General features: G+C 68.4%; 40 protein-coding genes and 1 other annotated feature (1 of these 41 running past the window's edge). Of the genes, 19 read left to right on the forward strand and 21 right to left on the reverse strand.

Annotation, left to right across the window (positions count from 1 at the left end):
- Both JM664_RS15815 and JM664_RS15820 read right to left on the reverse strand, forming a co-directional pair.
- A protein-coding gene (locus tag JM664_RS15815) for a LysR family transcriptional regulator (RefSeq protein WP_227420904.1) crosses the window boundary here: on the reverse strand, positions 1 to 435 show its start. Its footprint begins 621 nt before the window's first position; the window shows 435 of its 1,056 coding nt (coding positions 1-435); it begins with the start codon at positions 433 to 435; the stop codon falls past the left edge of the window.
- A 142-nt stretch (positions 436 to 577) separates the two neighbouring features.
- A complete protein-coding gene (locus JM664_RS15820; RefSeq protein ID WP_227420905.1) occupies positions 578 to 1,537 on the reverse strand; it encodes a LysR family transcriptional regulator in 960 nt (319 codons plus the stop codon).
- Positions 1,538 to 1,799: 262 nt separating this feature from the next.
- Between JM664_RS15820 and JM664_RS15825 the strand changes: the two genes are divergently transcribed.
- The 5 genes from JM664_RS15825 (at position 1,800) to JM664_RS15845 (ending at position 5,942) form a co-directional block, all read left to right on the forward strand.
- Positions 1,800 to 2,120: a c-type cytochrome gene (locus JM664_RS15825; protein WP_227420906.1), complete on the forward strand. Its 321-nt coding sequence runs from the start codon at positions 1,800 to 1,802 to the stop codon at positions 2,118 to 2,120.
- Between the two features lie 34 nt (positions 2,121 to 2,154).
- Positions 2,155 to 2,625 carry a CHRD domain-containing protein gene (locus JM664_RS15830; protein ID WP_227420907.1) on the forward strand — a complete coding sequence of 157 codons (471 nt, stop codon included), beginning with the start codon at positions 2,155 to 2,157 and terminating at the stop codon, positions 2,623 to 2,625.
- 29 nt (positions 2,626 to 2,654) lie between these two features.
- On the forward strand, positions 2,655 to 4,370 hold the full coding sequence (locus JM664_RS15835; RefSeq protein ID WP_227420908.1) for a pyrroloquinoline quinone-dependent dehydrogenase: 1,716 nt from the start codon (positions 2,655 to 2,657) through the stop codon (positions 4,368 to 4,370).
- A gap of 71 nt (positions 4,371 to 4,441) precedes the next feature.
- Entirely contained in the window at positions 4,442 to 5,284 is an 843-nt protein-coding gene (locus tag JM664_RS15840) for a substrate-binding periplasmic protein (protein ID WP_227420909.1), read from the forward strand.
- 31 nt (positions 5,285 to 5,315) lie between these two features.
- Positions 5,316 to 5,942, forward strand: coding sequence for a zinc metalloprotease (locus tag JM664_RS15845; RefSeq protein WP_227420910.1), 627 nt, complete (start codon positions 5,316 to 5,318; stop codon positions 5,940 to 5,942).
- A gap of 3 nt (positions 5,943 to 5,945) precedes the next feature.
- Here JM664_RS15845 and JM664_RS15850 read toward each other — a convergent pair whose 3' ends face one another.
- The 14 genes from JM664_RS15850 to JM664_RS15915 all read right to left on the reverse strand — a co-directional run bounded on the left by JM664_RS15850 (position 5,946) and on the right by JM664_RS15915 (position 24,022).
- Positions 5,946 to 6,731, reverse strand: coding sequence for a substrate-binding periplasmic protein (locus JM664_RS15850; protein WP_227420911.1), 786 nt, complete (start codon positions 6,729 to 6,731; stop codon positions 5,946 to 5,948).
- A 53-nt stretch (positions 6,732 to 6,784) separates the two neighbouring features.
- Positions 6,785 to 7,630: an ABC transporter permease gene (locus JM664_RS15855; RefSeq protein WP_227420912.1), complete on the reverse strand. Its 846-nt coding sequence runs from the start codon at positions 7,628 to 7,630 to the stop codon at positions 6,785 to 6,787.
- A complete protein-coding gene (locus tag JM664_RS15860) occupies positions 7,627 to 8,496 on the reverse strand; it encodes an ABC transporter ATP-binding protein (protein WP_227420913.1) in 870 nt (289 codons plus the stop codon). Before JM664_RS15860 ends, JM664_RS15855 begins: the two co-directional genes overlap by 4 nt.
- Positions 8,493 to 9,518, reverse strand: coding sequence for an ABC transporter substrate-binding protein (locus tag JM664_RS15865; protein ID WP_227420914.1), 1,026 nt, complete (start codon positions 9,516 to 9,518; stop codon positions 8,493 to 8,495). The genes JM664_RS15860 and JM664_RS15865 overlap by 4 nt, the downstream gene beginning before the upstream one ends.
- Positions 9,519 to 9,556: 38 nt before the next feature.
- Positions 9,557 to 10,297, reverse strand: a complete 741-nt coding sequence (locus tag JM664_RS15870) for an ABC transporter permease (protein WP_227420915.1) — start codon at positions 10,295 to 10,297, stop codon at positions 9,557 to 9,559.
- Positions 10,298 to 10,328: 31 nt separating this feature from the next.
- Positions 10,329 to 11,330, reverse strand: a complete 1,002-nt coding sequence (locus tag JM664_RS15875) for an ABC transporter ATP-binding protein (RefSeq protein WP_227420916.1) — start codon at positions 11,328 to 11,330, stop codon at positions 10,329 to 10,331.
- Positions 11,327 to 12,190, reverse strand: a complete 864-nt coding sequence (locus JM664_RS15880; protein ID WP_227420917.1) for a DUF58 domain-containing protein — start codon at positions 12,188 to 12,190, stop codon at positions 11,327 to 11,329. Before JM664_RS15880 ends, JM664_RS15875 begins: the two co-directional genes overlap by 4 nt.
- Positions 12,187 to 13,224, reverse strand: a complete 1,038-nt coding sequence (locus JM664_RS15885; RefSeq protein ID WP_227420918.1) for an AAA family ATPase — start codon at positions 13,222 to 13,224, stop codon at positions 12,187 to 12,189. The genes JM664_RS15880 and JM664_RS15885 overlap by 4 nt, the downstream gene beginning before the upstream one ends.
- Complete coding sequence (locus JM664_RS15890; protein ID WP_227420919.1) at positions 13,221 to 17,417, reverse strand: VWA domain-containing protein; 4,197 nt, start codon at positions 17,415 to 17,417, stop codon at positions 13,221 to 13,223. The genes JM664_RS15885 and JM664_RS15890 overlap by 4 nt, the downstream gene beginning before the upstream one ends.
- 4 nt (positions 17,418 to 17,421) lie before the next feature.
- Positions 17,422 to 18,732, reverse strand: coding sequence for a hypothetical protein (locus JM664_RS15895; protein WP_227420920.1), 1,311 nt, complete (start codon positions 18,730 to 18,732; stop codon positions 17,422 to 17,424).
- A gap of 308 nt (positions 18,733 to 19,040) precedes the next feature.
- Entirely contained in the window at positions 19,041 to 19,349 is a 309-nt protein-coding gene (locus tag JM664_RS15900) for an HdeA family protein (protein ID WP_227420921.1), read from the reverse strand.
- A gap of 320 nt (positions 19,350 to 19,669) precedes the next feature.
- Positions 19,670 to 22,390 carry a methionine synthase gene (metH, locus tag JM664_RS15905; protein WP_264465755.1) on the reverse strand — a complete coding sequence of 907 codons (2,721 nt, stop codon included), beginning with the start codon at positions 22,388 to 22,390 and terminating at the stop codon, positions 19,670 to 19,672.
- Positions 22,383 to 23,420, reverse strand: a complete 1,038-nt coding sequence (locus JM664_RS15910) for a homocysteine S-methyltransferase family protein (RefSeq protein ID WP_227420945.1) — start codon at positions 23,418 to 23,420, stop codon at positions 22,383 to 22,385. Before JM664_RS15910 ends, metH begins: the two co-directional genes overlap by 8 nt.
- Positions 23,421 to 23,557: 137 nt before the next feature.
- Complete coding sequence (locus JM664_RS15915; RefSeq protein ID WP_227420923.1) at positions 23,558 to 24,022, reverse strand: hypothetical protein; 465 nt, start codon at positions 24,020 to 24,022, stop codon at positions 23,558 to 23,560.
- 264 nt (positions 24,023 to 24,286) lie between these two features.
- On the opposite strand from JM664_RS15915, the gene JM664_RS15920 reads away from it, so the two are divergent.
- The 3 genes from JM664_RS15920 (at position 24,287) to JM664_RS15930 (ending at position 29,336) form a co-directional block, all read left to right on the forward strand.
- Positions 24,287 to 26,596, forward strand: a complete 2,310-nt coding sequence (locus tag JM664_RS15920) for a Tex family protein (protein WP_227420924.1) — start codon at positions 24,287 to 24,289, stop codon at positions 26,594 to 26,596.
- Between the two features lie 283 nt (positions 26,597 to 26,879).
- Positions 26,880 to 26,935: a sequence feature (sul1 is cis-regulatory element that is thought to sense ions involved in sulfur or methionine metabolism; They are found in Alphaproteobacteria), on the forward strand.
- A gap of 51 nt (positions 26,936 to 26,986) precedes the next feature.
- Positions 26,987 to 28,471, forward strand: coding sequence for a SulP family inorganic anion transporter (locus tag JM664_RS15925; protein WP_227420925.1), 1,485 nt, complete (start codon positions 26,987 to 26,989; stop codon positions 28,469 to 28,471).
- Between the two features lie 13 nt (positions 28,472 to 28,484).
- Positions 28,485 to 29,336, forward strand: a complete 852-nt coding sequence (locus tag JM664_RS15930) for a universal stress protein (RefSeq protein ID WP_227420926.1) — start codon at positions 28,485 to 28,487, stop codon at positions 29,334 to 29,336.
- A 26-nt stretch (positions 29,337 to 29,362) separates the two neighbouring features.
- On the opposite strand, the gene JM664_RS15935 is transcribed toward JM664_RS15930, so the two are convergent.
- The gene (locus JM664_RS15935; RefSeq protein ID WP_227420927.1) at positions 29,363 to 30,406 is read right to left on the reverse strand and encodes a DUF3179 domain-containing protein; all 1,044 of its coding nucleotides are present in this window, start codon (positions 30,404 to 30,406) and stop codon (positions 29,363 to 29,365) included.
- Positions 30,407 to 30,409: 3 nt separating this feature from the next.
- Complete coding sequence (locus JM664_RS15940) at positions 30,410 to 30,946, reverse strand: cytochrome P460 family protein (RefSeq protein WP_227420928.1); 537 nt, start codon at positions 30,944 to 30,946, stop codon at positions 30,410 to 30,412.
- Positions 30,947 to 31,096: 150 nt separating this feature from the next.
- Between JM664_RS15940 and JM664_RS15945 the strand changes: the two genes are divergently transcribed.
- Together JM664_RS15945 and JM664_RS15950 are read left to right on the forward strand one after the other, a co-directional pair.
- Positions 31,097 to 31,693: a sigma-70 family RNA polymerase sigma factor gene (locus JM664_RS15945; RefSeq protein ID WP_227420929.1), complete on the forward strand. Its 597-nt coding sequence runs from the start codon at positions 31,097 to 31,099 to the stop codon at positions 31,691 to 31,693.
- The gene (locus JM664_RS15950) at positions 31,693 to 32,337 is read left to right on the forward strand and encodes an NrsF family protein (RefSeq protein ID WP_227420930.1); all 645 of its coding nucleotides are present in this window, start codon (positions 31,693 to 31,695) and stop codon (positions 32,335 to 32,337) included. The genes JM664_RS15945 and JM664_RS15950 overlap by 1 nt, the downstream gene beginning before the upstream one ends.
- 30 nt (positions 32,338 to 32,367) lie before the next feature.
- Here JM664_RS15950 and JM664_RS15955 read toward each other — a convergent pair whose 3' ends face one another.
- A complete protein-coding gene (locus JM664_RS15955; RefSeq protein WP_227420931.1) occupies positions 32,368 to 33,453 on the reverse strand; it encodes an NAD(P)H-dependent flavin oxidoreductase in 1,086 nt (361 codons plus the stop codon).
- A gap of 217 nt (positions 33,454 to 33,670) precedes the next feature.
- On the opposite strand from JM664_RS15955, the gene JM664_RS15960 reads away from it, so the two are divergent.
- Positions 33,671 to 34,168, forward strand: coding sequence for a hypothetical protein (locus JM664_RS15960; protein ID WP_227420932.1), 498 nt, complete (start codon positions 33,671 to 33,673; stop codon positions 34,166 to 34,168).
- Here the strand turns inward: JM664_RS15960 and JM664_RS15965 are convergent.
- On the reverse strand, positions 34,163 to 35,080 hold the full coding sequence (locus JM664_RS15965; RefSeq protein WP_227420933.1) for a VOC family protein: 918 nt from the start codon (positions 35,078 to 35,080) through the stop codon (positions 34,163 to 34,165). The genes JM664_RS15960 and JM664_RS15965 overlap by 6 nt on opposite strands.
- Before the next feature lie 175 nt (positions 35,081 to 35,255).
- Here JM664_RS15965 and JM664_RS15970 point away from each other — a divergent pair, with 175 nt between their 5' ends.
- From JM664_RS15970 to JM664_RS16000, 7 genes are read left to right on the forward strand one after another with little or no spacing between them, the layout of a single operon-like run.
- Positions 35,256 to 36,845, forward strand: coding sequence for an ABC transporter substrate-binding protein (locus JM664_RS15970; RefSeq protein WP_227420934.1), 1,590 nt, complete (start codon positions 35,256 to 35,258; stop codon positions 36,843 to 36,845).
- Between the two features lie 47 nt (positions 36,846 to 36,892).
- Positions 36,893 to 37,867 (forward strand): ABC transporter permease, encoded by a 975-nt coding sequence (locus JM664_RS15975; RefSeq protein ID WP_227420935.1) that lies wholly within the window; start codon positions 36,893 to 36,895, stop codon positions 37,865 to 37,867.
- Positions 37,864 to 38,739 carry an ABC transporter permease gene (locus JM664_RS15980; RefSeq protein WP_227420936.1) on the forward strand — a complete coding sequence of 292 codons (876 nt, stop codon included), beginning with the start codon at positions 37,864 to 37,866 and terminating at the stop codon, positions 38,737 to 38,739. The genes JM664_RS15975 and JM664_RS15980 overlap by 4 nt, the downstream gene beginning before the upstream one ends.
- Positions 38,736 to 40,379, forward strand: coding sequence for an ABC transporter ATP-binding protein (locus JM664_RS15985; RefSeq protein WP_227420937.1), 1,644 nt, complete (start codon positions 38,736 to 38,738; stop codon positions 40,377 to 40,379). Before JM664_RS15980 ends, JM664_RS15985 begins: the two co-directional genes overlap by 4 nt.
- Positions 40,376 to 42,004: an aminotransferase class V-fold PLP-dependent enzyme gene (locus JM664_RS15990; protein ID WP_227420938.1), complete on the forward strand. Its 1,629-nt coding sequence runs from the start codon at positions 40,376 to 40,378 to the stop codon at positions 42,002 to 42,004. Before JM664_RS15985 ends, JM664_RS15990 begins: the two co-directional genes overlap by 4 nt.
- The gene (locus JM664_RS15995; RefSeq protein ID WP_227420939.1) at positions 42,001 to 43,314 is read left to right on the forward strand and encodes an NAD(P)/FAD-dependent oxidoreductase; all 1,314 of its coding nucleotides are present in this window, start codon (positions 42,001 to 42,003) and stop codon (positions 43,312 to 43,314) included. Before JM664_RS15990 ends, JM664_RS15995 begins: the two co-directional genes overlap by 4 nt.
- A 10-nt stretch (positions 43,315 to 43,324) precedes the next feature.
- Positions 43,325 to 43,798, forward strand: coding sequence for an L-2-amino-thiazoline-4-carboxylic acid hydrolase (locus JM664_RS16000; protein WP_227420940.1), 474 nt, complete (start codon positions 43,325 to 43,327; stop codon positions 43,796 to 43,798).
- 44 nt (positions 43,799 to 43,842) lie between these two features.
- Here JM664_RS16000 and amaB read toward each other — a convergent pair whose 3' ends face one another.
- Complete coding sequence (amaB, locus tag JM664_RS16005; protein WP_227420941.1) at positions 43,843 to 45,363, reverse strand: L-piperidine-6-carboxylate dehydrogenase; 1,521 nt, start codon at positions 45,361 to 45,363, stop codon at positions 43,843 to 43,845.
- Between the two features lie 212 nt (positions 45,364 to 45,575).
- Here amaB and JM664_RS16010 point away from each other — a divergent pair, with 212 nt between their 5' ends.
- Entirely contained in the window at positions 45,576 to 46,286 is a 711-nt protein-coding gene (locus JM664_RS16010) for a CbiX/SirB N-terminal domain-containing protein (RefSeq protein ID WP_227420942.1), read from the forward strand.
- Positions 46,287 to 46,435 lie beyond the last annotated feature (149 nt).

Here is a 46,435-nt window from a genome sequence, read left to right on the forward strand (position 1 = left end):
CGGATACGCGTCGTGAATGAGGTGCATCGACTTCGGCAGGATCACCCGCAGCACCGAGTTTATTCCGGCGAGGTGGATCGTCTGCCGTTTGCCCTCGGCGAGTTGCCACAGCCCCTCCTCCAGCCGCTGCATCGTCGAGAGCACCGGCTCGACGTGGCGCAGCAGGTGTGTCCCGGCTTCAGTCAGCGTCAGCCGGTTCGATCGACGGTCGAAGAGCGGCGCGCCCACCACCTCCTCGAGGTTCGAGATCTGCTGAGATAGCGTCGGTTGCGCCAGACCGAGCTGTTTGCTCGCGCCGGTAAGTGTGTGGCTTCGCGCCACCGCCGAAAAGATACGCAGCCGGCGCAGAGTGAGCCCCGCGGTGCCGTCGAGACCCGCGCGCGGGGGCTTGTCTGGCCCGCGCGGGGGAAGCTTGTGGCCGTCTCGCTCCGTCATCGGCTTTCTCCCGCCAATCCGCGCTCGGACATGGCCGCGGCGAAGCCACCGCGACGCAGTCCGACCTCCTGCGCGTCGGCTGCCATCCTGCCGCGCCATTTGCGGTATTGTCGAGAGAGCCGTCGCCGTTGACCGTTGCAGGTCAAGCTCCGACGGGCGCCAGCCCCTGTGTCGTTTCCGGCGATGTCGGTGCCTCGACCAGAAGCTCTCTCAGGAATCGGCGCAATGTCCGGTCCGTCCAGGAGACGAGCTCCGGGTCGAGCCCGTCTCTCGTGGCGAGGATGATCGGACGGATCAGTGGCGGAGCGAAGGATCGCGCCACGAGAGTTCCTTCCTTCACCTCCTGCTGCACCGCTACCAACGGCAGGAACGTGCCGCCAAGCCCGGCGATGACAGCCTGCTTGCGCGAACCGAGGCCGTCGATCTGCATGTCGATGGCGATCTCGACGCCCTGCTCGCGCGCGAAACGCTCGATGATCTCGCTGTAGACGTAGTTCATCTTCGACGGGAGGATCAGCGGGTGGACGCCGATCTCTTCCAGCGAGACGGCGCCGGTAAGCTTGCGCGCGAGTTGCGGAGCGCACACGAAGTAGATCTTCTCCCACGCGAGGACATTGGTGTCGTCCGTCGGCTGCAGGACGATGGTCACGGCAGCGTCGATCTGGCCATGATCCAGCAGAACGAACGCCTCGCGCGCCGTCATCTCGGAAATGTGCAGGCGGATGTGCTCCAGTTCGGCACGAGCTGCCGCGAAGAGGCGCGGGGTCAAGGAGCTGGCGAGGGTCGGGATCACGGCCAGCCGGAACGGCCTGTCCGCCGATGCCGCCTGAGTGCGCAGTGCCTCTAGCGCAGCTTCGGCGCGCTGCACCTCGTCCAGGATGCGACGTGCGTGGGAGAGAAGGAGCTGGCCGGCGTCGGTCAGCTTGGTTCCCCTGTGCGACCTGTCCAGCAGCTGCACGCGCAGTTCGCGCTCCAGTTCGCGCATGTGATGTGTCAGCGCTGGCTGGGCGACCCTGACGTGCCTGGCGGCGTCGGTGATCGAGCCGTGATCCGCGATGGCCGCCAGGTAGTAGAGCCGCCGGGTTTGCAGGACGGGTGCCATGCCTGCCATAGGACTCCGTTATGGCTGTCTCGACAATCTCTATTTGTAGTTGAGCCCAAGAATGGGCGAAATCCCATTGAAAGTTCAGGAAATCAGGTCCGCTGGTCAGGTCGTCGCAGATGCGACGGCGGGTGGACCGAATTCAAGTTGGAGGCTCCAGTTGAAAAGTGTCGTAACCTGTATCGCCCTTGGCGTTTGTGTCACCGCTACATCGGGCATTTCGCCGGTCCGGCCGCTTTCCCCGGAAGGCCGCGGACCTGACATGCTGGTTCAGGTCCAGGCGGCGGTCGATGAAGCTGCGACCGAGGAGATGATGGCCGAGGGGCAGCAACTCTACGTGGACTTCTGCGCGGGCTGCCACCGCGAGAACGGGCGCGGCGACGTGGGGCCGACTCTGGTGAACGCCGGATCTCTTGCCGACGTTCACGGCACCTATCAGCGGATCATGAACGGTGGCGAGGAGATGCCGGGCTTCGGTTCGGTGTTGTCGCCGGAGGAGGCGCACGCCGTCGGGACTTACGTCATGAACAGCTGGGGCAATGACTACGGCGTCATGACACAGGAGACGGCCGAGGCCGACTAAAGACATCTGTCGCAACTACGGGAGGGAATGAGCGATGAGAGCACGAGATTTGATACTAGGCGCCGCCGTGGGGGGGCTGATCGCCGTCTCTGGCGCTTGGGCTCAGGGAGGCAAGACGTACGGCGAGAAGCTCGGCTTCATGCCGGTCTCCGACGTCAACAAGTCCATGATCGGCGGCACCGGCGACGTGCAGGCGACGCTGGATGGCAGCACGCTGACTGTCACCGGCGAGTACAGCGGCCTGATGGGCGAGCCCACGATGGTCTCGCTGCATGAAGCGCCGATGGGCATGGCAGGACCGAAATTCGGCGAATTTGCGGTGGACGGCGGCACCGACGGGACCTTCGAGGGCACCGTCGAGCTCAGCGACGAGCAGATCCAGAAGCTCGACAACAACGAGGTCTACGTCGTCGTGAACACCGAGCGCAACGAGGACGGCGAGTTGCGGGCTTGGCTCGTAGCCGATGACTACGAGATGACGCCGTGGATGGCGTCGACCAATTGAGCCGCAGGAATCTGAGGAGGACACACGACATGCTCCTATCAAAGGGAGACAGGATCGCGGCGCTCTTGGCGTCAGTGGCGATCATCGGCGGCGCGGGTGCCGCCCTGGCGCAGGACGCTCAGTCCGCGCCGGTGGATGTGGAGACGCTTGCCAACCCTGATCCGGCCGACTGGCTGATGTGGCGCCGGACCTATGACGCGCACGCCTTCAGCCCGCTCGACCAGATCACGCGAGAGAACGTCCAGGATCTCGAGCTGGTATGGTCGTGGGCGATGGAGCCGGGAACAAACCAGCCGACGCCGCTGGTTCACGACGGCATCATGTACCTGCCGAACCCCGGGGACGTGGTTCAGGCATTCGACGCCGCGAACGGCGACCTGCTCTGGGAGTACCGTCGCGAGCTGCCCGAGGATGCCCGCGCCGGCGATACCGCTCGCAACATCGCGCTCTATGACGGCAAGATCTATCTGTCGGCGGACGACGGGTACGTGGTCGCGCTCAACGCGGAATCAGGCGCGGTCGAGTGGGAGGTGCTGCGCGCCGACTATAAGAAGGGCTACCGCAACACGACGGGTCCGGTCGTCATCGACGGCGTCGTCATCGCGCAGCTCAACGGCTGTGACAAGTTCTACGAGGACGGCTGCTACTTCACCGCGCACGATGCGCAATCGGGCGAGGAGCTGTGGCGGACGTCGACGGTCGCGCGGCCGGGCGAGCCGGGCGGCGACACCTGGGGCGATCTGCCCTACGAGCTGCGCGGCGGCAACGACACCTGGATCGCGGGCAGTTACGACCCTGAGCTCGACCTCTACTTCGTGGGCGTCGCTCAGCCCAAGCCGTGGGTTCCGGCCAGCCGTGGCCTGACCACCGAGGACGACGCACTCTACTCGAACTCGACGCTCGCGGTGCGGCCGCAGACCGGCGAGATCGAGTGGTACTTCCAGCACTCCCCGGGTGAGGCGCTCGACTTCGACGACGTCTACGAGCGCGTGCTGATCGATCTCGGCGACCAGAAGACCGTCTTCACGATGGGCAAGTCGGGCATCCTGTGGAAGCTCGACCGCGAGACGGGCGAGTACCTCGACCACGTCGAGACGGTGTTCCAGAACCACTGGGTCGCCATCGACGAGAACGGACGTCCCACCTACCGCGAGGACATCCGGAACGCCCAGGTTGGCGAGAAGGTCTCGGTCTGCCCCAGCACCGCTGGCGGCAAGGACTGGCAGGCGATGAGCTACTACGAGCCGTCGAACATCCTGCTCATTCCGCTGACCCAGGCTTGCATGGAAATCTCGGGCCGCGAAGTCGAGCTCGTGGTCGGCTCCGGCGGCTCGCAGGCCGATCGCTGGTGGTTCGAGATGCCCGGGACCGACGGCAACATGGGCAAGATCGCCGCCTACAATCCCGAGACCATGGAGGAGCTCTGGTCGACGCAGCAGCGCGCCTCCTACCTTACCGGCATCCTCTCGACGGCCGGCGGCTTGGGCTTCATCGGCGATCTTGACCGCTACTTCACCGCCTTCGACGTGGAATCGGGCGAAGAGCTCTGGAAGACGCGGCTTACGACGTCGGTGCAGGGCTACCCGATTTCGTTCGAGGTGGACGGGCGGCAGTACGTGGCCATCACGACCGGCCTCGGCGGCGGCAGCCCGCGCAACGTTCCGCGCCTGGTGACGCCAGACATCGTGCATCCGAGCACGGGGAACGCGGTCTACGTGTTCGCGCTGCCCGAAGACGACGCATAGTCGCGACTCCTGACACGCAAGCGCAACGGGAGGGGCCGCGAGGTCCCTCCCTCTTTCGAAGGTCTCCCCTCATGCTGCGCCATCTCGCCCTCGCCACCACGGCCGCCGCGTGCCTGCTGAGCGCCGCTCAGGGCCTCCGCGCCCAGGTCGGGCTCCCCTATGTTCCGCCGGAATGGCATCAGGAGCAGCGCTGGCTCGAGGGCAGCAAGGTCACCTTCTGCCTCTGGTCGGTCAGTCCGACGATGGAGATCGACCGCCGCATCGGCGAAGCCATCGGCGAGGCGCTGCTGCTCGAAGCCGATTTCCAAGTCTACGAGAACCGGGTGCCTCTCTTGGGCGAGCAGTTCTGGGAAGAGGTCTGGATACAGCTCGCCGAACGCTGCGATGCCATCGCCGGCTTCGTGATGTCGGCGGATCTCGACGTCGACTGGCTGATCCCGACGCGCCCCTATTACGAGGCTCCCTATGTCTTCGCGGTCAGGGACGACGGCATCTCGCGCCTCGGCGATGTTCCGGCCGACGGTAAGGTCGGCTCGATGATCTACACGCCCGCCGACACGAACCTGATCTCCTACATGGAGCTCCAGCCCGAGGATCGACGCTGGACCCGCTATCCCTTCACCTCCGGGGAGCAGGCCCTCGACTTCCTGCAGAGCGACCGTGTTGCCGGCTCCATCTTCTGGGCGCCGACGCTTCGGCAGGTCACCGGAGGCGACCCCGGCGAGATGGGAATTCGCCAGGTGCCGCTCGACCCCGTTTCGCCGACGTCCACACCAATCGGCATGATGCTGCGTGAACACAACGTCTTCCTGAGAAACGAGATCGATCGCGCGATCGGCGCGCTGATCGAGGACGGGGTCATCGAAGACATCCTTGAGGAAACCGGCTGGCCCGGTCAGAGCGGCGCAAGTTGATGGCAGGCAAGCGGGATCCCTCGTCCGGCTGATGCTGACGGACGTTTCCCTCACCGAGATGCTGTTCCGAGCGGCCGCATACCTTGTGGTGGCCGGGGTCCACGGCTGGAGCCTCGCCTTGGCTGCATTCGCGTTGGGCGACCTCGGACCTCGCTCCGAGGGTCGGCAGACCCCCAGCCCGTTCGAGCATATGAGTCTGTCGGGCTTCATCGCTGCGATTGCGGTTGGCACGGGATGGATCCATTCGCTCGACATGGACGCCGCGGCTCTGCGCTGGCGTCGCGTGGGCCTCTTGGTCTGCGTTGCCGGCAGCCTTGCAGTCATCGTCGCCCTCGGTCTTTTCGCCAGTGCCCTCCGCCCTGCAGCGCTCGCCGCGTTCTCTCCGCCGCTCGACCGCTTTTCTGTCCAGTTCCTCGGAGTGCTTGGCCAGATGTCGCTGTTCTTCGTGGTGCTCAACATGCTGCCGCTGCCGCCCCTCACGGGAGGTCTGCTGCTGAGTGCCGCTGCGCCGCGCCTTGCTGGCAAGCTCTGGCGCTATGCGGGGTGGATCGGCGCCATTATGGCCGTCGTACTGATCCTGGGCCGAGGCGGTTTCCTGCGTCCTGCGGTGAGTGTGTTGCGGCAGGCGTTGACGCCGCTCGGATTCGGTCCCGGCTGACCTTCAGCTTGCGGCGGCGCCGTAGACCGCCTCGATCGGCCGCAGGCCGTATTCGTCGAGCAGCGCGTCGAGCGTGCCGTCTCGCCGCATCGCGTCCAGTGTCTGCTCCACCGCCTGAAGAAGCGTGAGGTCCCCCCTCCACAAGCCGAATCCGAGGCGGTAGCGCTCAAATTTCTCCGGCGCCCATGCGACCTCCCAGCCATGCTGATCGCCGAGGCGCCCGATCATCAGCGCCTCGCCTATCGCCGCGTCAAACGTGCCGGTGCGGAGACCCTTCACCAGCGCCGCCTCGTCCTGGACGACGTGCGGCGTCGCGCCGATCTCGCGCAACCAGCGGCTGAGCGCGATGCGATCGAGGCCGGCAATCTGTGCGAGCACGCCGACGTCGGCGCCGGCGAGATTGAAAGTGCCAGCGGGAAAACCGAAGGCCCAACCGGTCTCGAGCTGCGACGGCACGGTATCGAGGAAAGACTGGACGGATGGCGCGAGAACGACTCCGCCTGCAAGAATCTGGCATTGCGCCCGCGTGACCCGCCAGCTCCGCGGATTGAAGTCGCGGCCGATGGCGGGATTGGGATTGACCGAGAGCCGCAGTCCCAGACGCTGGGCGATTTCGGACAGGACCTCGATGTCGAAGCCCGGCGCTGCCGGATCGCCCGTCACCAGCGGCGGATAGCTTGTCGGCGTGCAGGCCGTCAGCCGCCCGGTGCTGCGTACCTGTCCCAGCGATGTGTCTGCCGGAAGATACGAGACAGCGAGGAGTAGGGCGCCGCACACAACGATCGTCACGACGCCGCCGATGCTGTGAGTCCGGTGCAGCCAACCCCTGAGCCGCCCCAGTATCACGGCTTTCGAAAGTCCCAGAGCGCGACGAGGAAGAACCCGCCCGCCATGCAGAATGCGACGAGCGGCCCGAGGCTCGGGTCGAACTGGTTGAAGTCGATGAAGATGCCCCTCAGCGAGTCGACGGCATAGGTCAGCGGGTTCGCCCGGACCAGAAGCACCAGCCATTCGGGGTAGAGCACCGCAGTCTGTGCCCGGGTCAGCGCCGGATCGAGCGGAAAGACCGAGCTCGACGTGAAGTAGAGCGGCAGGATCACTGCGTTCGCGAAGACGCCGAAGCCCTGGAACGTCCGGACGCGATTCGCGATCACGATCCCCAGCGCCGTCAGGCCGAAGGCCGCGAGGAACATGAAAGCAATGCCGACCACGACGTCACCCGGGCTCAGTGGCACGTTGGCAAAGCGGGCGAGCAGGATGACGAGGCAGCCGTGACCAGTGGCGATGGTTGCGCCGCCCAGGATCTTGCCGAGCAGGACCGCCCATCGCGGCAAGGGGGAGACCAGCACCTCGCGCAGGAAGCCGAACTCGCGATCCCAGATCATCGACACGGCGGACTGCACCGACGTGTACATGATGTTTAGCATGATGATCGCGGGAAAGATGAACTGGACATAGGTGTAGGGGACGACGAATCGTACCTCGCCGTAGACCTCGCCGCGGAAGTACGGGTTGAGACCGATCCCCATGATCAGCACCCAGAGCAGCGGGCGGCTGAAGCCTCCGATGAGCTGGCCGCGATCCCGCAAGGCGCGCTTCACCTCGCGCAGCCAGATCGCCCCGATTCCCGGCATGTACCGCACGACCGGGATCCGCCGCCGCACCGGAGTCGCGCCGATATAAGTCATTGCGCTTCCCTCGAAGTTCCTCGGCCGAAGAAGTCCGACTCGGGGTCCTCTAGCACCAGCTGCCGGATTCGCTCCCACAGTCGCCTGCGCAGGTCCACGAACTCCGGCCGCGAGCGGACGTCGTAGGACCAGCGCGGCCGTGGCAGCCCCTCGACCTCGATGTTCTCGAGCACCCGACCGGGACGCGGGCCCATCAGGGCGATCCGGTCCGAGAGCAATATCGCCTCGTCGACGCTGTGGGTCACAAAAAGCACCGTCGCGCCGGACGATGACCACAGGCGCATGAGCTCGGCCTGCATCAGCTCGCGGGTCTGCGCGTCTATGCTGGCGAAGGGCTCGTCCATCAGGAGAACGCGCGGCTCGGTCACCAGCGCCCGCGCAAGCGCAACCCGTTGACTCATCCCGCCCGAGAGCTCGTGCGGATGCGCTTCGGCGAAGCGACGCAGGCCCACGAGCTCGATGTAACGCTCGGCGCGCTCGCGCTTTTCGGCGCGGGAAAGGCCGGTTGGCGCCAGCGCAAACTCCACGTTTCCGCGCACGGTGAACCAGGGGATCAGGCGGAAGGACTGGAAGACGAATCCAAGCTCGGGTCCCGGCGTCGGGTCGCCTCCGAACACCGTGACCCTTCCGGCATCCGGCGCCAGCAGGCCGTCAACGAGCCGCAGGACCGTGGTCTTGCCGCAGCCCGAGGGCCCGAGGAGCGAGACGAACTCGCCCTCACGCACCTCGAGCGACATGTCTCGCAGCACCTCGGTGCGTGCGCGCGCGGCGGTGCCGAAGCTTTTGCCCACGCCGTCGAGCACAACTTGCGGCTCGGACTTCGCGGCGAGCGGTGCCGCGCGGCCGACCGATGCCTCCTGGTTCATCGCGCGGGCTGGTCGCTGCCCTCGGCGATCCCGCGCTGCTCTAGGACGGCGTCGACCGGGCCGAAGTCTGTCCAGGTGCTCAGCTCTACTTCGGAGAGGTCGGCGAAGTCCTCGCTCTCGAAGAGCCACTCTGCCGTGTACTGCAGCTCGGAGGCTGACATGCCGCCATTGACGCTCCACGACCCCTCGAAGCTCTCGGCCAGCTCCTCGAGCGTCGCACGGTCGACATCGGGGCGCGCCTCGGCCATCGCGTCGACCCAAATGGAAGGGTCTTCGGCGACATCGCGGGAGATCTGGATGATGGCGGCAATCACCGCCTCGACGTCCTCGCGCCGGTTCTCGAGCGTGTCGGTGGTGACGACATTGACCTTGCTGACGACCGGTGCCGCCTCGTAGTAGGCGTCCTGCGGCACGAGAATGTGCAAGCCCGTCTTGTCGGGCAGGCTCGTCCAGACGCCGATCGACATGGTCGTCGCGTCGATCTGCCCAGCTGCCAGCGCCTGTGCCCGCGCGGCCGGCTGGCCTAGTCCGACGAGCTCGAGCTGGTCGTCCATCACGAGGCCGTCCCCGGACAGGACGAGGCTCGACAGAGAATGATCGAGGCTTCCGATCCGCCCGATCCCGAAGCTCCGCCCCTCGAGGTCGGCCGTGCTCGCGATGTCTTCCTTCGCGGCGATCAGGAACGGAAGCGACTTGTTCGGCGAGACGACGGCGCGCAGGTCGCCATTGCCGCGGGCCGACATCTGCAAAAGCGCATCGACGCTGATGTTCGCCATCTCGCCTTCGCCCGCCGTCAGCGCGGCGAGCGCGGACGGGGTCTGCTGCACACGCACCAGCTCGACATTGACGCCCTCACGCTCGTAGTAGCCGAGGTTCAGCGCCAGCTCCATTACCGAATTCGGCACCAGCGGCGCCTCGAGGTCGGTAACGATCAGGCGAAATGCATCGCCCTCCTGCGCCGCCGCCATCGCCGACCACAACGCGGCTGCCGCGGCCAATGGCCCGATCCAACGATTCGTCATTTGCTTCTCCTCCTCGCCAGTCTTGATCAGCCGGCATTCTAATTCGGCCCCCGCCATCGGTTGAGCCTGAGCTCAAGATAGCGGAGCGTTTCGGTTACCGCGACGCCGATCGCGGCCAGCGACAGCACTATCACGAAATAATCGGCCATGCGGAACGTGTTGCCGTAACGAGCCAGCAGTCCTCCAAGCCCTCCCACGGCGGTGTAGAGCTCTGCGACGACGGTGTTGATCAGCCCGATCGTGGCACCGATCCGGAGCCCCACGACAATAAATGGTACTGCACCCGGCAGGACGATGCTGGCGAAGATGCGCGGTCGACTGACGCCCAGCGACCGCGCCATCTCGTTCAGGTTCTGGTCGGTCGCAAGGACCCCGGCGTAGGTATTCACGAGTATCGGCATCACGGCACCGAGGAACACCACGAAGACCTTGGCCTCGAACCCGAGACCGAGAAAGACGATGATGAGCGGGATGAAGGCCACGCGCGGTGTCGCCGCCAGCGCGAAGGCATAGACCTCCAGCGTCTTGCCGACAGGTCGGATCGTCCCCATCACGAGGCCGATCGCGATGGCGACGATGCACGCCGTGCTGTAGCCCGACAAGTAGACGACGAGGCTTTCGCCCAGCGCCTCGAAGAGGCTGTTGTCGGCCAGCATCCTGCGAAACGCGGCCCACGTCTCAAGGGGCGAAGGGATCAGGTTGCGGCTGACGTTCTGCGACAGGACCTGCCAGAGCCCGATCAGGAGGATCAGGAAGCCTACGCGGAATGCGACGATCATCTTCGAGTCCCACCGGAATGTATCGGTGCCGTCATCGCGTGAGTTCGCCTCCCTGGCGCCCGAAGGCGAGCGTGACGTCGCGCGCGTCAGCCTCGCTGTCGCGGATGTCGTGGCCGGTGAGCGAGAGGAAGACGGACTCCAGGCTCGGCGTCTCGAAGGCAAGGTCGCGGACGTGGATGCCGCACCGCCTCAGGAACTCGGCCTTCATCGCGGCGTCGGTGATGGGGATCAGCAGGGTGTCGCCGCGACCCGAAGTCGCCGTGGGATAGGTCTCGCGGATGGCCTCGGCTGCGGCGATGTCGGTCGGCGTGACGCGCACGGTCTCGGTTCCGAAGCGTCCGCGCAGGTCGTCCGGCGTGCCCTCCGCCAGGATGCGGCCGTGATCTATGATGCAGACCTGGTCGCAGCCTTTTACCTCGTCGATGTAGTGGGTCGTCACGACGATGGTCAGGTCGCGAGACGCCCGCAGTTCCTCCAGATAGCGCCAGATCCGCTCGCGCGACTGTGCGTCCAATCCGACCGTCGGCTCGTCGAGGAAGAGGATCCTCGGGTCGTGCAGAAGCGCCCGCGCGATTTCGAGCCGCCGCTTCATGCCCGACGACAGCTTGCGGACCAGATCGTCGCGCCGCTCGACGAGGTCCACCAGTTCCAGGAGCTCGTCCATCCGACGGCGCCGCAGCGAGCGCGGCACCTCGTAGACCATTCCATGAAACTCGAGGTTCTCACGGAGGGTCAGCCGGTCGTCGAGGCTCGGCTCCTGAAAGACCACGCCGATCGCTTCGCGCGCGCGGAGCGAATGGCGGATCGCGTCGTGGCCGGCAACCGTGACCTCGTCGGCTCGATCCGGGCGTAGGATGGTGCAGAGGATGTGCAGGAGCGTCGTCTTGCCTGCACCGTTGGGTCCGAGCAGCGCGAAGACGTCGCCCGCGCGGACGTCCAGGTCGACGTTGTCGAGCGCCTTGACCCGCCCGTACTGCTTCGAGAGCCCGCGAACCCGAATTCCGCCCGCGTCGGTGGACTGTTCCTTCGTCACATCAGCACCCTGGCCTGCCGAAGCTCGCCCAGGAACAGGGCCGCAAGGTCGCTTTCGGGGCTGACGCGAAAGTAGCGGCCGCCAAGACGCTCGATTGCACCGCGAAGGTCGTCACACCAGGCCTCGAGCGCGCCGCGATAGCGTTCGACGGCCTCCGCGCCCAGCGTCATCTCGCAGCGGGAACCGCTTTCGCCGTCCACGAGCGTCATCTCGCCGTCGCCGAGGCCTGACGGATCCAATTCTTCTGCCGCGAGGACGTGGAGGGCGACGACCGCGTGCCTGTCCTCGCCCAATCCAGCCACGTCCCGCTGTGGGCGCACGTCCCAGAAATCTCCGATCATCACGAACAGGCCGGGTCGCTGCGTCTTTCCCCTGAGATGCGCTATGCCTTCGGCCATGCTTCCCGCGCCGCCCGCCTCCGCTCCGGCGAGCCAGGCGCGCATCTCGGCCACGCGGCCCTTTCCGGCGAACCGCGGAGAAAGCCGCGGCGCCCCGCCGGAGACCATCATGCTGACCCGGTCGCCCGCCCAAAGGGCTACGAAACCGACGATCTCGGCCATGCGGCAAGCCGCTTCGAATTTGGGTCCAGCCATCGAGGCACTTCCGTCGATGAGGACCGCGACTGTAAGTTGCCGGTCGGTGAAATACTGACGCACGTGAAATTCGCCGGTCCGGGCGTAGACGTGCGGGTCCACGTGACGGCTGTCGTCACCGGCGCCATAGGTGCGATAGCTGGCGAATTCCATGCCTGCGCCGGTCGCGTTGGACCGCCGCTCGCCGGGACCCCCCGATGCCAGGGCAGGGGCGGCGACGAAGCGGCTGGACTTTAGCCGTTCGAGCAGGTCGGGCGCGACGCTCATGCCGACCTCAGGCAGGTTTCCAGCAGTTCGGCTAGCACCTCCTCGAGGTCTATCCCCGCCGTCTCGCCCTCGAAGTTGACATGCACGCGGTGGCGCGTCGCCGGCGCAAGGATCGCGCGGAGGTCGTCGGGCGTGACGTGAAAGCGCCCTGACAGCAGCGCTTCGGCCTTGGCGGCAAGCACGACTGACTGGGCACCGCGCGGGCTGAGACCAAAGCGGATGTAGCGGCGGACCGCCTCCGGGGCGCCGGCGCTGCCGGGCTGCGTCCGGTGGGCGAAGCGCGCGATGCTGTCGCGCAGATGCGCCGCGATCGGCACGTTCCGCGTCAGGTGCTGCAACTTGAGGATGGCCGCGGGTCCGCTTCGCGCGGCGAGCGGGCCGTGCTCGTTCCCGGTGGTCTGGAGCAGGATGGCCGACAGCACCGCCTCGCTCGGGTAGCCGACGTCGACGCGCAGAAGGAACCGGTCGATCTGCGCCTCGGGCAGGCTGTAGGTGCCCTCCATCTCGATCGGGTTCTGCGTCGCGAGGACAAAGAACGGCTGCGGCAGGCGGCGGCTGTTGCCGGCAACTGTCACGGTGCGTTCCTGCATTGCCTCGAGCAGTGCCGACTGTGTCCGCGGCGTCGCCCGGTTGATTTCGTCGGCCAGCAGCATCTGCGTGAAGATCGGTCCCGGCGCAAAGTCGAGCTGCTTCTGGCCGTCGGGACCGGTCACCAGCACCATCGATCCCGTGATGTCGGCGGGCATCAGGTCCGGCGTGAACTGAACCCTCGCGAGGTCGAGCCCCGTCGCGTCGGCGAGGCTGCGAACGAGGAGCGTCTTGCCCACGCCCGGCGGCCCCTCGAGAAGCACGTTGCCGCCCGCGAGCAGCCCGACCAGCAGCTGGCGCAGCACGGCGTCCTGTCCGATGACTCGCCCGCGCAGCTCGGTCATGCCTGCCGTCAGCGGCGTCAGGAGCGCCTCGATCGCCTCGGGCGTCAGCCTGTCAACGTCTTCGGCGGACAGCACCGCTTGATCGTCCATCTCGCTCGTCATCGCCTCCCGCTCGAGCCGGTCGCTCGCGACACTGCTCTCTTGGCATACGAGCCGGACCACGCGGAACTTGCAAGCGCTGACCCTCCGCGGAGGGCGGGATCGACCAGGATCCGTGCCACGAAAAGTGCGAGTCCCATGCCGAGCCAGATCAGGCCACCGGGAATGATCGCCATTCCCAGGCCTGAGAACCCTCGGGCATTCTCCCGCAGGTCCAACGCACGCCCTCCCGTCAATGCGCTTGCAAGTCGGGCCAGCTCGACGGGGGCCGGATCGGACGTGGATGCGAAAGCAGGAACGTAGAGCACATGCGTCCCTGTCCGCCCGTCGAGTTCAGCCGTGACGACGTGCGCACCGGGCTTGGCGGGCCGGACCACGGCCTCGTACCGGCCCGGCTGCACCTCGCGCGCGGGCAGCGTGCGGGCGCCGTCCGGACCATCGATGCCCAAGATCGGGAGCGCGTCCTTGAGCGGTTGCCCATCGGAATCGAGCACTTCCAGCCGTACCGTGGCGGTGTCGCCCCTGAGGCTGGACGACAGGCTGAAACCAGGGTCGGGATCGGGCGCCAGCATCTGCCTCAGGAGGCTGGCCCAGGTCTCGGAATAGCCGGGAAGGCTCTGCCAGTCGCGCGTCCAGGGTCCGGCGATCTGGGTCGTCAGCGCCAGCACCATGCCATTGCCGTATCGCCAGTGCGCGAGGAGCGGCATCTCGCGTCCCTCTGAATCGAGGGTCACCATCTCCATCGTCGCCTCAGGCTTGGGAGAGGTCAGCACGAAGCCGGCGATGACCGGCATCCTGTCCGGCAGCCGTCCGAGCGCCGTCAGCGACCGATCGCTCCAGCGCGGCTGGCTGGATCCCTGCTCGATCGGCGCGCCGGATAGCAGGATCGCCTCCTGCGACATGATAGAGGGCAGCGCCTCGATATCCGAGGTGCTGTGGAACGCGCCTCCCCCCGCCAAGGCGATCTGCTCCACCAGGGGCACTGGTGCCTGGCCGATGCTGATGCTGGACACGGTGATCCCCGCTTCGCGCATGCGCGCGAGCAGCGTCTCGTAGGCAGCCGGCTGGCTCAGTCCGTCGGTGAGGACGATCACGTGCCGTGCCGCGGCGTCCGCCGCCGCTATCTCGTCGTAGGCACGCTCGAGCCCGACCAGCATCGAGGTGCCGCCCCCCGGCGTTATGCGCGCCAGCGCCGCCTTGATGGCCTCGCTCTGGTCCAGCGTCTGCCGCGGCACGACCGTATGTGCCGCTTCGTCGAAAGCGATGACGGCGACCTCGCTCTCGCGCCCGAGCAGGTCCATCGCCGACGACGTGGCGCTCTTGGCGATGTCGAGGCGGGTGCCTTGACCAACCGGCTGCTGCATCGAGCCCGAACGGTCGAGCACGAACGCGAGCGCCACCTGCGGCTTCTCGCCAGGAACCCGGCTGGACACGGGCGACAGCCTGTCGAGAGCGGTCTCGAGATAGCCGCCGGGCCCGAAGCTGCGGTCGCCGCCAAGGAGCATGAGGCCGAGGCCATGATCCCGCACCGCTGTCTCGATGAGCGCCTGCTGGTTCGTGGTGAGGGCAATCGCGGGCAGGTTGTCGAGAACAACGGCATCATGGGCCAGCCATCCGTCGAGGTAGTGCGGCGCCTCGTCCGGCCGTAGTGCCCGAGCGTCAAGGCCCGCGGCCGTCATCGCGCCCGCCAGCGCCGCCCCGTGAGCGGGCTCTGACGCGATGACGGCGATGCGGCCGGGCGGGCGGACGTCGATGACACGCGCGGCGGTCGCGCGCCCGCCGTCAGCAGAGAGCGCGACCTCGAAGAGGTGCGCTCCTTCCGGAACATCGTTGACGACGGTCTCGAAGCGGGCGCTGCCGCCGGTCAGATCGTCCACTGTCTGTGTTCCGAGCACCTGTCCGTCGCGTCGGACCTCCAGCACTGCGCTGCCTGTCCCGCCGGTCCGGAGGACGCTGGTGAGCACGATGCCGTCGCCGGCGTAGACCGGTCCCTCCTCAGACAAGATCTTGAGCGCCGGTCCAGCGTTCGGCGCGGCCTCGGCAGGAGCGTGATCGACGCGGATGCCGCGCTGCCGGAGCTCGGGCAGGATCTCCGAAAGGGCCGCAGGGTGCAGCCCCGCCGCGGGCTCGAGCGCGATCCGACCGCCCTCGGGCAGCATCGCGGTTGCGAGCCGCAGCGCCACCGCCGCTCCGTACCCGGTGTCGGTCCTGTCGTGTAGATTGCTCGTGCCGGCATCGCGCGCCGCCACCGGCCCCCCCTCGAGACGCACCGCCGCCCAGTTGCGCGGCAGGTCATCCGGCGGCGTCGCAGACGCCACCACAACGTCGTGCGCGGCGACGGGAACGGCGAACGGCGCATCGAGCACGCCGAGCGCCGCCGCAGCGACCGCCGCGGCGCCGAGTGCCGTCGCGGTCGCGCCACGCGCCCGCCGGGTGACGACCAGATGCGCCAGCGCGAGGCCAAGGAAGAGCGCGGCAAGATACTTCCAGAGATGGACGGGCCAGCGGTCAGCCCCCGCTGTCTCACCGGTCCCTGTGGGCGAAGCGACCGTTTCCGCCGGAGAGGGATTCACCACCCGCTCGACCACGCGCCCCTCGTGACGGAAAGTCAGCACTCCCACACGCTGGGGAACGAAGCCGCCTCCGTCGGAATAGCGGATCTGCGCCGCCATCCGCTCCTGCATGGCGGTCGTCAGATCCTGAGGATGTCCCGCCAAAGCGATCTCGGCCTCCCCGAAGGCCGGTGTCACCCTGCAGGGCAGCCCCACGGTGCAGATTGGCGCCAGCAGTCCGCTGCCCGGTCCGCCAGCCCAGACGACGAGCCTCGACAGGAAGACCGGGAAGCTTGCGAGCTCCGGCCAGTTGGACCGGTCCGGCGAGAAGGCAAGCCGCACCTCGCGCCCCGACGGCGTCGTGCGCGCCTCGATCAGCGGAGCGGAAGCCGATCGGAGCAGGACCGTGGCGTCTGGCCAGGGTTCGACTGCGGAGGCGGCATCGACGCGGAGCCGGGACCATGCCAGGCCATCCGCCAGGACGTGATCGTCTTGCCAGGACAAGACGTCGACGGCTGTTTCGTCGTCTGACACGACGCGAAGGACATTGGTGCCGGGGTTCTCGAAGGACTCGTCGACCACCAAGAGGTCGAAGTTCCGGGCGCCGTCCGTCGTATCAGCGTGCTGCACCTCGACGTCTGGCAGCGCGGCCAGTCCGCGGGCGATGGCGTCATGCTCGTCTCCCACCACCAGCACTCGGAACGGCGCAGGAGCGGAGCGGATGCGAAAGCGGACGACGTTGTCGTGTGGCGACGCGTCGTCGGGCAGGGCGATCGCGAGAAGTCCCGGGCCGGGCAACTCGACCTCCGCCTCGACCGTCCGCGCGCTGCGGCCGCCACGGACCGGAACCGTCGCCCACTCCACCGAGTCGTCCGCTCCCTCGGGCGTGAAGCGGATCGCGAGCGTCGTCTCGGCGGCGTCGGGCAGGCTGACCCGCGCCTCGAGATGCCAGAGGCCCCCGCGATCCTCGTCCATGGCGATCGTGGCAGTCAGCGAACGGTTGATGCCCTCGACTTCCTCCGGGACGAGGTGAAGGATGTCGGCGTCAGCGAAGGCCTCGGACACGAGCGACGGCACCTCCGGACCCGCCAGCACCACTTGCGTCGGTTCACCCGAGACGCGGGCCGCCTGGGCAAGCGCCACGGCCTTTGGCCAGTCCGCGGGTCCGTCGGAGAGCGCGGCTGCGGCAAGCGCGGCGGGCAGCGCACGCTCGGAGGCGAGGCGCCGCGCCAGCGGGATTTCTGCCGCGACGCCCGCAATGATCAGCGTCGTGCGCCCGACACGTTGTCCGGCATCGGCGACCTCTTCCGCCGTCGCTGACCGAAGCGCTTCGAACCGTGCGGCCGGATGCATCGCGGCGGAGGCGTCGAGAACCACGATCCAGTGTTCGCCCGGCCGCACCTCACCGATGATCGGCCGCGCCAGCGCCAGCGCTGCAGCCAAAATCGCCCCGACCCGGAGCCAGGTCAGCAGCGAGTTCTGCCAGGCCCACCGACGCCGGCGCGGCACCGGATAATCCGCGGCGATCTGCCGCCACAACGTGATGCTCGGCGCCACGACGCGCTGCGGGTGCCGACGCGCCAGCCACCAGACGACTATGACAAGGCCACCGAGAAGCAGGAACGCGGGCGCGGCAAAGGTCATTCGGCTAGTCCGGGCCCGTGTTCGGAGTGAAGTAGCGCGCCACGGCGACCCGGTCCGAAGGTCCGACCCGCTCCCGTCTGAGCGTCAGCCCGGAAGCGCCGCTGCCCGCGCGGATCTCTTCCCCGCGCGCGCCTGCGGCCCCTGCACCCGGCTCTGCCGCGACCTCCAGGCGGATGCGTGCCCCCGACGACGGCGCGCGCGCCGCGACCTCCATCGCCTCACGGGCCTCCCAGCCGGGCAGACCCGCCGCTGCCTGGTTCTCGAGCGCGACGGAGCCGAGCCCGGCCTGATCTCCAGCGCCGCGCGTCGACTGTGTCGATGCGCCGGCGGATGAGAACGTGCCCTTTGCCGCTCCGGCCTCGGGCGCGGCTCCGGGCAGCGCGCCGCGCGCGGCATCCGCGCCCGCCGTGGCGGTGCCCTGGACATCGCCGCCCGCGCCTCCGGCGGCCATGTCGGGCGAGGGATCTCCCACCGGGCTGGCCTGCAGCCCGTCCTGCACTTCCGCGGCCGCCGCCTGTGCGGCGCGATGACTTGCAAGTCGCTCACCGATGTCTGCGCTTCGCTCGCCTTCGCTCGGCAACCAAGCCGGCGGGCGGTCGCCGTAGGCAGTGCGCGCCTGCTCGAGCAGACCGCCGACCGCTGCGTCCATGCCGCTTTGGGTCATCTCTCCACGGCCCGCCTTGCGCACCACGTTCTGGAGCTCCGCCGCGACGCGGTCCATCAGATCGTTGTCCTGCATTTCGGCGTCGGCGCCGATCAGGGCCGCGAGCTCCGAGGCTTGGGCGGCCGTCGCCTGCGGCTCGGACGGCCCTGCTTCGGCGAGCGCAGGAACGGGCACCTTACGATCGGCGCGCGGCGGCGCTGTGAGGACGACAAGCCACGCCGCGGCAGCCAAGGCCGCGGCCACCTTCGCGCCGCGCCCCAAGAGCGGCACCAGACGATGCGCGTCAGTCCGCTCCGCCGCAGCTTGTGCGCGCTGGAGTAGACCGCGCGCCACCGGCCCGCGATGCTGCGTCCAAGCCCCCGAGACGTCGGCCGCCGTCGAAAGCAACGCGTCGGTCGAGAGCGCGTCGTCGGCGAAGCGTGCCGTGCTGATCGCTCGTGACGTCCAGATGTGGTGGATCATGATGCCGCCGGCAACAGCCGTGGCGGCCGTCGCGCTCACCAGAGGGTCGCCGGAGAGAAAGGCCGCCGGAGCGGCAGCGACAATGGCCCAGAGCCCGGCGTCCAGGGCCGCGCGCAGCCATAACCGCCGCTGCAGCCTCGTCAGAAACGCCGCGAGATCGTCCCGCGCGCGGCGGGTCGTCTTGGACATTGCCGTGGCTCCTCCCAGCCGGGGCGACCCCGGTCGAGGCCGAGAGTAGAGGATCGGTCCCGCAACCACCACTCGCAAACAGATCGCGCGGGCGATCGCTTCCTCACGCTAAGCCTCAAGTCAGTCGGCGAGACAGTGGAGCAACTGGGTCGGTCGCACCGGGCACAACGAGGCTGAGGAAAGGATCAAGCCATCGTTGGCCTCAACGGCCTGATAGTTCGATTTTGCAGAACCGGCAGTTGCCGTTGAACTTGCAGTGACACGCCTCAGCGGGGCGGCTTGAATGGCCGCCCCTCCGACGGGCAATTTCAGCCTTCGCTTTCGATCTCCATCGCCTCTTGGAAGATCTGCGTTGCCTCCGCTTGAAGGCTCTCTTCACACCGCGTCGACATCTCTGAAAGACGATCTTCGCCAATCTCGGTAACATCGAGTTCGTTTTCTTCGGCCAGCGTCTCCATCACCTGGATCCGCACGTCCGGCTCGAGTTCGAGGAAACTTGCGCAGGTCATGCCTGCCACTTCAATTTCCTCCGCTGCTGCATTTTCCTGTGCGTGGCCCGGAAGCGCGAGTGGTAGCGTGAGGACGGCGGCCGTGAGCAATCTGCTTAGGTTGGTCATGATTTCCTCCCAACGAGAATGTTCGTCTCAACGCTCCGCATCGCGGTGGGTTTCCCAAACGACGAAGTCGGCGGAGTTCCGCCCCACGGAGTCGGACAGAGGCTGCCCAGGGACAAGCGGCCGAGCATTACCGACGGACATGGCGGACTCGCGTTCCGTCCGTCAGTGGGTCTCCTGACCCGCAGGTTGTGGGTCTGCCGAACCTTGCGGGGCGATCGGTCGAGTGGCGTATTCGGGATCGCTTGCCGCTTGCAGGTCAGGCGCCACTCACGGGACATGCACCACGTGAAGTGCATTCTTCGCAGAAGTCGTTTCGCCGACTACTCCGCTGCGACGGCAAGCGCCTCCGATGGCTGATAGTTGAGGATCGGCGCCAGCCAGCGCTCGATATCCTCGACGGAAGTCCCCTTGCGGCGGGCATAATCTTCCACCTGATCGCGCTCGACCTTGCCGACGCCGAAGTAGTATGCCTCAGGGTGGCCGATGTAGAGGCCCGAGACGGAGGAGCCGGGCCACATCGCCATGCTTTCCGTCAACTCGACGCCGACGGCGTTCTCGGCGTCGAGAAGCCGGAAAAGCGTGCGCTTCTCCGTATGGTCGGGCTGGGCGGGATAGCCGGGCGCCGGGCGGATGCCGCGGTAGGGCTCCGCGATGAGTTCCTCGGGCGTGAACGCCTCTTCCGGCGCGTAGGGCCAGAACTGGCGCCGCACCCTCTCGTGCAGCAATTCGGCCATCGCCTCGGCATAGCGGTCGGCAAGCGCCTTGACGAGGATCGAGGAATAGTCGTTGCCTGCCGCCGCATATCGCTCGGCGATGGCGGTCTCCTCGGGACCAGCGGTGACGGCGAAGCCGCCGACCCAGTCGTCAGCTACGCCCTCGGGCGCTACGAAGTCGGCGAGGGCGAGGTTCGGCCGCCGGTCTCGCTTGTGGGTCTGCTGGCGCAGCGTGTGCAGGGTTGCGAGCGTTGCCCCGCGATCGTCGTTCGCGTAGAGCCGCAGGTCGTCGCCGACCGCGTTCGCCGGCCAGAAGCCGACGACGGCGCGGGGACGGAACCACCGCTCGCCAATGATCCGCTCAAGCATGGCCTGAGCGTCGGCGAAGAGGCTGCGGGCGGCCTCGCCGTAGGTCTCGTGCTCCAGTATCTTCGGATAGACGCCCTTCAACTCCCAGGTGCGGAAGAACGGCGTCCAGTCGATGTAGCGGGCGATTTCGGCCAGATCCCAGCCGTCGATGATCCTGGCGCCGGTGAAGCTGGGGGCGGGCACCCGGTAGCCCGACCAGTCGATCTTCAGCGCGTTGGCGCGCGCGGCGGCGAGGGGGAGCCGCGACTTCGCCGCCTCGGCACGCTCGTGCTTCTCGGCCACGTCCGCGTATTCGGCGTGGATCCGGTCGATATAGGGTTGCCGCTGCGTCGGGCTGAGGAGCGCAGAGACCACGCCCACCGCCCGGCTGGCGTCGGTGACGTGGATCGCCTGCGCGCGCGGGTAGCGCGGCGCGATCTTCACGGCCGTATGGACACGGGACGTGGTGGCCCCGCCAATGAGGAGGGGGATGTCGAAGCCCGCCTTCTCCATCTCGCCCGCCAGGTGCACCATCTCGTCGAGCGAAGGCGTGATCAGGCCCGAAAGGCCGATCGCGTCGACATTCTCGGCGCGCGCGGTTTCCAGGATCTTCTGCGGCGGCACCATGACGCCAAGGTCGATGATCTCGTAGTTGTTGCAGGCCAGCACGACGCCGACGATGTTCTTGCCGATGTCATGGACATCGCCCTTGACCGTCGCCATCACGATCTTGCCGGCGCTCTCGCGGCCGCCGCCCTTTTCCGCCTCCATGTGGGGCAGCAGGACCGCGACGGCCTGCTTCATCACGCGGGCGGACTTGACGACCTGCGGCAGGAACATCTTGCCTGAGCCGAAGAGGTCGCCGACCACGTTCATGCCGGCCATCAGCGGCCCTTCGATGACGTCGAGCGGCCGGGCGGCGGCCAGGCGAGCGGCCTCGGTGTCCTCATCGACGAACTCGGTGATCCCGTTGACCAGTGCGTGCTCCAGCCGCTTCTCGACCGGCCATTCGCGCCAGGCGAGGTCGCGGACCTTCTCCTCGCGCGCACTGCCGCGAAAGCGCTCGGCGATCTCCAGCAGCCTCTCGGTCGCGGTGCCGCCCGCTGCGGGCTTGCGGTTCAGGACGACGTCCTCGCAGGCCTCCCGGAGCTCCGGGTCGATCTGGTCATGAACGGCGAGCTGGCCCGCGTTGACGATGCCCATGTCCATGCCGGCCTGGATGGCGTGGTAGAGGAAGACCGCGTGCATCGCCTCGCGCACCGGCTCGTTGCCGCGAAACGAGAACGAGAGGTTGGAGACACCGCCCGAGACGTGGACGTGCGGCAGGTTCTGCCTGATCCACCGAGTCGCCTCGATGAAGTCGACGCCGTAATTGTCGTGCTCTTCGATACCCGTGGCCACGGCGAAGACGTTGGGATCGAAGATGATGTCCTCGGGCGGAAATCCCACATCCTCGGTCAGGATGCGGTAGGCGCGGGCGCAGATCTCGGTCTTGCGGGCGAGCGTGTCGGCCTGACCCTGTTCGTCGAAGGCCATGACCACGACTGCGGCGCCGTAGGCGAGGCAGAGGCGCGCCTGGTGAACGAACTGCTCCTCGCCCTCCTTCAGCGAGATCGAGTTGACTACCGGCTTGCCCTGAACGCATCCGAGGCCGGCTTCGATCACCTCCCATTTTGAGGAGTCGATCATCACCGGGACGCGGGCGATGTCCGGTTCGGCGGCGACGAGGTTCAGGAACTCGACCATCGCGGCCTGCGAATCGATCATACCCTCGTCCATGTTGACGTCGATGATCTGCGCGCCGTTCTCCACCTGGTCGCGCGCGACATCGAGCGCGGCGGCATAATCGCGGTTGGTGATGAGCTTGCGGAATCGGGCGGAGCCGGTGACGTTTGTGCGCTCGCCGATGTTCACGAAGGGGATGTCCCTCGTCAGGACGAAGGGCTCGAGGCCGGAGAGGCGAAGCAGACGCTCAGACATGGAGGCTCCTCGGCGCGTGATCCGCAACGGCATCGGCGATGGCGCGGATGTGGTCGGGCGTCGTGCCGCAGCAACCGCCGACGACATTGACAAGCCCCTCCCGGGCGAAAACCTCGATCTGCCGCGCGGTGTCGTCCGGCCCCTCGTCGTACTCGCCGAAGGCGTTCGGCAGCCCGGCATTGGGATAGGCGCAGGTCAGCGTGTCAGCCACGGCCGACAGCTCGGCCAGATGGGGCCGCATGGCCGAGGCGCCGAGGGCGCAATTGAGCCCTACGCTCCACGGCCGGGCGTGTCGCACGGAATGCCAGAAGGCGGTCGGCGTCTGGCCCGAGAGCGTCCGCCCGGAGGCGTCTGTGATGGTTCCCGAGATCATGATCGGAAGACGCTGGCCAAGCTCGGCGAATGCCTCGAAACAGGAGAAGATCGCGGCTTTCGCATTGAGCGTGTCGAAGATCGTCTCGATCAGGATCAGGTCGGCGCCGCCCGCGATAAGACCCCGCACCTGCTGGCCGTAAGCCTGCCGGAGGTCATCGAACGTCACAGCCCGGTAGCCGGGATCGTTCACGTCCGGACTCATCGAGGCGGTTCGGTTGGTCGGCCCGACGGCGCCGGCGACCCAGCGTGACCGCCCGTCCTCGGCGCTGGCGCGATCCATCGAGCGTCTTGCGATCCGGGCGCCTTCTGCGTTCAGGTCGTGAACCGCCGCCTCCATCCCGTAGTCGGCCTGCGCGATGGTGGTGGACGAGAAGGTGTTGGTCTCGACGATGTCCGCGCCCGCCTTGGCGAAGCTGTAGTGAATCTCCTCGATCGCGGCGGGCTGGGTCAGAGTCAGAAGGTCGTTGTTGCCCTGCTGCGGATGATCGGACAGATGCAAACAGCGCTGGCCGCCGCGACCGCGAAAATCATCCTCTCCGAGGCCGAGTCTCTGGATCTGCGTTCCCATCGCCCCGTCCAGGATCACGATGCGCTCCGCCGCCGCTTTGGCGAGTTTGGCGAGGGCGGGCGAATCCGGTAACTTGAAGTTGTGCATGCTGTCCCACGTCACTCAATACTCGCGCGGAACGTAGAGACCCGTCGTACTCGCATCAAATTCATAACCCGCAAGTAGATTATGAGCTGGCTTCAAGTCTGCGGGTCGACGAGCGGCCGGCGGGCGGAAGGCGGCCTCTAGTCGCCCTTGCCTCCGAAGGCTGCGAATGCCTTTGCATCGATGGCGAGGTCGGCGAGGGCGGTGGCGCGCTTGAGAGAGTCGGGATTCGCCCGATCGTGCCGGGTGACGCGGACGGTGATGGCGGAGTGGCGCAGGTCGGCGATCGCCTCGGTGAACGTCTCCAGCATCTCCCCGCCGCCCTCGGAGCCAAGCGCGTGGACGGTGATCGCGCTCATGCTCGTGGGCAGGGCGATGTCGACGTGGTCGCCGTGCCTGGCGTCTCTACGAAGTGCCGCAAGCGCCTCGACGGCGACGGCGAGCGTCCCGAAGGCGCCGAGATGTTCCGGCAGATGCGCCGCGAGCTCAATGTCATAGCTGGGGGCCGCATCATCGTCGAGCATCCCGTAGATGACGCAACCCACGCCCCCGAGCGGCTCCGAGGCGGAGAAGAGCGTTTCTATCGCAATCTCAAAAATGGTCATCGGCGCTTCCCTGTTCAGCACGTGATGCGCCCGGCAAGACGCTGCCGAGCCACAAGCCTGACCCTCGCGGTGGCAGCCTGGACATGGTGCTTTGGAAGCCTGCCGAACAGAGGGTGTGCCGGGCAAGCGCAAAGCCATTGATGGACCTTGTGCCGCCGTGGCGGGCCCGGCGCTCGATGCGAGGGGGAGCGGGTCCACCGTCGCTGTTGGCGCCGTGCGCCGCGCCAGATACAGTCCTGCTCCCGCTTCCCGCCAGGACCAGCCATGCTTTCCACGAACGCAGCGCAGATCGCCCGTACCATCGCCGCCGAAGTCAGCGCGAGGCCAGACCAGGTCGAGGCGGCCATCGCGCTGCTCGACGGCGGCGCCACGGTGCCTTTCGTGGCGCGGTACCGGAAGGAGGCGACCGGCGGGCTCGACGACGCCCAGCTTCGCAACCTCGAGGACAGGCTGAGCTACCTGCGCGAGCTGGAGGCGCGGCGGAAAACGGTTCTCGACAGCATCCGCGAGCAGGGCAAGCTGACCGAGTCGCTCGAGGCGCAGATCGGGGCGGCCGCGACCAAGGCCGTGCTCGAGGACCTCTACCTGCCCTACAAGCCGAAGCGGCGGACCAAGGCGGCGATCGCGCGCGAGAGGGGGCTGGAGCCTCTCGCGGAGGCGATCCTGGCCGACCGGCGCACGCCACCGGAAGTACACGCCGCAGGCTTCGTCTCGGCGGAGGTGCCGGACACGAAGGAGGCACTTTCCGGCGCTCGCGACATCCTGGCCGAGCGGCTGTCCGAGGACGCGACGCTGATCGGTCGGCTGCGGGAATTCATGCAGAAGGAGGCGTTCCTCAATGCACGCGTGCTTGAGGGGCAGGAGGAGAAGGGCGCCAAGTTCTCCGACTACTTCGCCCATGTCGAGAAATGGTCCGATGTGCCGAGCCACCGGGCGCTGGCCATGATGCGCGGCAGCGCCGAGGGCGTGCTGACCCTCGACATCGCGCCCGACCCCGAGGCCGGGCGCGAGCGTGCCGAGCGTATGGTCGCCGCCGCGCTCGAGATCGAGGGTGACGCGCCCGGCGACCGCTGGCTGCGCGACGTGGCGGGGTGGGTCTGGCGGGTGAAGCTCAGCCTCAGCATGATGCTCGACCTCATGGCCGAGCTCCGCCGCCGCGCGCAGGACGAGGCGATCCGCGTCTTCGCCCGCAATCTCAGCGACCTGCTGCTGGCAGCGCCGGCGGGGGCGCGGCCGACGATGGGCCTCGACCCCGGCATCCGCACCGGAGTAAAGGTCGCAGTCGTCGACGCGACAGGCAAGCTCCTCGACACCGCGACGGTCTACCCGTTCCAGCCAAAGAACGACGTTCGAGGCACGCAGGCAACCCTCGCTGCGCTGATCCGCAGGCATGGTGTCGAGCTCGTCGCGATCGGCAACGGCACCGGCAGCCGCGAGACGGAGAAGCTGGTGGTTGAGGTCCTGCGCGAGCTGCCGACGCCGAAGCCGACGAAGGTCATCGTCTCGGAGGCCGGCGCCTCGGTCTATTCCGCCTCAGAGCTCGCGGCGCGCGAGTTCCCGGAGCTCGACGTCTCGCTCCGCGGCGCGGTGTCGATCGCGCGGCGTCTGCAGGACCCGCTGGCCGAGCTCGTCAAGATCGAGCCCAAGGCGATCGGCGTCGGCCAGTACCAGCACGACGTTGATCAGCACCGGCTCGGGCAGGCGCTCGACGGCGTGGTCGAGGACGCGGTGAACGCGGTGGGCGTCGACCTCAACATGGCCTCGGCGCCGCTCCTCGCCCGCGTCTCGGGCGTCGGCCCCTCGCTCGCCGAGGCGGTCGTCGCGCTCCGCAACGAAAAGGGCGCGTTCCGCACCCGCAAGGACCTCCTGGCGGTACCGCGCCTTGGTCCCAAGGCGTTCGAGCAGTGCGCTGGCTTCCTGCGGATCGAGGGCGGCTCCGAGCCGCTCGATGCCTCGGCCGTCCACCCCGAGGCCTACGGACTCGCGCGGCGTATCGTGAAGGCCTGCGGCACCAACCTGAAGACGCTCATGGGGGACGAGGCGCGCCTGCGCGCGCTCGATCCCGCGGACTTCGTCGACGACAGGTTCGGCTTGCCGACGGTGCGAGACATCTTGTCGGAACTCGGCAAGCCCGGCCGCGACCCGCGGCCCCACTTCGTCACCGCGACCTTCGCCGAGGGCGTGAACGACATCCGGGACCTCAAGCCCGGCATGCAGCTCGAGGGGACGGTGACGAACGTCGCCGCCTTCGGCGCCTTCGTCGATATCGGCGTGCACCAGGACGGCCTCGTCCACATCTCGCAGCTCGCCGACCGCTTCGTGAAGGACCCGCACGAGGTGGTGAAGGCCGGCGACGTGGTAAAAGTCCGCGTCGTGGAGGTGGACGTGTCCCGCAAGCGCATCGGCCTGTCGATGCGGCGCGACGGCAGCGCGGCGAGCAACCCGGCACCAAAGAGGGAGACCGTTGGGAACCGCGGCGGCAAGGCTGAGCGGAACGCGCAGGACCCGAGACAGAAGAAGGGGGAGACGGGCTCCCTCGGAAGTGCATTGCTCGACGCCATGAAGCGCAAGTGACGCTGGCGGCTCTCGCCGTGTCACCCCGAAGCCTGCTTGCGATGCCACGAGCGCCGGGGCGTTGGATTCTTCGCGTGCCTCGGTCTTGCGCCTGCGCGGCATGCGTGGCGCGGGCGGGCTGCTCCGCCTCGCACGCAAGGTCCGGCTTCGGAGCATGGCGAACTTCGGTCGAACGATCCGCGACGCGCAGGCGGGCGAGGTGCATGCCGGACCTCGCACCCACCTGCCGCGGGTCCTGCGCGGCTTGCCAACAAGGTGCGACGGCCTTACTGCGCAACCTTCGCCTGGACCCCGCGCCCTGCGGGGTGGCTCTTCCGGCCGCCCATCCGCCGGACAACCAGTCGCAAGACGAGAAATCCGCCGCACCGGAGGCGGGCCGAAACGGGTCAGATGTTCTCATTCCACAACTACCGGGCGGAGTGGCTCGGCAATATCCGCGGAGACCTCCTCTCAGGACTCGTCGTCGCGCTCGCCCTCATTCCCGAGGCGATCGCGTTCTCCATCATCGCGGGCGTCGATCCCAAGGTCGGGCTCTACGCCTCGTTCTCGATCGCCGTCGTGACCGCGATCGCCGGCGGACGTCCGGGCATGATCTCGGCCGCCACGGCGGCGACTGCCGTGCTCATGGTGACGCTGGTGCGCGATCATGGGCTCGAGTACCTGCTCGCGACGACGGTGCTGGCGGGGCTCCTGCAGATTGCCGCCGGATTCCTGCGGCTCGGCGAGCTCATGCGCTTCGTTTCGCGCTCGGTGATGACGGGATTCGTCAACGCGCTCGCGATCCTGATCTTCATGGCTCAGATACCGGAGCTGGTCGGTGTGCCGTGGCTGACCTATCCCATGGTCGCGGCCGGGCTCGCCATCATCTACCTCTTCCCGCTGGTGACCCGCGCGGTGCCGTCGCCGCTCGTCACGATCGTCGTCCTGACGCTCGTGGCGGTCCTCTTCGGCTGGGACGTGCGGACGGTCGGCGACATGGGCGCGCTGCCCGACACGCTGCCGATGTTCCTGATCCCGGACGTGCCGCTGACGCTGGAGACGCTGGCGATCATCCTGCCCTACGCCTCGGCCGTGGCGGTCGTCGGCCTGCTCGAGAGCCTGATGACGCAGAACATCGTTGACGAGCTGACCGACACGCCGTCGAACCGCAACCAGGAGTGCGTGGGCCAGGGCCTCGCCAACACCGCCACGGGCTTCATCGGCGGGATGGCCGGCTGCGCCATGATCGGCCAGTCGATCATCAACGTGAAGTCGGGCGGGCGCGGGCGGCTCTCGTGCTTGGTCGCGGGCGTGGTCCTGCTGATCATGGTGGTGGCGCTCGACGACGTGGTGAGCGTTATCCCGATGGCGGCGCTCGTCGCGATCATGATCATGGTCTCGATCGGCACCTTCTCGTGGTCGTCGATCAAGTCGCTGCGGACGCACCCGAAGACCTCGTCGATCGTGATGCTCGCGACGGTGGCGACGGTGGTCTACACGCACAACCTCGCCATTGGGGTGCTGGTGGGGGTGCTCCTCTCCGGCGTGTTCTTCGCCGGCAAGATCGCGCAGCTCTTCCGCGTCACCTCGAGCCTCTCGGCCGACGGCCGGCACCGGACGTACTCCGTCGAGGGGCAGCTCTTCTTCGCCTCGACCGAGACGTTCATGCAGGCCTTCGACTTCCGCGAGGCGCCGGAGCGCGTCACGATCGACGTCAGCCGCGCGCACATCTGGGACATCTCATCAGTGCAGGCGCTCGACATGGCGGTGCTGAAGTTCCGTCGCGACGGGGCCGAGGTCGACATCGTCGGGATGAACGAGGCGTCGGAGACGATCGTCGACCGGCTGGGCGTGCACGACAAGCCCGGTGCGCTCGACAAGCTGATGGCGCACTGAGAGGATCCTGAGCATGACGGAACGCATCATCGCCCTCGTCGACGCCTCGATCTACGCGAGGAGCGTCTGCGACCATGCCGCCTGGGCCGCGGCGCGCACGGGGCTGGAGGTCGAGCTCCTGCACATCCTCGGCCGCCGCGAGGCGCCCGAGCGGCAGGACCTCTCCGGCGCGATCGCGCTCGGCGCCCGCAGCGCGCTCCTGCAGGAGCTGTCGGCGCTGGACGAGCAGCGCGCGCGCCTTGCGCAGACGCACGGCCGCGCGATCCTCGACGATGCTCGCGCCATACTCGAGTCGGCGGGTGTCACCGCCAGAGCCAGCCTCCGTCGCGGCGACATCGTCGAGACGGTGGCCGAACGCGAGCGCGAGGCGGCCTTTGTTCTCATCGGCAAGAGGGGCGAGGCGGCGGATTTCGCCAAAGGACACCTCGGCTCGAACCTGGAGCGGGTGATCCGGACGGCCAAGACGCCGATCTTCGTCGCCTCACGCGCATTTCGGCCGATCAAGCGGATGCTCATTGCCTATGACGGCGGTGCCAGTGCCATGCGCGCGGTCGATCACGTCTCCCGCTCGCCTCTCTATGTGGGGCTGAGCGTCACCGTCGTGACCGTGGGCACGCCTTCGGAACAGGCCAGGCGGGCGCTCGAGGATGCGCGCGCCATGCTCGCCGCTGCCGGGCTCGAGGCGGAGACGCGCGTCCTGTCTGGTCAGGCCGACGCCGCGCTGGGCGAGGTCGTGGAACAGGAGGGCTTCGACATGCTGGTCATGGGCGCCTACGGTCATAGCCGGATCCGCAGCCTGATCATCGGCTCGACCACGACCGAGATGATCCGCTCCTGCAAGGTGCCGATCGTCCTGGTGCGCTGAAGGGTCACGAGGCAGGGGACGGGCCGCTAGCGTCCGTCCAGCATCCACTCGCCGTCTGGAAAGAGGGCGTGAAAGGCGAAGGCGAACGGGATGTCGTGCGCCACGTCCTCGCCCGCCGCGTCGCGCACCACCACGTTGCCCACCTCGCGGCCGGCGGCGATGCGCGCGGTGTCGAGCGCCGAGGCCTGCCCCTCGCGCCAGCTGAGGACGAGCCCCGCCTCGCGGATCTCGCCCGCCTCGCGCAGGCGCGCGAGCGGCCAGGCGCGATGACCGACCCGGACCACGCGGGCGAGGGGCGGGACGCCGTGCGGCGGGTCCTCGCCAGCGTAGAGGAACGGCCGGCGCGCGCCGTCGTACCCGGCGTAGGGGTTCGTCCCGTAGGCGCGGCGCCAGTCAGGCTCGTCCATCACCAACCCGTCGGGATGCGCCTCGCGGAACGCCTGCCAGCTCTCCATCCGCGCCGGCAGCTGCGTCAGCCGTCGGCCGGTGTAGGCGCCGACAATGCCTTCGCCGACGGCCTGCTGCCACCAACTCTCCGTTCGCCGGTCATACATGATCATGTCCGAGTGGCGGAGCTTGCCGGAGACTCCAAAGGCGTGGGGCCGTCCATCGATACGCGCGTCGAACACCATCCCGCTGTTGCAGAGCGGGCAGAAGGTGACAGCGATCGGCAGGCCCGCGACCTCGTCGTTCACGATCTCGTGCCACATCAGGTATCGGATCGGGTAGGCGCGGGCGGGCGCGCCGGCACGGTCGTAGCTGAGCACCGGCTCGCGCGGGTCCAGCCGCGTCTCTGCGGCGGCCGGCAAAAGCCGCGGTGCGTGGATCGCGGGAATACCGTCCTTGGGTGGACCGCCGGACATGATCTCGTCGAAGTCCACAGCGCTGCGCGTGAAGTCGGTATTCGGCCATTCGCGCCGCCACTGCAACGGATCGGCCAGAGCGGCGCCGGCGAAAAGCACCAGCGCCGCGAATTGGCAGATGATGCTCGCCGATAGCCAAATCGTCCGTGGCGCGCGGGTGCTCGGCTGCCCCGCGTCAGATCGTGCATCGGCGTGGCGGGCGGTCATTCGTCACTCCAGATCGGCGTCCGTGGTATAGAGGTAGTCGTCTCCGCCCGCGGCCGCATGGCAGGGGATGCATCCCGCATCGCCGCCCTTGCCCACGAGCCCGGCGAGCGGCACGCCGGACGGGTTCGGCTCGAGCGAGCCGTCGGGGAGGTATTTGGCGTAGAACCAGTTGCCGGTCTCATCGTCGTAGCCTTCCGCCCGCTGGAACATGATGGTGACCGCGGCGAGGTGAGCCATCCGGTCCGAGATGACCTCGTCGGCGGTGACGCCCGCCGGACCGTAGTTGCGCTTGATCACCAGCGCGCCATCGTGCCCGTCGATCGTCGCCCGCGTATAGAAGGTTTCCAGCATCAGGCCGTGCGGCTCGACCCCCTCGTAAGGAAGCGCCTGCACTGCGCCGTCACCGGCGAGCCCCGTCTCGACCATTGCCTGCCAGAGTTGTGCCGCGTAATCGACGTCCGCTTCGGTCCCGAAGTTCTGTGCAGTGGCGGCGGTCGACGCCAGCGCCAGTCCCGCGATCAGTGTCGTCGTGCGTGTCATCCTTCTCTCCCTTTCGACCCGCTGCCGGATAGGCCCGGCGTGAAAGTCTTCGCTCGCGAGCGCCTTCCGGTTACGGGATTGTTCCTTTCGGTAGGGATCCGGGGCGGGCAGGCTCGGAACATCCGCAATCGTGCGAGGACGACGGTCTTCATGCCAAGCCAAGGGTCGCATCCGAGCGAGGCGCTGCTGGCCGAGGATGCGCGGCTGGCCGGGCTGCTGCGGCGTGGCCGCGATGGGGACCGCGTTGCCTACCATGCCTTTCTGACGGACCTGAGCGTCCGCTTGCGCAGGCAGATGTGCGCGAGCGCACGCGGGCTCGGCGGTGCCGACGTGGAGGATCTGGTGCAGGAGATCCTGCTGTCGGTCCACGCCTCCCGCGTGACATGGGATGCTTCGCGACCGGTGCTGCCATGGATCGCGGCGATCGCGCGCTACCGGCTGGCAGACGCCCTCCGCCGCCGCGGCCGCGCCGGCCGCCTCTTCGACGAGATGGCGCTGCTCTTGGAAACCTTCGACATGTCAGCGGCGAACAGCACGTCGGAGGAGCTGGTCAACAGCATGTCGATGATCCGCGCAATGGACGAGTTGTCGGCGACGGAGCGTCGGGCGTTCACGCTGGTTCGCCTGCGCGGCCATTCGTCCGCCGAGGCCGCGCGGCTCAGCGGGTCGACAGTTGCCGCCGTCAAGGTCGCGGTGCACCGCGCCGCCCGCAAGTTGCAGGCGCTCGTCGCGCAAGGTCGCCTCTGATGCAAACGCAGGAGCTGATTGACCGCCTTGCCCGCGAGGCCGGCCAAGTGCGTCCGCTGTCCCCGCCCTGGCTGCGCACCGCGCGATGGATCGCCCTAGCTGCGACGTTCGTGGCTGTGATCGTGTTGGCGATGTCGCCGCGTCCCGACCTGGCCGAGGAGTTGCGCACCGCGCGCTTCTGGATCGAGCAGGTGTCGGCTACGGCGACGGCAGTGCTCGCGGCGAACGCGGCGCTCGCGCTCAGCGTGCCCGGCACCGCCCGGCGGGTCGCCCTCGCGCCGTTGCTGCCGGCTGCCGTCTGGCTCGCATCGCAAGGTGTGGGGTGCATCGCCGCCCTCGCCGGTCGGTCGGAGATAAGCCTCTCGAGCGAGCCGGAGTGCCTGGCGCTCGTCGCCCTGACCGGGTCGCTGCCGGCGCTCGCCCTCGTAGTGATGCTGCGGCGTGGCTTGCCGGTCCGCCCGCGGCTGAGCTTGGCCCTCGCCGCCCTGGCGGCTTCGGCGATTGGCGCGGTCGGGCTGCGCGTCTTCCACAGTCAGGACGCAGCGATGATGGTGCTGGTCTGGCAGACGGGTTCGGTCGCGGTCCTGACGTTCTCCGGCTGGCTCCTCGGCCGGACGATCTTGCACACCTCCACGCCGATCTGACGCACCGCGCGGGTCGCTCACTTGCATGCATCATCTGGCTGCGCCGGAGGTGAGCGACGAGAGCCGGGCCAGAGCCTCCTGCGCCAGCACGCGGGTCAGATCCGCCGCCGTCAGCTCGCGGCGGAGCGCGACGCCCTGACCCGACCAGAGGGACATGAAGTCGGCGGAACCGCTGGGCGCAGCGCTACGCAGCGGCGCGAGCGCACCGCCTGCCAGCGGGAATGCCGGCGCCAGCGGCGAGAGCGGGCCGACCTCGCGGACTGTCCTGTTGACGATGCTGCGAGCCGGGCGGCCGGTGAACACGTTGGTCAGGACCGTGTCGTCCGCATGCGCCGAGCGCAGTGCCTCCCGATGCGGATCGGCCACCGTCGACTCGGGGCAGAAGAGATAGGCTGTGCCGACCTGCACGGCGGCGGCGCCCAGCGCGAGGGCGGCGGCGATGCCACGGCCGTCGGCGATGCCGCCAGCGGCGATGACCGGCACCTTCACCGCATCGACGACTTGCGGGACGAGGGCCATCGTGCCCACCTGCCGGTCGACGGCCTCGGCAAGAAACATGCCGCGGTGTCCGCCCGCCTCTGCGCCTTGCGCGATGATCGCGTCGCACCCGGCGTCCTCAAGCCATCTCGCCTCGCGCACCGTGGTCGCGGAGGATACGATGCGGGCGCGCGTCGCCCGGACGCGATTGAGCAGCCGCCGCTCTGGCAGGCCGAAGTGGAAGCTCACGATCTCCGGCCGGAGCTCCTCGACGAGGCCGCAGAACTCATCGTCGAAGGGGGCGCGGCTGGAGGCGGGGACCGGCGCGTCGGGGTCGAGGCCCAGTTCGACGTAGTAGCGCGAGAGCTCGTGCCGCCATGCCGCCTCGCGCTCGACATCCGGCTGCGGCGGGCGATGGCAGAAAAAGTTGACGTTGACCGGGCGCCGCGTGCCGGCGCGGATGGCGCCCAGCTCCGCGCGCAGCTGGTCCGGCGTGAGCAGCGCGCACGGCAGCGAGCCGAGGCCGCCGGCCTCCGCCACCGCGATCGCCATCGCTGAACCGTTGGCACCGGCCATCGGCGCCTGGACGATGGGGAACTCGATGTCGAAGAGCTCCTGTATCCGCGTGTCGGGCCACATGGCGCCTTCCCCCGAGACAGCCTGCGGGCATTCTGATCCGCTGTAGGACGCGCGTCAAAGCCTCGCTGAGCCGAAACCTGGTGCCGCCGAGCGGTCGGAATGGCTATGCTGCCGTTTGGCGTTCAGGTGCGGAGGCAGGGCGATGAACGGGATTGAGAGTAGGCGCCGGACCGCGAGCCGTTGGAGGATCCTGCGCTGGAGCATCGGGGCATCGCTCGTGCTGCTCCCGCTGCTGGCGATGAACATGACCGATCAGGTGAACTGGGGACCCGAGGACTTCGTGTTCGCCGGCATCCTCGTGGCCGTCATCTGCGGCGCCTACGACGTCGCCGTGTGGGCGACGGAGGATCCGGCATACAGAGGTGCCGTCGGTGTCGCGTTGGGCGCGGGATTCCTCCTTGTCTGGCTGAACGCCGCTGTGGGAATCGTCGGCAGCGAGGACAATCCGGTCAATCTGCTCTACGGCGGCGTGGTGGCTGTAGCCGTCCTGGGAGCCTTGCTCGCGCGCTGCCGGGCGGGCGGCATGGCACGCGCAATGCTTGCCACCGCGCTTGCCCAGATGCTGGTCACCCTGATCGCGCTGAGGCCCGGCGCCGCGCCCGCCGAGGCGGTGGAGATCCTGTCGCTGAACGGAATGTTCGTGATCCTGTGGCTTGCGGCAGCGTGGCTCTTTCGCAGGGTGCGGGAGCGGCGACGCCGCGGCCTGCCTTCATGAGGCCGCCGCTGACGCCGTCGACGCCGGGGCCTTTGCCGTCCGACCGCCTGCCTGCCGGCTGACAAACTCGACCGCGCAGCCGGCGGCTTCGGCCGGGCCGACAGCCACGCCGCGCGCGGTGTCGCTGACCGAGAAGCCGGCCGCCTCCAGCAGCGAGCGCGTGCGCGCGAGGTCCTCAACGGCCACCTGCATCGCCGCGAAGGCACGGGCCGGAGTGACGCTCATGTCGAAGTCGGGAAAGCGCGCGGCGATGTCGCCGGAGGTCATGACCGACAGCGTTGCCGAGCGCTCGCCGGTGACGACTTCGACGCCAGCCTCGCCCTCGCGCGCCTTGCCGGCGGCGAAGAGGCGCGCGAAAGCCTCGCCCTTTGCAGCGGGGTCGTCCGTGACGGCGACGATGCCGGTCAGCGCCACCGCGCCGTTCGGATGCGCCATCAGCTCGGGAATCCACACCGTGTCGCGGGTCAGGTGCTGGCACATGAAGCAGGTGCCGAGAGGCACCTCGCTCTCCCGGAACTCGAGCGTGCGGAAGCTGGCCTCGCCCTCGCCACCACCGGGCAGGGGGACCGGCCTCGAGAAGGCGCCAACTGTCCCGGTCGCGATGCCGAGGGCATCGAGGGCGGCCTTGGCCGCGTCGGCATCGTCGATGCGGCAGGCGACCGCGTGCAGCCCTTCGCCGTCACGGTCCAGCGTCGCCCGTCGAGCGGCGTTGCCCTCCGTCTCGGCGACCAGACCCAAGAGCTCGATGTAGTCGTCTGCGAACATCATCGTGTGGTTGGCGCTGCCCTTGTGCGCGCTGTGCAGGCCGCGCGGCGAGACATTGAACCCCATGCGCGCATAGGCGTCGTGCGCGGCGTCCAGGTCGTGGACGAGCAGGAAGACGTGGTCGATGCCCTTCACGGGATGGGTCATGCCGTAGGCTCCATATGGCGGCGGAGCGTCCGTTGACGATCCATCCACCGGTTGATGCCTTGGGCGCCGCGTGGGATCAAGGCAGGCATGCGCCCGATCGACTGGCGCTCGACGCGCTGCTTGTGCGAGCGTAGTGGCTGTCGCAGGTTCGTAACACCGACGGAGGGAAGTCAAGATGAAGCTGACAAGGCTCGGAGCGATGCTGGCCGGCGCGCTGGCGGCGGCCGGCGGCCCGGCTCTGGCGCAGGACGAGGAGCCGAGGCGCGGCGGGACTGCCATCGTGCACATGGTCTCTGAGCAGCGCATCCTGAACCCGGCGCTGCGCGCGTCGACCGGCGTCTACGAGATCTCGGGCAAGATCGTCGAGCCGCTCGTCGACAAGAGTTACGACGGATACGAGCCAGTGCTCGCCACCGACTGGTCGTCGTCCGAGGACGGGCTCGAGATCACGTTCAACCTTCGCGAGGGCGTGCGCTGGCACGACGGCGAGGATTTCACCTGCGAGGACGTCGCCTACAGCGCGATGAACCTCTGGAAGGAACTGCTGAACTACTCGACGACGCTGCAGCAGTACCTCGAGGCGGTGGATTGCCCCGACCCGTACACGGCGGTCTTCAGGTACTCCCAGCCGATGCCGCTGGAGCTGATGCTGGCGGCGATGCCCGACCTCGGCCACCCGGTGCCGGCGCACATTTTCGAGGGCACCGACCCGCTGCAGAACGAGTACAACACGGCGCCGATCGGCACCGGACCGTTCAAGTTCGTCGAGTACCAGCGCGGGCAGTACGTGATCGCCGAGCGCAACGACGACTACTGGCGCGGCGAGGAGTATCCCTACCTCGACCGGATCGTCTGGCGCTTCATCGCCGACCGTTCGGCGGCGGCCGCGGCGCTCGAGGCGGGCGAGATTCACGAGTCGGGCTTCATCGGCGTCTCGATGGCGGACGTCGAGCGGCTGTCGGAGGATCCGCGCTTCGACGTCGGGACCGAGGGCTACGAGAACAACGTCGCGCACTCGACGATCGAGTTCAATCACCGCAACGAGGCGCTGGCCGATCTGCGGGTGCGCCAGGCCATCTACCACGGGCTCGACATCCCCTACGCGATCGACACGATCATGCGCGGCTACGCCAGGCCGGGCCGCGGCCCGATCCCGTCGACGGGTGGCGAGAACTACACCGACGACGTTCCGACCTATCCCTATGATCCCGAGCGAGCCAAGGCGCTGCTGGACGAGGCGGGCTACGCCCCCGACGAGAACGGCATTCGCCTGCGCCTGAGGCACCGTCCGGCGCCGTGGGGCGAGTACACGCAGCTCTGGGCGGAGTACTTCGCGCAGGCGATGGCCGAGATTGGGGTCGAGGTAACGCTGGTGCAAAATGATGCACCGGGCTTCCTGAACGGGGTCTACCGCGACCACGACTTCGACACCGCGAACGGCTGGCACCAGTTCCGTGCCGACCCCGCGGTCTCGACGATGGTCTGGCTGCGCTCGGGTGCGCCGGTCGGCACGCCCTGGACCAATCAATTCGGCTGGCAATCGGACGAGATGGACCAGATGATCGACGCCGCTGCGAGCGAGCTCGACAGCGAGGTGCGGTCCGAGATGTACCATGACATCCAGCGCATGGCGATGGAGGAGCTGCCGGTCATCTTCGCCATCGAACACCCGTTCATCTCGGTGACGTCGAAGAAGCTGCGCAACCACCACAACACGCCGCGGTGGAATTCGTCGAGCTGGTACGACCTCTGGCTCGAAGAGTGACGCGGCGGGGGCGGCGGACCTTCCGCCGCCTCCCACGGGAGTAGTCGATGCCGTTTCTGATCTATGCGCTGAGGCGGGCGCTGCAGGCCGTGCCGGTGATCCTGATGATCATGGTCGGCGCGTTCCTGCTGCTCAAGCTCGCGCCCGGCGACACGGTCGACGCGCTTGTGGGCGACATGGGCGGGGCGGACGCGCAGTTCATCGCGCGGCTCCGGGCAGAGTACGGACTCGACCAGCCGGTCTGGGTGCAGCTCTGGCGTTACCTCGCCAAGATGGCGCAGTTCGACTTCGGCTGGTCCTACGTCTACGAGCAGCCGGTGTCGGTCGTCCTGCTCGACCGGCTGGGCGTGACGCTGATGCTGATGTGCGCGTCGCTCTTCTTCGCTTTTACTATTGGGGTCGCGCTCGGCGCCATCGCCGCGCGGCGCGCCTATTCGGTCACCGACAATGTCATCTCGACGCTCGGCCTCGTCTTCTACGCGACGCCGAGCTTCTTTCTGTCGCTGATGATGATCGTTGTCTTTTCGGTGAAGCTCGGCTGGCTGCCGGTGGGCGGCATCCGCACGATCGCGGCGTTCTACACGGGCTGGGACCACGTGCTCGACGTCGCCCGGCATCTCGTGATGCCGACCGCGGCGCTGTCGCTGATCTACCTCGCCTTCTACCTCCGGCTGATGCGGGCGAGCGTGCTGGAGGTGGCCGAGCTCGACTTCGTGCGGACGGCGCGGGCCAAGGGCGCGGGCGAGGGACGGCTGATGTTCCACCACATCATGCGCAATGCGCTCCTGCCCGTCGTCACGCTGCTGGGGCTGCAGTTCTCGACGCTGCTCGGCGGGTCGGTGGTGGTCGAGACGATCTTCTCTCTGCCGGGACTCGGGCAGCTTGCTTATCAGTCTGTCATCCAGCGCGACATGAACACGCTCATGGGCATCATCTTCCTCAGCTCGGTCGTGGTGATCGTGGTGAACTTCCTCACCGACCTGCTCTACGCGCGGCTCGACAGCCGGATCGAGCTGTCATGAGCCTCGCCGATCCCACCGACCTGCCACCGGAGGAGCGGCGCTGGCGTGTCTTCTGGCGCCGCTACCGGCGCAACCGGGCGGCGGTGCTGGGGCTGATCCTGCTCGGCGCCGTGGTCCTGCTCGCCCTCCTCGCCGGCATCTACGAGCCCGTCGACCCGCTGCGCCGCGCCGGCGAGCCGCTGACCTGGCCGTTCCAGACGTGGCAGACGCCGCTTGGCACGGATCAGCTCGGCCGGGACATCCTGGCCGGCATCCTGCACGGCGCGCGCATCTCACTGCTGATCGGCGTCGTCGCGACGGTGATCTCGATCGCGATCGGCGTCGTGATCGGCGCCCTCGCGGGCTATTTCGGCGGCTGGGTCGACGACGTTCTGATGCGCATCACCGAAGCATTCCAGACCGTCCCGAGCTTCGTGCTGCTGCTGGCGCTGGTCGCAATCCTCGGCTCGTCGATCGAGAACATCGTTCTGGCGATCGGGATCGTCTCGTGGACCGCCCCCGCGCGCCTCGCCCGCGCCGAGTTCATGTCGCTGAGAAAGCGCGAGTTCATTGACGCGGTGCGCAACCTGGGCGTCGGCGACGCCGCGATCATCTTTCGCGAGATCCTGCCCAATGCGCTGCCGCCGGTCGTCGTCTACGCCTCGGTCATCATGGCGCTCGCCATCCTGCTCGAGAGTGCTCTGGCCTTCCTCGGGCTCGGCGACCCAAACTATGCGAGCTGGGGCAACATGATCGGGCAGGGGCGGGCGGTCTTGCGGACGGCATGGTACGTCTGCGCGATCCCCGGCATCGCCATCGTCCTGACGGTGCTGTCCTTCTCGCTCCTCGGCGAGGGGCTGAACGAGGTGCTGAACCCGAGGCAGAAGAAATGACGGCCGAAACACCCGTGCTCCAGATCGAGGACCTGCGTGTCGCCCTGCCCGAGGGCTCGGACAGGCCGCTGGCGCTCGACAGGCTGTCGCTCGAGGTGAAGCGGGGCGAGATCGTCTGCCTCGTGGGCGAGAGCGGGTCGGGCAAGAGCCTCGCCGCCGGAGCCGTCATGCGCCTGCTGCCGGAGCCTGCGGTGCGGATGACGGGCGGTCGCATCCTGCTTGAGGGACAGGATCTTGCGGGCCTGCCGGAGCGCGAGATGAGGCGGCTGCGCGGCAACCGCATGGCGATGGTCTTCCAGGAGCCGATGACGGCGCTGAACCCGCAGAAGACCGTCGGCTGGCAGATCGACGAGGTGCTGAAGCTTCACACCGACCTCGGCCGCAAGGCGCGGGCGGAGCGGACGCTGAGGATGCTGGAGCAGGTGCACATCCCCGACCCGCGCTCGGCGATCCATGCCTATCCACACCAGGTCTCCGGCGGCCAGCGCCAGCGCGTGATGATCGCGATGGCGCTGGCGATGGACCCGCGTCTGATCATCGCCGACGAGCCGACGACCGCCCTCGACGTCACGACGCAGCTCCAGATCCTGCGCCTCATCCGCGAGCTGCAGGAGGGGCACGGGTCGGGCGTGCTCTTCATCACGCACGACTTCGGCGTGGTGGCCGAGATAGCGGACCGCGTCGCCGTCCTGCGCCGGGGCGAGCTGGTGGAGCAGGGCACGGCGGACGAGGTCCTGAACCGGCCGCGCCACCCCTATACCCGCGCTCTGATCGCGGCGGTGCCCGGCCTGACGCCGCCTGCACCGCGCAGCTTCGCGGACGCGCCGGTGGTGCTGCGGGCCGATCGGATGCTCAAGACCTTCAAGGCACGCGGCGGCCTCCTGAGCGGCCGGCGCGAGGCGGTGGCGGCGGTCGACGACGTGTCGTTCGACCTGCGCCGCGGCGAGACGCTGGGCATCGTCGGCGAGAGCGGGTCGGGCAAAACCACCGTCTCGCGCTGCGTGACGCGCCTGCTCGACGCCGACGGCGGCCGGGTCGAGCTCGACGGGCGCGACATCCTGAACGCCTCCGGCCGAGAGCTCCGCGCCATGCGCTCCAAGATCCAGATGGTGTTCCAGGACCCGATGGCATCGCTCAATCCGCGCAAGCGCGTCGTCGACCTGATTGCGCAGGGGCCGATCGTGCACGGCACGCCACCGCGCGAGGCGCGCGACCAGGCGCGGGAACTCCTGCGCCTGGTGGAGCTCTCGCCCGCGGCCGCCGAGCGCTATCCGCACGAATTCTCGGGCGGGCAGAGGCAGCGGATCGGCATCGCGCGCGCGCTGGCACTCGAGCCCAAGGTGATCGTGGCGGACGAGCCGGTCTCGGCGCTCGACGTCAGCGTGCAGGCGCAGGTGTTGCGGCTCCTGGCCGACCTGCGGGAGCGGCTGGATCTGTCGCTGCTCTTCGTCACCCACGACCTGCGGGTCGCGGCGCAGCTCTGCGACCGGGTGGCGGTCATGGAAAAGGGCAGGGTGGTAGAGATGGGTGTGACAGCAGACGTCTTTGCCGAGCCGCAGCACGAGTACACGCGCAAGCTCCTCTCTTCGATCCCGGGGCGAGACTGGACCCCGCCCGACGTCCGGGACAACGCGGCATGAGCGGAATTCACCTGACCCTCGATGACGTGCGCGCCGCCGTGATCGGCGAAGGGGCCGCGATGCCGGGACCGTTCGGCGCGAGGCCGCTCGTCTATGCCGACTACGTCGCGTCGGGCCGGTCGCTCACCTTCATCGAGGATGCGATCCGGCACCACGTCCTGCCGACCTACGGCAACACCCACACCGAGACGTCCTACACCGGCCGGCGCACGACGCGCCTGCGCGAGAGCGCGCGGGCGACGGTCCGGCGGGCGCTTGGCGCCGACGCGGGGCACGCGGTGATCTTCGCCGGCTCTGGCGCCACGGCTGCGGCCGACAAGCTGGTGCGCGCCCTGGGTCTGCGCGCGGACGAGCCGCCAAGGGCGACTGTCTTCGTCGGCCCCTACGAGCATCACTCGAACGACCTTCCGTGGCGCGAGGCGCGGGCCGAGCTGGTTCGCATCCCGCTGGATTCCAATGGCGCGATCTGCCTCGATACGCTCGAGCAGGAACTGGCCTCGCGGGCCGACGTGCCGCTCAAGATCGGCACGTTCTCGGCGGCGTCGAACGTGACGGGGATCCGGACCGATCTCGCGGCGCTGGCCCGGTTGCTGCACCGCCACGGCGCCTGGTTCGTCTGCGACTTCGCTGCCGGCGGCCCCTACATCCCGGTCCGCATGGGCGAGAGCGCAGCCGGCGCCGGTGACCGCATAGACGCCGCTTTCCTGTCGCCGCACAAGTTTCCCGGTGGGCCTGGCGCCTCGGGCGTGCTGGTCGCGGACCGGCGTATGCTGGAGGGGCCGGTGCCGACGGTGCCGGGCGGCGGCTCGGTTTCCTACGTCACCGCGTCGCGCCGGACCTACATCGCCGACCATGAGCGGCGCGAAGAGGCGGGCACTCCCGGTATCGTCGAGAACATCCGCGCAGGCATGGTGCTGGAGCTGAAGTCACGGATCGGCGACGCGGTCATCGCCGAGGCCGAGCAGGCGCTGACCGCGCGGCTCGAGGCGCGGCTGCGCGCGACTCCCGGTGTCGAGCTTCTCGGGCCGGCGGGCGTGGAGCGGCTCGGCATCTTCTCCTTCAACGTGCGGGCGGGGGCACGGCTCTTGCACCACAACCTCGTCGTGGCGCTGCTCAACGATCTCTTCGGCGTGCAGACGCGCGGCGGCTGCTCCTGCGCCGGTCCCTATGGCCACGCGCTCCTAGAGATCGACGACGCAATCGCGGAGGCGCACGAGCGGGCGGTCGCGCGTGGCCTCTCGGCCTTTCGGCCCGGCTGGGCCCGGCTCGGGGTCAACTACTTCTTCGCTGAAGAGACGGTGGACTACATCGCTGACGCCGTGGCGTTCGTGGCGCGGAGAGGGTCGGATCTGCTGCGCATGTACCACCTCGACGCCGCTGCAGGCGTCTGGCGGGCCGGCGCGACCGACGAAGCACCGCGTTCGCTGGCCGAGCTCTGGAGTGCGCCGGCAGAGGAGCCTGCGCCGCCCGGCTTCGCCGCCTGCCTCGCCCAGGCGGAGCGGATCGCGGACGAGGCCGCGGTGCTCGATCCGCCGCCGGCCACCGCCCTGGATGCCGAAGCCGAGAGCCTGCGTTGGTTCTGGATGCCGCATGAGGCGCCGCTCATCCGCGAGGCCGCGGAATGAGCGCAGCGTTCCCGCCCTCGCTCTGGGCCGAGGTGGCCGTCCCGCGCGCGCCTGCGTCGCCGCTGCGTGGCGAAGTGGAGGCCGAGGTGGTCGTGGTCGGCGCAGGTTTCACCGGCCTGTCGGCGGCGCTGCACCTGGCGCGGCGAGGCGTGGCGCCGATCGTGGTCGAGGCTCACGCGGTGGGCTGGGGCGCTTCGGGGCGCAACAACGGGCAGGTGATCCCGACGCTGACCGCCGCCGAGCCCGATGCCATGGCCCTCCGTTGGGGCGAGGCCGGAGAACGCTTCGCACGCCTCGTCGGCGGCAGCGCCGCCTATCTCTTCGACACCGTCCGGGAGGAGGGGATCGAGGCCGAGGCCGAGGCCGAAGCCGAGCAGACCGGCTGGTTCCAGCCAGCCCACTCGCCCGGGCGCATCCGCATCAGCGAAGGGCGCGTGGCGGCCTGGCAGCGACTCGGCTTCCCCGCGGAACTGCTCGACCGCGCGGCGTGCGAGGCGATGCTCGGCACTGACTTCTGGTTCGGCGGGATGTTCAACCCGACTGGCGGCCATGTGAACCCGCTGGGCCTCGCCCGCGGGCTCGCGACGGCGGCCGAGCGCCGCGGCGCCACGATCCACGAGGGCAGTCCCGTCACCGCCTGGACGCGCGAGGGCGAGGGCTGGCGGGTGCGGACGGCGCAAGGTTCGGTCAGGGCACGCGCGCTGATCCTCGCAACGAATGCGTACACCGATCTGGTGGAGCGGACGCTCGCCTCCCGCATCTCGCGCCAGGTGGTGCCGGTGCTGTCGTGGCAGATGGCGACGACGCCGCTCGGCGACAATCTGCGGGCCAAGGTCCTGCCGGGGCGGCAGGCGGTGTCCGATACCAGCGGCGACCTGCGCTTCTTCCGCTACGACGCGCGCAACCGGATGATCACCGGGGGCGCGGTGATCGGCGGCTGGCGAGCGGCGGAGCGGGTGCGCAACAAGGCCGCCCGGCGGTTGGCCGAGGCGTTCCCCGATATGGGGGTGCCGGAGATGAGCCATGTCTGGAGCGGCTATATCGGCATGACGTGGGACCGTTTCCCGTGCATCCACAGGCTCGGGCCGGACGGCTGGACCTGGACGGGCTGCAACGGGCGCGGCGTCGCGCTGTCGGTGTCGCTGGGCCGCGAGATTGCGGCGGCCGTGACCGGCACGGCCGAGCGCGATCTGGCGCTGCCGCTGTCGGATCCGGCGCCACTGCCGTTCCCGCAGGTGGCGCGCCGCGTGGCGCCGGCTTACCTCGCCTGGCTGCGCCGGAAGGACCGGATCGAGATCGCGAACGACTGAGGAGAGTCCCATGGACGACATGCCCATACTGGAGCGGCGGCGGATCGAGGCGCAGATCCTCGGTCAGGTCTACGACACGCTCCGCGAGCGCTCGGGCGAGAAGGAGGCGCAGGCGGTCATCGGCGAGGCCGTCTCGAACGCTGCAGTCGCCCATGGCCGCGAGCTGGCCGAGAGGCTGGGCCGCCCGCCAACGCTCAAGGATTTCCACGAGATCATGCCCGCCTGGACCAAGGGCGACGCGCTGGAGATAGAAGTCATCGCCGCCGACGAGGAGAAGCTCGACTTCAACGTCACGCGCTGCCGCTACGCCGAGATGTACCGCCAGATGGGCCTCAGCGACATCGGCCACCTCCTGTCTTGCAACCGCGATGGCGACTTCTGCGTCGGCTACAATCCTGACATGAAGCTTACGCGGACGCAGACCATTATGCGTGGCGCGTCCCACTGTGACTTCCGCTATCGCATGGAGCCGCAGGAGGACTGACCGGGGTTTTCGCTTCAGGCTCCGGTGACCCGCCGCGTCAGATTTCAGATGTCGAACCGGACACCCTGTGCCAGCGGAAGGTGCGTCGAGTAGTTCACCGTGCTCGTCTGGCGGCGCATGTAGCCCTTCCAGGCGTCCGATCCGCTCTCGCGTCCGCCTCCGGTCTCCTTCTCGCCGCCGAACGCGCCGCCGATCTCGGCGCCCGAGGGGCCGATGTTGACATTGGCGATCCCGCAATCCGAGCCGGTGGCGGAGAGGAATGTTTCCGCCTCGCGCAGGTCGAGCGTGAAGATGCAGGAGGAGAGGCCCTGCGGCACGCCATTCTGGAGCGCGATGGCCTCCTCGAGCGTCTCGTAGCCCATGACGTAGAGGATTGGCGCGAAGGTCTCCGTCCGAACCGTCTCGGTCTGGTCCGGCATCTCTACGATGGCGGGCTCGACATAGGCGCCTCCCGGCGGCACGCCGGAGGTCACCGGAGCCCCGCCGTGAACCTTGCCGCCTTCGGCTCGCGCCTGCTCCAGCGCCTGCTGCATCCGGTCGCGCGCCGCGTGGTCGATGAGCGGTCCGACCAGCGTCGCCGCCTCGCGCGGGTCGCCGACCGGCAGGCTGCCGTAGGCGGACACTAGCCTCTGCACCAGCTCGTCCCTGACCGAGCGGTGCACGATCAGGCGCCGCAGGGACGTGCAGCGTTGACCGGCGGTGCCGACGGCCGCGAACACCGTGGCGCGGACAGCCATGTCCATGTCCGCCGACGGCGCGACGATCATCGCGTTGTTGCCGCCGAGCTCGAGGATCGGCCGGCCGAAGCGCGCCAGGACCTTGGGTCCGACGACGCGGCCCATGCGGGTCGAGCCGGTGGCCGACAGGATGGGGACGCCAGACGACGCCACCAGAGCCTCTCCGACCTCGGGCCCGCCGACGACAAGTTGCACGAGGCCGTCGGGAGTTTTTCCGAACCGCCGCAGGGCCCGGCCGAGGATCTTCATGCAGGCCATCGCCGCCAGCGGCGTCTTCTCCGACGGCTTCCAGATCACCGGGTTGCCGCAGACGAGAGCGATGGCAGCGTTCCACGACCAGACGGCGACCGGAAAGTTGAAGGCGGTGATCACGCCGCACGGGCCTAGCGGATGCCACGTCTCGGTCATCCTGTGACCCGGCCGCTCGGAGGCGATCGAGCGTCCATAGAGCTGCCGCGAGAGCCCGACGGCGAAGTCGCAGATGTCGATCATCTCCTGCACCTCGCCCTCGCCCTCCGACACGATCTTGCCGGCCTCGAGCGTGACGATGGCCCCCAGCTCCGCCTTTGCCGCCCGGAGCTCCTCGCCGAGCAGTCGGACGAGTTCGCCCCGGCGGGGGGCAGGGACCTGCCGCCACGCGTGAAACGCGACCTTGGCCCGGTCGATGACGTCCGCCATGTCGGCTGAACTCGCCTGCACCACGCGGGCAACCTCGGCGCCGTCGATGGGCGAGCGGACCGCATGGGTGCCTTCACTGAGCTCCGCCTGCTCAAATCCCGCCGCCGTCAGCGCCGCGGTATGACGCGCCGTGCTCGCCTGCTGATCCATCCTGCCATACTTTCTCCCGCGCCGCACACGCGGGGATCCCGATCCGCCTGGGCGGCAACGACCCGATGGTAGTCTCGTCCGGTCCACCTTTGGAAGCGCACCGTCGGCGACCCTGGAGGAGCGCGCCAGAACGACATCAACTGCTTGCGTCTGCCTCGCGCAATGTGCTTTTTTGGAATGGTTCCATTTCGCGGGAATGAAGTGAGCCGGCCATGTCCGCCGTCGTCATCGTCACGCACGGTCAGCCGTCAGCGCCCGGAGGGCCGGAAGCGGTGCTCGCCGAGCTGGCCGCCGAGGTTGCCGGTCACCTGCCCGGCGTGCGCGTCGGAAGCGCGACGCTTGCTGGTGACGGCACGCTCGGCCGCGCCCTTGTGATGCTCGGACCGGGCCTAGTCAGCGTCTACCCGCTCTTCATGGCCGACGGATGGTTCGTGAGCACGCTGCTGCCAAGACGCATCGCGAAGGTCTGGGACGGGCGGGCCAACATCCTGCCGCCCTTCGGCCTCGACCCCGCGGTCTCCGGTCTGTCGCTCGCAGCCGCAGTTGAGGGGGCGCGGGAGGCGGGGCTTAAGCCGTCGCGGACGCACCTCCTTCTCGCCGCACATGGCTCGCCGTCGGATCCACGGCCCTCTGCCGCGGCTCGCCGCGTCGCCGCCCGTATTGAGGCTGCCGGAGCTTTCCGGCGCGTGAGCTGCGGCTTCGTCGACGAGAGCCCGTTCCTCGCCGAGGCGGGGCGGCTCGACGGGCCGGCTATCTGTCTGCCGTTCTTCGCGGCGGCCAACGGTCACGTCAATGAGGACTTGCCGGAGGCGCTCCGGGTCGCAGACTTTCCGGGGCCGATCCTGGCGCCCGTCGGGACGCGGCCCGAGGTGCCGGCCTTGATCGCGGCGGCGGTCCGCCGCCGAGGCGAGTGCGCCGCATGAGTGACGAGCAGAAACGCGGATGTGGCGAAGGCAGGCCGATCCACCTCCATGCCGCAGTAGGAGCCCGACGATGAACTATCCTGCGATGATCGACGCGGCGCTTCAGCGTCTGCATGACGAGGGGCGGTATCGGACGTTCATCGACATCG

The sequence above is a fragment of the Roseitranquillus sediminis genome (assembly GCF_016918935.1).
GTDB classification, from domain to species: Bacteria; Pseudomonadota; Alphaproteobacteria; order Rhodobacterales; family Rhodobacteraceae; genus Roseitranquillus; species Roseitranquillus sediminis.

What these genes read in the sequence shown, in the direction of transcription:
- JM664_RS15940 (WP_227420928.1), bottom strand. Translation starts at nt 30,946, where the DNA reads ATGACACGCACGACGACACTGATCGCGGGACTGGCGCTGGCGTCGACC.
- JM664_RS15890 (WP_227420919.1), bottom strand. Translation starts at nt 17,417, where the DNA reads ATGACCTTTGCCGCGCCCGCGTTCCTGCTTCTCGGTGGCCTTGTCATA.
- JM664_RS15830 (WP_227420907.1), top strand. Translation starts at nt 2,155, where the DNA reads ATGAGAGCACGAGATTTGATACTAGGCGCCGCCGTGGGGGGGCTGATC.
- JM664_RS15840 (WP_227420909.1), top strand. Translation starts at nt 4,442, where the DNA reads ATGCTGCGCCATCTCGCCCTCGCCACCACGGCCGCCGCGTGCCTGCTG.
- JM664_RS15845 (WP_227420910.1), top strand. Translation starts at nt 5,316, where the DNA reads ATGCTGACGGACGTTTCCCTCACCGAGATGCTGTTCCGAGCGGCCGCA.
- JM664_RS15870 (WP_227420915.1), bottom strand. Translation starts at nt 10,297, where the DNA reads ATGATCGTCGCATTCCGCGTAGGCTTCCTGATCCTCCTGATCGGGCTC.
- JM664_RS15980 (WP_227420936.1), top strand. Translation starts at nt 37,864, where the DNA reads ATGAGCCTCGCCGATCCCACCGACCTGCCACCGGAGGAGCGGCGCTGG.
- JM664_RS15930 (WP_227420926.1), top strand. Translation starts at nt 28,485, where the DNA reads ATGACGGAACGCATCATCGCCCTCGTCGACGCCTCGATCTACGCGAGG.
- JM664_RS15915 (WP_227420923.1), bottom strand. Translation starts at nt 24,022, where the DNA reads ATGACCATTTTTGAGATTGCGATAGAAACGCTCTTCTCCGCCTCGGAG.
- JM664_RS15865 (WP_227420914.1), bottom strand. Translation starts at nt 9,518, where the DNA reads ATGACGAATCGTTGGATCGGGCCATTGGCCGCGGCAGCCGCGTTGTGG.
- JM664_RS15945 (WP_227420929.1), top strand. Translation starts at nt 31,097, where the DNA reads ATGCCAAGCCAAGGGTCGCATCCGAGCGAGGCGCTGCTGGCCGAGGAT.
- JM664_RS15900 (WP_227420921.1), bottom strand. Translation starts at nt 19,349, where the DNA reads ATGACCAACCTAAGCAGATTGCTCACGGCCGCCGTCCTCACGCTACCA.
- JM664_RS15835 (WP_227420908.1), top strand. Translation starts at nt 2,655, where the DNA reads ATGCTCCTATCAAAGGGAGACAGGATCGCGGCGCTCTTGGCGTCAGTG.
- JM664_RS15885 (WP_227420918.1), bottom strand. Translation starts at nt 13,224, where the DNA reads ATGACGAGCGAGATGGACGATCAAGCGGTGCTGTCCGCCGAAGACGTT.
- JM664_RS15990 (WP_227420938.1), top strand. Translation starts at nt 40,376, where the DNA reads ATGAGCGGAATTCACCTGACCCTCGATGACGTGCGCGCCGCCGTGATC.
- JM664_RS15825 (WP_227420906.1), top strand. Translation starts at nt 1,800, where the DNA reads ATGCTGGTTCAGGTCCAGGCGGCGGTCGATGAAGCTGCGACCGAGGAG.
- JM664_RS15955 (WP_227420931.1), bottom strand. Translation starts at nt 33,453, where the DNA reads ATGTGGCCCGACACGCGGATACAGGAGCTCTTCGACATCGAGTTCCCC.
- JM664_RS15965 (WP_227420933.1), bottom strand. Translation starts at nt 35,080, where the DNA reads ATGACCCATCCCGTGAAGGGCATCGACCACGTCTTCCTGCTCGTCCAC.
- metH (WP_264465755.1), bottom strand. Translation starts at nt 22,390, where the DNA reads ATGTCTGAGCGTCTGCTTCGCCTCTCCGGCCTCGAGCCCTTCGTCCTG.
- JM664_RS15975 (WP_227420935.1), top strand. Translation starts at nt 36,893, where the DNA reads ATGCCGTTTCTGATCTATGCGCTGAGGCGGGCGCTGCAGGCCGTGCCG.
- JM664_RS15910 (WP_227420945.1), bottom strand. Translation starts at nt 23,420, where the DNA reads ATGCACAACTTCAAGTTACCGGATTCGCCCGCCCTCGCCAAACTCGCC.
- JM664_RS15855 (WP_227420912.1), bottom strand. Translation starts at nt 7,630, where the DNA reads ATGACTTATATCGGCGCGACTCCGGTGCGGCGGCGGATCCCGGTCGTG.
- JM664_RS15895 (WP_227420920.1), bottom strand. Translation starts at nt 18,732, where the DNA reads ATGTCCAAGACGACCCGCCGCGCGCGGGACGATCTCGCGGCGTTTCTG.
- JM664_RS16000 (WP_227420940.1), top strand. Translation starts at nt 43,325, where the DNA reads ATGGACGACATGCCCATACTGGAGCGGCGGCGGATCGAGGCGCAGATC.
- JM664_RS15935 (WP_227420927.1), bottom strand. Translation starts at nt 30,406, where the DNA reads ATGACCGCCCGCCACGCCGATGCACGATCTGACGCGGGGCAGCCGAGC.
- JM664_RS15950 (WP_227420930.1), top strand. Translation starts at nt 31,693, where the DNA reads ATGCAAACGCAGGAGCTGATTGACCGCCTTGCCCGCGAGGCCGGCCAA.
- JM664_RS15970 (WP_227420934.1), top strand. Translation starts at nt 35,256, where the DNA reads ATGAAGCTGACAAGGCTCGGAGCGATGCTGGCCGGCGCGCTGGCGGCG.
- JM664_RS15880 (WP_227420917.1), bottom strand. Translation starts at nt 12,190, where the DNA reads ATGAGCGTCGCGCCCGACCTGCTCGAACGGCTAAAGTCCAGCCGCTTC.
- JM664_RS16010 (WP_227420942.1), top strand. Translation starts at nt 45,576, where the DNA reads ATGTCCGCCGTCGTCATCGTCACGCACGGTCAGCCGTCAGCGCCCGGA.
- JM664_RS15985 (WP_227420937.1), top strand. Translation starts at nt 38,736, where the DNA reads ATGACGGCCGAAACACCCGTGCTCCAGATCGAGGACCTGCGTGTCGCC.
- JM664_RS15820 (WP_227420905.1), bottom strand. Translation starts at nt 1,537, where the DNA reads ATGGCACCCGTCCTGCAAACCCGGCGGCTCTACTACCTGGCGGCCATC.
- JM664_RS15860 (WP_227420913.1), bottom strand. Translation starts at nt 8,496, where the DNA reads ATGAACCAGGAGGCATCGGTCGGCCGCGCGGCACCGCTCGCCGCGAAG.
- amaB (WP_227420941.1), bottom strand. Translation starts at nt 45,363, where the DNA reads ATGGATCAGCAGGCGAGCACGGCGCGTCATACCGCGGCGCTGACGGCG.
- JM664_RS15920 (WP_227420924.1), top strand. Translation starts at nt 24,287, where the DNA reads ATGCTTTCCACGAACGCAGCGCAGATCGCCCGTACCATCGCCGCCGAA.
- JM664_RS15995 (WP_227420939.1), top strand. Translation starts at nt 42,001, where the DNA reads ATGAGCGCAGCGTTCCCGCCCTCGCTCTGGGCCGAGGTGGCCGTCCCG.
- JM664_RS15925 (WP_227420925.1), top strand. Translation starts at nt 26,987, where the DNA reads ATGTTCTCATTCCACAACTACCGGGCGGAGTGGCTCGGCAATATCCGC.